At 43.5% G+C, this 57,671-nt stretch carries 57 protein-coding genes (2 of these 57 running past the window's edge); 44 read left to right on the top strand and 13 right to left on the bottom strand.

Annotation, left to right across the window (positions count from 1 at the left end; genetic code table 11):
• The 11 genes from flgA to fliW all read left to right on the top strand — a co-directional run.
• Positions 1-10, top strand: the 3' end of a protein-coding gene (gene flgA / locus MNR06_RS09450; protein ID WP_243535393.1) for a flagellar basal body P-ring formation chaperone FlgA. Its footprint begins 920 nt before the window's first position; the window shows 10 of its 930 coding nt (coding positions 921-930); the start codon falls outside the window, past its left edge; its stop codon occupies positions 8-10.
• Positions 7-765 (top strand): flagellar basal body L-ring protein FlgH, encoded by a 759-nt coding sequence (locus MNR06_RS09445; protein WP_243535391.1) that lies wholly within the window; start codon positions 7-9, stop codon positions 763-765. Before flgA ends, MNR06_RS09445 begins: the two co-directional genes overlap by 4 nt.
• Positions 758-1,765 carry a flagellar basal body P-ring protein FlgI gene (locus tag MNR06_RS09440; RefSeq protein ID WP_243535388.1) on the top strand — a complete coding sequence of 336 codons (1,008 nt, stop codon included), beginning with the start codon at positions 758-760 and terminating at the stop codon, positions 1,763-1,765. Before MNR06_RS09445 ends, MNR06_RS09440 begins: the two co-directional genes overlap by 8 nt.
• A 505-nt stretch (positions 1,766-2,270) precedes the next feature.
• Positions 2,271-2,459: a hypothetical protein gene (locus MNR06_RS09435; RefSeq protein ID WP_243535386.1), complete on the top strand. Its 189-nt coding sequence runs from the start codon at positions 2,271-2,273 to the stop codon at positions 2,457-2,459.
• Positions 2,452-3,189, top strand: a complete 738-nt coding sequence (locus tag MNR06_RS09430) for a rod-binding protein (RefSeq protein WP_243535384.1) — start codon at positions 2,452-2,454, stop codon at positions 3,187-3,189. The genes MNR06_RS09435 and MNR06_RS09430 overlap by 8 nt, the downstream gene beginning before the upstream one ends.
• A 78-nt stretch (positions 3,190-3,267) precedes the next feature.
• Positions 3,268-3,597 (top strand): flagellar biosynthesis anti-sigma factor FlgM, encoded by a 330-nt coding sequence (gene flgM / locus MNR06_RS09425; RefSeq protein WP_243535381.1) that lies wholly within the window; start codon positions 3,268-3,270, stop codon positions 3,595-3,597.
• A gap of 92 nt (positions 3,598-3,689) precedes the next feature.
• Positions 3,690-4,208, top strand: a complete 519-nt coding sequence (locus tag MNR06_RS09420; RefSeq protein ID WP_243535379.1) for a flagellar protein FlgN — start codon at positions 3,690-3,692, stop codon at positions 4,206-4,208.
• Between the two features lie 49 nt (positions 4,209-4,257).
• Complete coding sequence (flgK, locus tag MNR06_RS09415) at positions 4,258-5,661, top strand: flagellar hook-associated protein FlgK (RefSeq protein ID WP_243535376.1); 1,404 nt, start codon at positions 4,258-4,260, stop codon at positions 5,659-5,661.
• A 23-nt stretch (positions 5,662-5,684) separates the two neighbouring features.
• On the top strand, positions 5,685-6,773 hold the full coding sequence (flgL, locus tag MNR06_RS09410; RefSeq protein WP_243535373.1) for a flagellar hook-associated protein FlgL: 1,089 nt from the start codon (positions 5,685-5,687) through the stop codon (positions 6,771-6,773).
• Positions 6,774-6,833: 60 nt separating this feature from the next.
• A complete protein-coding gene (gene csrA / locus MNR06_RS09405; protein WP_243535370.1) occupies positions 6,834-7,061 on the top strand; it encodes a carbon storage regulator CsrA in 228 nt (75 codons plus the stop codon).
• A gap of 200 nt (positions 7,062-7,261) precedes the next feature.
• Positions 7,262-7,789, top strand: coding sequence for a flagellar assembly protein FliW (fliW, locus tag MNR06_RS09400; protein WP_243535368.1), 528 nt, complete (start codon positions 7,262-7,264; stop codon positions 7,787-7,789).
• 59 nt (positions 7,790-7,848) lie between these two features.
• Here the strand turns inward: fliW and rmuC are convergent, their stop codons facing one another.
• Positions 7,849-9,198 carry a DNA recombination protein RmuC gene (gene rmuC / locus MNR06_RS09395; RefSeq protein ID WP_243535367.1) on the bottom strand — a complete coding sequence of 450 codons (1,350 nt, stop codon included), beginning with the start codon at positions 9,196-9,198 and terminating at the stop codon, positions 7,849-7,851.
• A 100-nt stretch (positions 9,199-9,298) separates the two neighbouring features.
• Between rmuC and menA the strand changes: the two genes are divergently transcribed.
• The 4 genes from menA to MNR06_RS09375 are packed head-to-tail and all read left to right on the top strand — an operon-like array spanning position 9,299 to position 12,658.
• Positions 9,299-10,204, top strand: coding sequence for a 1,4-dihydroxy-2-naphthoate octaprenyltransferase (menA, locus tag MNR06_RS09390; protein WP_407933177.1), 906 nt, complete (start codon positions 9,299-9,301; stop codon positions 10,202-10,204).
• The gene (gene menC, locus MNR06_RS09385) at positions 10,201-11,193 is read left to right on the top strand and encodes an o-succinylbenzoate synthase MenC (protein ID WP_243535362.1); all 993 of its coding nucleotides are present in this window, start codon (positions 10,201-10,203) and stop codon (positions 11,191-11,193) included. The genes menA and menC overlap by 4 nt, the downstream gene beginning before the upstream one ends.
• A complete protein-coding gene (locus tag MNR06_RS09380) occupies positions 11,169-12,341 on the top strand; it encodes an AMP-binding protein (protein ID WP_243535359.1) in 1,173 nt (390 codons plus the stop codon). The genes menC and MNR06_RS09380 overlap by 25 nt, the downstream gene beginning before the upstream one ends.
• On the top strand, positions 12,338-12,658 hold the full coding sequence (locus MNR06_RS09375; protein ID WP_243535356.1) for a (2Fe-2S) ferredoxin domain-containing protein: 321 nt from the start codon (positions 12,338-12,340) through the stop codon (positions 12,656-12,658). Before MNR06_RS09380 ends, MNR06_RS09375 begins: the two co-directional genes overlap by 4 nt.
• Here MNR06_RS09375 and MNR06_RS09370 read toward each other — a convergent pair whose 3' ends face one another.
• The 3 genes from MNR06_RS09370 to MNR06_RS09360 form a co-directional block, all read right to left on the bottom strand.
• The gene (locus MNR06_RS09370; protein WP_243535353.1) at positions 12,659-14,578 is read right to left on the bottom strand and encodes a hypothetical protein; all 1,920 of its coding nucleotides are present in this window, start codon (positions 14,576-14,578) and stop codon (positions 12,659-12,661) included.
• Between the two features lie 420 nt (positions 14,579-14,998).
• Positions 14,999-15,454, bottom strand: a complete 456-nt coding sequence (locus tag MNR06_RS09365) for a YkgJ family cysteine cluster protein (RefSeq protein WP_243535351.1) — start codon at positions 15,452-15,454, stop codon at positions 14,999-15,001.
• A 7-nt stretch (positions 15,455-15,461) separates the two neighbouring features.
• On the bottom strand, positions 15,462-15,884 hold the full coding sequence (locus MNR06_RS09360; protein ID WP_243535348.1) for an acyl-CoA thioesterase: 423 nt from the start codon (positions 15,882-15,884) through the stop codon (positions 15,462-15,464).
• A 93-nt stretch (positions 15,885-15,977) separates the two neighbouring features.
• On the opposite strand from MNR06_RS09360, the gene MNR06_RS09355 reads away from it, so the two are divergent.
• From MNR06_RS09355 to MNR06_RS09315, 9 genes are all read left to right on the top strand, one after another.
• Positions 15,978-16,937: a polyprenyl synthetase family protein gene (locus tag MNR06_RS09355; protein ID WP_243535345.1), complete on the top strand. Its 960-nt coding sequence runs from the start codon at positions 15,978-15,980 to the stop codon at positions 16,935-16,937.
• Complete coding sequence (locus MNR06_RS09350; RefSeq protein WP_243535343.1) at positions 16,934-18,001, top strand: prenyltransferase; 1,068 nt, start codon at positions 16,934-16,936, stop codon at positions 17,999-18,001. Before MNR06_RS09355 ends, MNR06_RS09350 begins: the two co-directional genes overlap by 4 nt.
• Positions 17,977-18,738: a class I SAM-dependent methyltransferase gene (locus MNR06_RS09345; RefSeq protein WP_243535340.1), complete on the top strand. Its 762-nt coding sequence runs from the start codon at positions 17,977-17,979 to the stop codon at positions 18,736-18,738. Before MNR06_RS09350 ends, MNR06_RS09345 begins: the two co-directional genes overlap by 25 nt.
• Complete coding sequence (locus tag MNR06_RS09340; protein ID WP_243535338.1) at positions 18,716-19,888, top strand: hypothetical protein; 1,173 nt, start codon at positions 18,716-18,718, stop codon at positions 19,886-19,888. The genes MNR06_RS09345 and MNR06_RS09340 overlap by 23 nt, the downstream gene beginning before the upstream one ends.
• 66 nt (positions 19,889-19,954) lie before the next feature.
• Positions 19,955-20,809: a hypothetical protein gene (locus tag MNR06_RS09335; protein ID WP_243535335.1), complete on the top strand. Its 855-nt coding sequence runs from the start codon at positions 19,955-19,957 to the stop codon at positions 20,807-20,809.
• 15 nt (positions 20,810-20,824) lie between these two features.
• Positions 20,825-21,922 (top strand): CARDB domain-containing protein, encoded by a 1,098-nt coding sequence (locus MNR06_RS09330; protein WP_243535332.1) that lies wholly within the window; start codon positions 20,825-20,827, stop codon positions 21,920-21,922.
• 96 nt (positions 21,923-22,018) lie between these two features.
• Entirely contained in the window at positions 22,019-22,909 is an 891-nt protein-coding gene (locus tag MNR06_RS09325) for a PP2C family protein-serine/threonine phosphatase (protein WP_243535330.1), read from the top strand.
• 94 nt (positions 22,910-23,003) lie between these two features.
• A complete protein-coding gene (locus MNR06_RS09320; protein WP_243535327.1) occupies positions 23,004-24,146 on the top strand; it encodes a citrate synthase in 1,143 nt (380 codons plus the stop codon).
• A gap of 189 nt (positions 24,147-24,335) precedes the next feature.
• Positions 24,336-25,856: a L,D-transpeptidase family protein gene (locus MNR06_RS09315; protein ID WP_243535325.1), complete on the top strand. Its 1,521-nt coding sequence runs from the start codon at positions 24,336-24,338 to the stop codon at positions 25,854-25,856.
• 3 nt (positions 25,857-25,859) lie between these two features.
• Here MNR06_RS09315 and MNR06_RS09310 read toward each other — a convergent pair whose 3' ends face one another.
• The 3 genes from MNR06_RS09310 to MNR06_RS09300 are packed head-to-tail and all read right to left on the bottom strand — an operon-like array spanning position 25,860 to position 29,680.
• Positions 25,860-27,554 carry a hypothetical protein gene (locus tag MNR06_RS09310; RefSeq protein ID WP_243535323.1) on the bottom strand — a complete coding sequence of 565 codons (1,695 nt, stop codon included), beginning with the start codon at positions 27,552-27,554 and terminating at the stop codon, positions 25,860-25,862.
• 57 nt (positions 27,555-27,611) lie between these two features.
• Positions 27,612-29,003 (bottom strand): sensor histidine kinase, encoded by a 1,392-nt coding sequence (locus MNR06_RS09305; RefSeq protein WP_243535320.1) that lies wholly within the window; start codon positions 29,001-29,003, stop codon positions 27,612-27,614.
• Complete coding sequence (locus MNR06_RS09300) at positions 29,000-29,680, bottom strand: response regulator transcription factor (protein ID WP_243535317.1); 681 nt, start codon at positions 29,678-29,680, stop codon at positions 29,000-29,002. The genes MNR06_RS09305 and MNR06_RS09300 overlap by 4 nt, the downstream gene beginning before the upstream one ends.
• Positions 29,681-29,796: 116 nt before the next feature.
• On the opposite strand from MNR06_RS09300, the gene MNR06_RS09295 reads away from it, so the two are divergent.
• The 8 genes from MNR06_RS09295 (at position 29,797) to MNR06_RS09260 (ending at position 38,086) form a co-directional block, all read left to right on the top strand.
• Positions 29,797-30,192, top strand: coding sequence for an HIT family protein (locus MNR06_RS09295; protein WP_243535315.1), 396 nt, complete (start codon positions 29,797-29,799; stop codon positions 30,190-30,192).
• Between the two features lie 9 nt (positions 30,193-30,201).
• Entirely contained in the window at positions 30,202-30,435 is a 234-nt protein-coding gene (locus MNR06_RS09290) for a DUF1653 domain-containing protein (RefSeq protein WP_243535313.1), read from the top strand.
• Between the two features lie 130 nt (positions 30,436-30,565).
• Complete coding sequence (locus tag MNR06_RS09285; protein ID WP_243535311.1) at positions 30,566-31,906, top strand: hypothetical protein; 1,341 nt, start codon at positions 30,566-30,568, stop codon at positions 31,904-31,906.
• An 11-nt stretch (positions 31,907-31,917) separates the two neighbouring features.
• Positions 31,918-33,003 carry an imelysin family protein gene (locus MNR06_RS09280; RefSeq protein ID WP_243535308.1) on the top strand — a complete coding sequence of 362 codons (1,086 nt, stop codon included), beginning with the start codon at positions 31,918-31,920 and terminating at the stop codon, positions 33,001-33,003.
• Between the two features lie 14 nt (positions 33,004-33,017).
• Positions 33,018-34,526 (top strand): di-heme oxidoredictase family protein, encoded by a 1,509-nt coding sequence (locus tag MNR06_RS09275; protein ID WP_243535305.1) that lies wholly within the window; start codon positions 33,018-33,020, stop codon positions 34,524-34,526.
• Positions 34,527-34,821: 295 nt separating this feature from the next.
• Positions 34,822-35,289 (top strand): chemotaxis protein CheD, encoded by a 468-nt coding sequence (locus MNR06_RS09270; protein WP_243535303.1) that lies wholly within the window; start codon positions 34,822-34,824, stop codon positions 35,287-35,289.
• A gap of 58 nt (positions 35,290-35,347) precedes the next feature.
• Entirely contained in the window at positions 35,348-36,730 is a 1,383-nt protein-coding gene (locus MNR06_RS09265) for an aldehyde dehydrogenase family protein (protein WP_243535301.1), read from the top strand.
• A 432-nt stretch (positions 36,731-37,162) separates the two neighbouring features.
• Positions 37,163-38,086: a hypothetical protein gene (locus MNR06_RS09260; protein ID WP_243535299.1), complete on the top strand. Its 924-nt coding sequence runs from the start codon at positions 37,163-37,165 to the stop codon at positions 38,084-38,086.
• On the opposite strand, the gene MNR06_RS09255 is transcribed toward MNR06_RS09260, so the two are convergent.
• From MNR06_RS09255 to MNR06_RS09235, 5 genes are read right to left on the bottom strand one after another with little or no spacing between them, the layout of a single operon-like run.
• On the bottom strand, positions 38,083-40,071 hold the full coding sequence (locus MNR06_RS09255) for a response regulator (RefSeq protein ID WP_243535297.1): 1,989 nt from the start codon (positions 40,069-40,071) through the stop codon (positions 38,083-38,085). The genes MNR06_RS09260 and MNR06_RS09255 overlap by 4 nt on opposite strands.
• A gap of 49 nt (positions 40,072-40,120) precedes the next feature.
• Positions 40,121-41,215 carry a D-alanine--D-alanine ligase family protein gene (locus tag MNR06_RS09250; protein ID WP_243535294.1) on the bottom strand — a complete coding sequence of 365 codons (1,095 nt, stop codon included), beginning with the start codon at positions 41,213-41,215 and terminating at the stop codon, positions 40,121-40,123.
• A gap of 25 nt (positions 41,216-41,240) precedes the next feature.
• Positions 41,241-41,894 carry an isoprenoid biosynthesis glyoxalase ElbB gene (gene elbB / locus MNR06_RS09245; protein ID WP_243535293.1) on the bottom strand — a complete coding sequence of 218 codons (654 nt, stop codon included), beginning with the start codon at positions 41,892-41,894 and terminating at the stop codon, positions 41,241-41,243.
• 41 nt (positions 41,895-41,935) lie between these two features.
• The gene (locus tag MNR06_RS09240) at positions 41,936-42,811 is read right to left on the bottom strand and encodes a hypothetical protein (protein WP_243535291.1); all 876 of its coding nucleotides are present in this window, start codon (positions 42,809-42,811) and stop codon (positions 41,936-41,938) included.
• Positions 42,808-43,899 carry a GNAT family N-acetyltransferase gene (locus tag MNR06_RS09235; RefSeq protein WP_243535288.1) on the bottom strand — a complete coding sequence of 364 codons (1,092 nt, stop codon included), beginning with the start codon at positions 43,897-43,899 and terminating at the stop codon, positions 42,808-42,810. Before MNR06_RS09235 ends, MNR06_RS09240 begins: the two co-directional genes overlap by 4 nt.
• 170 nt (positions 43,900-44,069) lie before the next feature.
• Between MNR06_RS09235 and MNR06_RS09230 the strand changes: the two genes are divergently transcribed.
• Genes MNR06_RS09230 through MNR06_RS09205 form a run of 6 tightly spaced genes read left to right on the top strand, consistent with a single transcriptional unit; the run spans position 44,070 to position 48,620 of the window.
• Complete coding sequence (locus MNR06_RS09230) at positions 44,070-44,306, top strand: ferredoxin (protein ID WP_243535285.1); 237 nt, start codon at positions 44,070-44,072, stop codon at positions 44,304-44,306.
• The gene (gene nth, locus MNR06_RS09225) at positions 44,275-45,018 is read left to right on the top strand and encodes an endonuclease III (protein ID WP_243535282.1); all 744 of its coding nucleotides are present in this window, start codon (positions 44,275-44,277) and stop codon (positions 45,016-45,018) included. The genes MNR06_RS09230 and nth overlap by 32 nt, the downstream gene beginning before the upstream one ends.
• Positions 45,019-45,032: 14 nt before the next feature.
• Entirely contained in the window at positions 45,033-45,515 is a 483-nt protein-coding gene (locus MNR06_RS09220) for a DoxX family membrane protein (RefSeq protein ID WP_243535280.1), read from the top strand.
• Between the two features lie 3 nt (positions 45,516-45,518).
• Positions 45,519-46,562: a thiamine ABC transporter substrate-binding protein gene (locus MNR06_RS09215; RefSeq protein ID WP_243535276.1), complete on the top strand. Its 1,044-nt coding sequence runs from the start codon at positions 45,519-45,521 to the stop codon at positions 46,560-46,562.
• Positions 46,559-48,013 (top strand): ABC transporter permease, encoded by a 1,455-nt coding sequence (locus MNR06_RS09210; protein WP_243535273.1) that lies wholly within the window; start codon positions 46,559-46,561, stop codon positions 48,011-48,013. Before MNR06_RS09215 ends, MNR06_RS09210 begins: the two co-directional genes overlap by 4 nt.
• A complete protein-coding gene (locus MNR06_RS09205; protein WP_243535271.1) occupies positions 47,985-48,620 on the top strand; it encodes an ABC transporter ATP-binding protein in 636 nt (211 codons plus the stop codon). The genes MNR06_RS09210 and MNR06_RS09205 overlap by 29 nt, the downstream gene beginning before the upstream one ends.
• On the opposite strand, the gene MNR06_RS09200 is transcribed toward MNR06_RS09205, so the two are convergent.
• Positions 48,617-51,322, bottom strand: coding sequence for an ATP-binding protein (locus MNR06_RS09200; RefSeq protein WP_243535269.1), 2,706 nt, complete (start codon positions 51,320-51,322; stop codon positions 48,617-48,619). The genes MNR06_RS09205 and MNR06_RS09200 overlap by 4 nt on opposite strands.
• Positions 51,323-51,604: 282 nt before the next feature.
• Between MNR06_RS09200 and MNR06_RS09195 the strand changes: the two genes are divergently transcribed.
• The 6 genes from MNR06_RS09195 to fliD all read left to right on the top strand — a co-directional run.
• On the top strand, positions 51,605-52,327 hold the full coding sequence (locus MNR06_RS09195) for a 3D domain-containing protein (protein WP_243535267.1): 723 nt from the start codon (positions 51,605-51,607) through the stop codon (positions 52,325-52,327).
• A gap of 529 nt (positions 52,328-52,856) precedes the next feature.
• The gene (locus MNR06_RS09190) at positions 52,857-53,681 is read left to right on the top strand and encodes a flagellin N-terminal helical domain-containing protein (protein ID WP_243535264.1); all 825 of its coding nucleotides are present in this window, start codon (positions 52,857-52,859) and stop codon (positions 53,679-53,681) included.
• Positions 53,682-53,953: 272 nt separating this feature from the next.
• Entirely contained in the window at positions 53,954-54,592 is a 639-nt protein-coding gene (locus MNR06_RS09185; protein WP_243535261.1) for a transposase, read from the top strand.
• Positions 54,593-55,193: 601 nt separating this feature from the next.
• Positions 55,194-56,027, top strand: coding sequence for a flagellin N-terminal helical domain-containing protein (locus MNR06_RS09180; protein WP_243535259.1), 834 nt, complete (start codon positions 55,194-55,196; stop codon positions 56,025-56,027).
• A 467-nt stretch (positions 56,028-56,494) separates the two neighbouring features.
• Entirely contained in the window at positions 56,495-56,875 is a 381-nt protein-coding gene (locus tag MNR06_RS09175; RefSeq protein WP_243535256.1) for a hypothetical protein, read from the top strand.
• 228 nt (positions 56,876-57,103) lie between these two features.
• Positions 57,104-57,671, top strand: partial view of a flagellar filament capping protein FliD gene (gene fliD / locus MNR06_RS09170; RefSeq protein ID WP_243535254.1) — the beginning only. Its footprint extends 806 nt past the window's final position; 568 of the gene's 1,374 nt are visible here — the first part of the coding sequence; it begins with the start codon at positions 57,104-57,106; its stop codon lies off the right edge, out of view.

Genomic DNA, 57,671 nt, shown 5'->3' with positions numbered 1-57,671 from the left:
GTTGCAATGAGAAATCTCAACCTAAAATCTATTTTAAAATATTCCCTGGCTTATACAGTTTTAGGACTTGTTACAGGTTGCGCCACTTTTGATGCCTTGGTGAATGGCCCCCAGGAAAATCCAAGCTTAGAAAATATCAAAACAGCTCCTCGCTATTCTGATAATCAGAACATGGGTGTGCCGACAGATCGTAACTATAAACGTATGACTAAAAATCGTCTGGAAGAAGAGTCAGATCTTGGCGCCAATGCCGGTTCTACTTGGGTGATGGAAGGTCAAGGTGCTTACCTATTTGCGCAAAACAAAATGCGTAAAGAAGGTGACCTTTTGAATGTAAAAATGGATGGACCTGCGATGAAGCAGGTTGAAACCAAAGTTTCTGTTATTAAAAAATTGTTGAAGCAATTGGAAGAACAAGAGCAGCAACAGTTAAACAACTCGTTGGCAGCAAACGCCACTGGCGACAGAGCCCCAGCTTCAGCAGAAGCAAAAAAGCCTGAAGCACCTAAAGCAGATGAGAAAGAAGACAAAGCAAGTTTGGATGAAATTAAAAGCATTCCAACTCGTTTAGTAGAAAAATTGGCTGATGGAAATTACCGCGTGAAAGGTCAACAACCTTTCATGATCGGAAAACGTGAATACAAAGTGATCGTTACCGGTCTTATCCGTCCTGAGGATTTTAACGACGAAGGAATCTCTTCGGATAAACTTCTTGATCCTCAATACGACGTGGTCAGCCTTAGAAGGAACAAAACCAATGAATAAAGTTTTTATTTTCCTAGCATTAGCAGCTATGTTTTTCTTTGGCTCCATTGAAGGGGCGCAAGCTGCGCGCTTAAAAGATATCGCAAGCATCCGTGGTGTGCGTGAAAACCAATTGATCGGTTATGGTATCGTGATCGGTCTTAAAGGCACGGGCGACGGTAAAAATGAATTCATGAGTAAAAGTATGGTGCGCATGCTTGATAAGTTGGGCATGAAACTAGATTCACCAGAATTTTCTAGTAAGAACGTCGCTGCAGTTATCGTCACTGCCACAATGCCTGCGTTTGGTAAAGCGGGGAATCCAATTGATATCACAGTAAGTGCTATCGGTGAGGCGTCTTCACTGCAAGGTGGTACTTTATTGCAAACGCCACTAAGAGCAGCGAATGAACAAGTTTACGCTGTTGCCCAAGGATCTATTCTTATCGGTGGCGACGGCAAAGATTCCCATGTGACTGTGGGACGTATTCCTAACGGTGCGCAAATCGAAAGAGACATGTCAGCGGATTTTTCTTCTAGAAAAATGTATCGCTTAACTTTAATCAATCCTGATTTCACGACGGCCGCTCGTTCTGTTTTGACTATCAATAAGGAACTTGGTGGTCACTATGCGACAGCAAAAGACGCTGGAACAATTGATATCATCACTCCATTTGCCTATGAAAATCGTGGTGTTGAATTGCTTGCTACTATTGAGTCGATTGAAATTAATCCTGATATGAAAGCGCGTGTGGTTGTGAATGAAAAAACCGGCACAATTGTGATCGGTGATAAAGTTAAAATTTCACGCGTCGCAATTTCCCACGGAGCTTTATCTGTGAAAGTTGGTGAAGGTAAGAAAGGCAGCGAAGAAAAAGTCGCTGTGCTTGAAAGTGGTGTCAGCGTTGGGGAGTTAGTGCAAGCTTTGAACAAGCTTGGCGTCTCGCCAAAGGACCTGATTACTATACTTCAGTCCATCAAAGCAGCAGGAGCTTTGCATGGTGAACTAGACGTGCTGTGAAGTTTGTGTTTCAAAATGACACGGTATTTAATATTATTAAGGTTATAGCTTCAGACACATGGATGTGTTTGGGGCGCGGGGAGGGTGAGGAAGAGATCGTGAACCATGGAAGGTCAAGAGTCGAAAGTTTCTCGCAGGAAACAGAAGCAAAAGGTCAGCAGACACAAATGATTTGTGAACACGAGCCGAAGCTACACTCTAAAGAATTTTGCGCAGGATGCGCGAGGTTCTCCGACTCAACTCCCCTTTTTTCTCTTCTTTCTAGTCACAATGCTATCGGTGCTTTGGATTGCGGCTTGAAGCCTCTGCAGTGGCAGGTGGGCTTCACTTCGGACAGTCCTCGCGCTTTTCGTTTCGTGGTGGCTTTGTGATTCGTGGTATTTTTTCTTCTGAGTGCTATGGCACTTTTTTCTTGGCGCTGCGGAACTTGTGCAGCCCTCCTGCCACTGCAGAGGCTTCAAGCCGCAATCCAAAGACGCAGCTTGGGTTAGTAGCAATAGGTAAAATGAATTTGAGTGGGGAAGCATTGGTGCAATCTGCTTTGAGATTTTTAGGTGTAGACGGAGTGACTACTAATCAAATGGGTTGGTTGGATCTTTTGTTAACATCGCTTGAAAATTTCTTTGGGCGTGGGGTTGGGTTTGCTTCGCAAACTTTTTCTTCTATTTTCAAAACCGGGGGTTTCCATGAGTAATGTTGGAAATTCTGGTAATAACAACGGCAACTTCAAAGCGTTTGATTCTAAATTTTTGCCTAAGCCTGTTCAGAAAACTCCGGATCAGAAACTTCGTGAGGTTTCTGATATGTATGAGAAGCATTTTCTTCGTGAGATGATGAAGGCTATGCGTTCTACGGTGCATGAAGGTGGAATTATTAAGGCTAATTCTGCAGAGAAAATTTTTAAAGAGCAGCTTGATGATCAGTATGTTGAAAAATGGTCTGATCGTGGTGGTATTGGCCTTTCTGACATGATCTACAAACAGCTTATGGATAAGTTCGGGGTTATGATGGGGATGAAAGCTCCTGTTGTTAAACCTCAAGGGCCTTTGCCTCTTGATAAAACTTCTGAATATCGTGCGCAGCCGTTTCAACACCCTGGTAAGAAGCAGTCGGTTTCCTATCGCATCGATAGAAATTTGAACGAAGCCACGCTTGCAAATGTGAATGCGGAAAATTCTCGTGAACCTGTGAAAGCCCCGTGGGACGGGGTTTTGCTGGGGAAGCGTTCTTTAGCTGATAATCAAACTCTTGTAGAAGTTGGCCACGACAATGGTCTTAAAAGCCAAATGGTTTTTAAAGGTGCGCTGTCTAATCTTTCGACAGGGGATAAACTGCAAGCTGGCGACACTCTTGGGTTTTTGTCGAATGAAGCTAAATCACTCTACTGGACAGTGGAAGCTGGACCAGAAACTGTCTCAGAATGATTTGGTGTAAATGTCCCATTGTGATACTATGAAAAGAACAAAAGAGTGTTTTCTAACACTCGAATACGGAGGCTCCACATGAAGATCACGCACAATAAAGTCGGTCAAAATTTGAATCTTACTGATTCTTCGAAATCCGACAAAGCAAGCGGAGTGAATAACAAAGCTGCTGGTGTGACTAACAACAAAGCTGACGCTTTATCTTCATCATCTCTTGGAGAGTCTTCTAAAGTTGAACTGTCTCCTCGTGCGCAAGAGGCTAAACGCATTAAAGAACTAGCAATGTCTGCACCTGACGTTGATGAAGCAAAGGTTGCAAAGTTCCGTAAACTTATCGATGAAGGTAAGTATAATGTAGACGCCAAAGCCATCGCCGATAAAATGGTTGATGAACACTTAGAATTCTAAGGCTTGTGACGCCAACTTGTCCGCCGAAGCTTTAGCGAAGGTGGAAACTAAATAGGCACGGAAGTCTATTTCAATAATTAAGGATGATAAAGATGGACACAACTGTAGAAAGAGCTTTCCAAAAGTTAGAAGCTAATCTTGAAGAACTAACTAAAATCTACCGTTCACTTTTAGACATCGTTCGCAAAGAAAAAGAATTGTTACTTAAAGCGGATCGCATCTCTTTGGAAGAAAGCAACAAACTTAAAGAAGATTTGCTTTTCAAACTTCGCGCTCAGGATTCTTTGCGTTCCCGTTATGCCATGGACCTTGCGGGTCTTATCGGCGCTGATATTGAAAATCCTCGTTTGTTGGAACTTGCACAAAAGATGGCAGGCAGTCCAGCAGCAGATCGTTTGCGCACTCAGCATTCCGCTTTGGACATGTTGATCAAACGCATCACTGTAATTAACAAAGAAAATGAAGAATATGCGAACTCCGCACTCAGCACTCTCAACGGAGCGATGAACGAAATCAAAGAAACTCTTTCTGGCAAAAAAACCTATGAGAAAAAAGGCGGCTACAAAAGCGGTCCTCAGGTGTCAGGAAACTTTGTAAGTAAAGAAGCGTAAGGAAGATTTCAATACTGCATAGGATGTGCAGTTTGATCGGAGACAAGGAATGTCGAAAATTTCGGCCATGATGGATACTGGTAAGCGATCGCTGATGAATTCTCAGACAGCGTTGCAAACTACTGGTCATAACATCGCCAATAAATCGACCGAAGGTTACTCTCGCCAAAGGGTAGAGTTGACCACGAATGTTCCTGTGTCTGAAGGTAGGCTTCAAATCGGTATGGGTGCTAAAGCCAGTGCCGTCACCCGCACCAACAATCCTTGGTTAGAAAAACAAATTCAAAAAGAAGGTGAAAGCATGGGATTCGCTGATTCCCGCGCTGATGCCTTAAGCCGTGTAGAGCAAGTTTATAACGAACAAGCCAACAAGGGTTTAAATCAGTACATGACTGATTTCTTTAACTCTTTCCGTGAACTTTCAAACAACCCAGAAAGCTTGGCTTCGCGTACGATGGTGCGTGAATCCGGTGCGGCTATGGCCAAAGATTTCGGCCGTGTCGTGGGTCAGCTTCGTAACGTGCAAGAAGACTTAGACGGTCAAATCATCACGGTTGTTGAGGAAGTGAACCAAATCGGTAAAGAGATCGCTTCGTTGAATGAAAAAATTCAGATGATCGAAGTGCAGAAAACTCCGGCCAATGACGAACGTGACCGTCGTGATCTTTTGCTTAAAAAATTAGGAGAGAAAATCGATATTACCTGGGCAGAAGGTAAAGACGGACAGGTGACAGTCACTGCGGGTCGCACTGGGATCTTAGTATCAAGCAGTACAGCCAATGAATTAAAGGCAGCACAAACAGGTGACCGTGACCGCGTAGAGATTTTCTATACAGGCACAGGAACTCCGGCGAATATCACTTCCCAAATCACGGGTGGTCGTATCGGTGGTGCTTTAGAAGTGCGTGACAATATTATCGAAGGTCTTTTAGGTCACGTTGATAAGTTGGCTTACACCTTAGCGAAAGAAGTGAATCAAGCCCATATCGAAGGTTTTGATAAAAACGGCCGTCAAGGCGTTCTGTTTTTCGAAATGCCTGAAGCGGTCAAGGGTGCGGCTTCTAACATCTCTTTAAATAAAACGATTGCTAATGACGTCGGCCGTATCGCTGCGGGCGCCCAGCCGGGTGCTTCAGGTGATAACACCGTAGCCAACGTGATTTCTTCTATCCAATCCCGTCAGGTGATGGATGGAACTGCCACACTAGATGACTACTACAATACTCAAGTGGGTCAAATCGGCGCGGTGGTGCAAAGATCCATCAAAGCGCAAGAATCCCAAAAGAACGTGATGGGTCAGCTTAATAATATTCGTGAAAGTATCAGCGGTGTTTCTTTGGATGAAGAGACAACGAAAATGATCGAGTTCCAAAAAGCTTACGATGCTTCAGCTCGTTTGATCAGAACTGCTGATGAAATGCTTGATACAGTTCTGAACTTGAAACGCATGTAATTGGCAGGGGAAATTAGTTAACAATGAGAATTGCAGATAAAATGGCTTTCAATCAAGTGAATCAGAATCTGGCGAAGAATCGCTCGGATATGGCTGACTTGCAAAACCAAGCTGCGACTCAAAAGCGTATTAACAAACCTTCTGATGATCCTTTAGCCTCGGCCCGTGTTCTTGCAGCCCGCACTGAAGAGCGTGGGAATTCCCAATTTATTAAAAACATCAACAACGCAAAATCTTTCTTAGAGTTCACCGATCAATCGTTGGGTGAATTGTCAGATATGTTAGTGCGTGCAAAAGAATTGGCTGTGCAAGCGGCCAGTGATGCCAGCGGTAACTCTGAAAGCCGTATGGTGACTGCTTCCGAAATTGGCCAGATTTTTAATCAATCTGTGGCTGTCGGAAATCGCAAATTGGGTGAACGTTACGTTTTTAGTGGTTATAAAACTCAAACTCCAGCATTTACGCCAACCGGTGAATACCAAGGTGATGATGGAGACATGAAGATTCAAACCCAAAAAGATTCTTTCATTGCCATGAACGTTGCTGGCAATAAGGTTTTCTTGGGTCGCGGTTTAAGTGAAGATGGCATTGTTCGTCAGACACAAGTGACGCCGACAAATGTTGATGATCTTAAAAACTTTCAAAATCATGAAAAAGAACGCGTAGAGATTAATAAAGAAATCGAAGCCAACTTTATTCAAACCCGTGGTCCCGCTTCCGTTTCTGGTCGTCGCAATGATCTTTCTGATCAAAAAGACCCGGTGACAGGTGGAACGGGCGTGAATATTTTCACGACTCTTAAGGATTTAGAGATTTCTTTACGTACCAACGACAAGGAAGGTATCCAGGCATCCCTAGATACCCTGGACGACGCTATTTCCCAGGTGGTCCTAGCTCGTTCCGAAGTTGGGTCCAGAATTATGGCAGTTAATAGCACCATGGACTCTCTGCAAAAAGCCGTGGTGGACAATAAAGTGACTGCTTCCCAATTGGAAGATGCCGATGTTTTCCAAGTTATTTCAGACATTAATAAGACCGATAGCACCTTAAAAGCTACGCTGGAAACGTCTGGAAAGATGATTCAGCCAAGCCTTCTTGACTTTCTAAGATAAAAATAATACCTACAGTTCCGCTTAAAACTACCGATAACGACTGCAGCAAAAGGAGTTGTCATGCTGGTTCTCACACGGAAGTTGGGTGAAAGCATCGCTATCGATGACCACATCAAAATTAGAGTAGTACAAATCAAAGGGAAACAGGTCCGTCTAGGCATCGAAGCTCCCAAGGACACGAAAATTCACCGCGAAGAGGTGTACGTGGCCATTCAAGATCAAAATCAACAGTCGGCGAATATCCCTGCGGATAAAACCCGTTCTGTCGCGAAACTTCTTAAGCCATAAGCTTATAGGTTATTAAAAAGGTCCGTCCAACTGCGTTGCCGGGCCTTTTTCGTTCTTCTGCAGTGAAGCGGGTGGTCATGCTTCGCTTATTTTAATTTACTCCTCCTAGATTTAGGTCCAGATTTATAGATGTATTCACCTGCATGCTGTCCTAGTGTGTCTAAAATTAGGTGAATCCTGATTTGTTTTTGGGAGGGGAAATGATCATTTCGACGTCGCGCTTCGGCCAAGTTGAGTTGAAAGCAGAAGATATTCTGACGTTCAACGAAGGTCTTTTGGGCTTCGCAGATTTGCGTAAGTTCGTTCTTCTCGATGATCCGAATGATGAGATCTTTGCTTGGTTGCAGAGCTGTGAAGCCCCTGCAATTGCGTTCCCGGTTCTTGAGCCTGAACTGTTTGCTCCTCAATACAAAGCGACACTTACTAAATCTGATCTAGAGGCTGTGAAGCTTACTAGCCAAGATAAAGCTCGTTATTTTTCAATCGTGACTATCCCAGATGATCCGACTCAAATGACTGCGAACTTGAAAGCTCCGGTTGTTGTGAATGTGGCAGAGCGTATCGCTCGTCAATGCGTGCTTCAGGATAACAATCTTGCTATACGTGAGCCTATCTTCACGAAGCTTCAACAACGTGTTGTGCAGAATCCTGCAGTGGCAATCAAAAACCAATCTTCTGGTATTGATGTGGCTACGAAACTTACTGTTGTTAAAGACGCTGAGCTTTAATTTTTAAAACGAAATTTGAAACTAAAAGAGGGTTCCACTGGAATCCTCTTTTTTTATTTTTAAGTTGTGACTGTTTCGATTTGCGGTAATGACTTTTCGGTTTTAGCGCCCAGACGTTTTAGATCTTCCACTTGGTCGATCAAGTTACCGCGCCCTTCAGAAACCTTCTTAATGACGTCCTCGTGGGCTTTTTGAGCGGCCCCTAACTTTTCACCAAGGTTCTGCAGGTCTTTCAACAGGCCTGCAAATTTTTCGTATAAAAGGCCTCCGCGTTTCGCGATCTCAAGGGCATTCTTTTCTTGGCGATCTTGTTTCCATAAAGCTGCGACGGTTCTTAAAGTTGCTAGCAGCGTTGTTGGGCTGACGATAGCTACGTTTCTTTCCCACGCATATTGGAAAAGTTCTGGTTTTAATTTAAACGCTAATGCAAACGCTGGTTCCAGCGGCATAAATAGAATTACGAAATCTGGAGAGATCAGCTTATCAGCTGCGTGATATTTCTTCTCAGATAAGCCGTCGATATGCTTTTTCAAAGCTTCAACGTGCAGTTTACCTGTGCGTTCTTGGTCTTCTGCAGTTTCAGCAGATGAATACTGTTCGTAAGCGATAAGAGTCATCTTAGAATCGACGATCAGATGTTTTTCGTCTGGCAGGTTCACGATCACATCGGGACGAAGCATTTGGCCATCTTCACCACGCAGATCTAGGTCAGTACCTTGGATTATGTACTCTTCGCCTTTTCTTAGGCCGGATCTTTCTAGAATGTTTTCTAAAATCAATTCGCCCCAGTTGCCTTGGGTTTTAACTTCGCCTTTAAGGGCTTTAGTTAAATTCTGAGTTTCTGCTGACATCACTTTATTTAGTTCCATCAGCTTAGTTAATTCGCCACGAAGTACACCGCGCTCAGAACGCTCTGTCGAGTAAGTCTCTTCCACTTTCTTTTCAAAATCTTTAATGCGCTCTTTAAGTGGCTCCATAATCGCAGCGATGTTTTTGTGGTTTTGATCAGTGAACTTCGCTGATTTTTCTTCAAAGATTTTTTGCGCTAAAACTTCGAACTGCACGTTCATGGACTTAGCAAGTTCTTCACGTTGTTTTTGTGCTTCGTTCATTAAGGATTTTTGTTCCTTCAAACTTTCCGTCAGCATGTCATTCTTCATGATCATCGCTTGCAGTTCTGCTTGAAGTTCTGCTTTTTCATTTTGTAAGTCGGTTTTTTCTGTTTGGAAAGCAGCTTGCATGATGCCTTTTTCAGCTTGCAGCTCAGACTGTTGGTTGGCTTTTTCAACTTGAAGTTCGGTTTGCAGCTGCGCGATGACGACAGTCGCTTGAGACTTTGATTTAAAATAAACGATCAATCCCGCAACAACGGCGCCGGCTAAAAAAGTTAGAATAGGAATAAGAGTCATTCTAGAGCCTCCTAGGGACCGTTTTGCCTCTAGAATTTGTTTTGGTCACGCGAAAAGAAATCTGATACAACCAGGGAAAACCTATCCCTTAACTCCAACAATGCGACGCAAAAGAAATATGACTTCAGCCAGCCAAATAAAAAGTATTCTCCTCGCTTTTCGACCTAAAACATTGACGGCAGCCCTGGTCCCTTGTGTGGCGGGAACAGCATTAGTTCGCGCCATTGGCCTTGAGTGGGACGGATGGGTTTTGTTCTACGCCTTGCTGGCATCATTCCTTATTCAAATCGGCACAAACTTAGTTAACGATGCGGTGGATTTTAAAAAAGGGGCTGACACTGAAAAACGCATCGGTCCTCAGCGCATCACCCAAGCAGGCATCTTATCCGCTAATCAGGTGATGGCCCTAGGCAGTCTTTGTTTCTTGCTCGCCGTTCTTTGTGGCATTCCGCTAGTTTTAAAAGGCGGGTGGGTGATTGTCGCCATCGGAGTCGCTTCAGTTTTAATGGGCTACTCATACACCGCAGGTCCTTTCCCTTTAGCTTATCTTGGCTTGGGTGACCTATTCGTGATCCTTTTTTTTGGATTGCTAGCGGTTATGGGAATCGTATTTTTAAACATCGGTCGCTGGTTGCAAGAAGCCTTTGTCTTGGGACTGCAGATCGGCTTACATGCGACGGTTCTAATTGCCATTAATAATCTGCGTGATCGCAGCGGTGATGCTTTGGTGAATAAGAAAACCTTGGCCGTTCGTTTTGGCGTTAAGTTCTCTCGCTATGAAATCGCCAGCCTTTGCTTCCTGCCTTTTGTGCTAAATATCTATTGGTGGACTGAAGGGTACAAAATTCCGGCCATACTTTCGATGTTTGCTTTGCCTTTAGCGATAAAAATCTCAAAAAATGTTTTCCGTACCGAGCCAGGGCCTGCGTATAATAAATTTCTAGGGCAAGCAGCGGGTCTGCATCTGCTCTTTGGACTTTTATTAGCGATAGGATTTGCTCTTTGATTAAGATTTTTTATAGCCCTTACACTTTAAAGCCAGTGCAATCTTTAAATGCAGTTTCTTCCAGCAACGGGCGGGAGGGTTTGCTTCTAAAGATTTCCTGGAATGAGCAGGTAACGGGTTATGCGGATCTTCATCCTTGGCCTGAATTGGGCGATCCACCGTTAGAAGATCAAATGTCTGCTTTGCGTGACGGTAAAATGACGGCCCAAATTGAACAAGCATTCTGGCTAGCACGCCGTGATGGGTTAGCTCGCAAAGATAGGAAAAATCTTTTTGATAGCGGCGAAAAAATTCGTAACAACTTTTTGTTGTCGGACTTTAAAACCTTGAAACCAGGTTTTTTGGACGGACTTAAAAAAGAAAACTTCACGACAATTAAAATTAAAGTAGGTCGTGATCTAGATGAAGAAGCTGATGTCCTTGCCCACGTCACGGCAGCAGGTCTTAAAATTCGTTTGGATTTTAATGGGGTTGGTAATTGGCAGATCTTTGAAAAATTCATCGGCAATTTAAATCCACGCATTCGTTTGGCCATCGATTATGTCGAAGATCCTTTTGCGTACGATACTGATGCTTGGATGGAAGCTAAGAAGCTTACAAAAATTGCAGTCGACAATCAGTATGACAAAGTGCCTTGGGATAAGCTTAAAGAAGTCCCGTTTAATGTCGTGGTGATTAAGCCTGCTAAGATGGACGTAGATAAAGCGATCGAGCGTGTTCTGAAATGGAACCTTGGTGCTTCAGTCACAAGTTACATGGATCATCCAGTGGGTGTGGTTCATGCGGCGGCCATCGCTTCTGAACTTAAGAAAAAACATGGGGATATCATCCTGGAAGCAGGTTGTTTAACCCATCGACTTTATCAAATGGATTCTTTTGCCGCCGAACTTTCTACCCAAGGGCCATTCTTATTGAAACCCAAAGGGACTGGCATTGGCTTTGATCGTCTGCTAGAAAGTCTGCCATGGCATCAACTCAAAATGCGTTAGATCTTTCTTCGCAACATAATGAAATTTTACTGAATCCTCGCTGGCCGAAAGAGGATTTTGCGAAACTTTATGAGTTAGCTAACCACATTCAAATAAAAGAAAATCTTAAAGCCCACGTGTGGATCGCAACTTCTGGTTCTACCGCTTCTTCTGTCGCGGCAACAAAGTTAGTAGCGTTATCCAAGCAAGCTTTAGTTAATTCCGCGACCGCCGTGAACAAACATCTGCAAAGCAATGACAAGGATGTTTGGACCCAAGTGCTTCCTTCATTTCATGTGGGTGGTTTGGGAATCGAAATTCGCTCGCAGTTATCAGGAGCTAAGGTAGTTCCGGCTTTGAAAGACGAGCGCTGGGACCCATTGCATTTTCATCAAGTTCTAGAAAAAGAAAAATGCACGCTATCTGCTTTAGTGCCAACGCAAGTTTTTGATTTAGTTTCTAAAACATTACCAGCGCCCTCTTCATTAAGAGCCGTCGTTGTGGGTGGAGGAGTTTTAGATCAAGAACTTTATCGTAAAGCCTTGGTATTAGGATGGCCTTTGCTGCCTAGTTACGGCATGACGGAAACTGCATCACAAATCGCGACCGCTGATCTGAATTCATTAGGTCATCCATACTTTCCCGAAGTAAAACTTTTAAGTCACGCCCAAGCGCGAACTAACAACGAGGGCTTTATTGAAGTCAGCTCTACGTCGTTATTCACTATGTATGCGCAAAATACCTTTGAAGGTTTTAAATCCTGGGATCCAAAAATAAACGGATGGTTTACCACAGAAGACCGAGGTCAAGTTTTAGGCGACAATTTGGTGATCGAAGGTCGCGCCAAAGATTATATTAAAATCGGCGGCGAGGGCACTAACGTGGCTCGCTTAAGAAGTATTTTAGAAAATTGCATTCAAGAGTTATTTCCACAAAACAGTTTGAATGTATGCATATTAGAAATGGACTCACAAAGATTGGGTCAAGAAATTCACATGGTCAGCCTTTTGTCGGCAACTGAGTCTGAAAAATTGGTACAGCTGTATTCAGAAAAAGTGCTTCCATTTGAAAAAGTTCGTAAAATCCATTATGTCAGTGAGCTCCCCCGGACCGAATTAGGAAAAATAAAATGGGAAGAGCTAAAAAGACAGGTAAAAGGACAGCTATGAAACAGGAAGAAAATCCCTGGTCAAAAGGAATCGTTTTAATCTGCACGAAGTGCTCTAAATCCATCAGCACCAAATCTTTGAAAGAAGATGGCAACACTGCTGACAATTTAAAAATGTATTTAAAAAAATCTTTTAAAGATTCCGGCGACGGTGGAAAAGTTCGCGTTGTAACATCAAGCTGCCTTGATTTGTGTATTGATGAAACTCAAGCAGTCACCTACTGCGGCGTGGACGGAATTACAGAAACGTTCGCGATCCATCCAGAGGAAGACCGCGAAAAAATTCTTCAATATTTGCGTAATAAAATCAGCGAATAATTACGGTGCGAAGGTGCCGGAAACGGTATCTCCGCTAAGTCCGTAACCTCCATGAACCATCAAAGTAAAATTGGTGGCACCAGAAAATCCATCAGTTTGCACATAAATCAAACCCGAGAATTGCCCAGGAGGAATGTTCACTGAACTTCCTAGTGGGGCTGTACATGAAGCATCGGCAAAAGCGCGGTTTGCATAAAACGGCGTTAAACTTAATGAGAATGTGAAGTTTATGCTGTAGGTTGCAGCGTAATTACTACCTAGATCATCAGTCATATACACCATAAACGGCTTACAGCCGCCGACAAAGCCTGCAGCCGGTGGAACAATTTTAAATTGTTTAGCTGCTAACGATACCTTCATCTGGCGCGATGGAGAATTTAGTCCAGCAGAACTAACATCAAAGTTATAAACACCTGCCGTTGCGACGGTGGGTTTAAAGTAAACAATCGTAGAAGTCATGCCCACGGCGATGGACGTCGAAGTCACCGAGCTGCCACTGCAAGTTTGATCTAAATAAAATAAACCAATATTACTTTCTTTCGTCGCAAGATTCACCGTACGTGGAACCGTCGCCGTCATCATGGTTCCATATTCATTGATAGTCGCAATTCGGTAAGGTTGACACTGTTGACGAGTTAATTCGTAAGAGCCCCAGATGTCCAAGGTCACAGCTGTTGATTTATTTGTAGCATCAATATTCACAGCGATGGGCGCGGAATCATAACTGTAAGATGAATTAGCCCCCGCTAAAGTAAGGTTTATAGATTTAATTGTTTCAGCTTCGCCTGCAGAAGGAACGTATTTCACGTAAGCGTTTATCAAAGAGTTGTAAGAGCCAAAGCTATAGCTAGAAGTTTGCGTACTACAGCTAGCATCTGTATAGAATTTTAAATTTGCAGAACTACTTCCCACCTGCACATCACCAGGAAATTGATCATTTGCCACAGCCCGGTTGTATTGGGTCGATCGAATTTTTAGTGGGTAACAGGTATTTTTATAAAGCTGATGAATTTGATCTTCCACCATCAACCAGCGATAAATGGAACCAGCAGAAGAATCACGTAATGTCACTGATGTGTAGTTTGCATCGGTCGTTAAAGACGATGCATCGTAAAGTCTAAATTCAAATAATCCATTTAACGGCGCTGCTGGGAATTTATAAAGGAAGTCCGTGCCACCGGTGCCAGCTAAGATAGTTAATGAAGTTATTGGATTTGTTTCATAGAAACAATCAGCCCAAGTTTTATAAGCAGCGACAGCAGGGTAAATCGCACCAGCCACCTTTTTTTCAAGTTTCACCGTGATGTCTGAAGAAGTCTGCGTATAAAGCCCTGCTGCAGTTTTGACATTCACACGGAACGGTTCACATTGATTAGATCCCGCAAAACCCGCAGGGTTGTTTTTTTCTAAGGCAAGGGTTGCTGGAACTCCACCATTATTGCTGCCACTATCGCCATCATCTGGATTTGAATTTACTAAAGTTAAAGTCTCAGAATCACCAATCAAAGTTTCAGCTTTGATATAGATTTTATTCACTCTTGTATCGGTCGTAACACCCCAAATGCTTTCAAGATCTGTCGCAGTTAAATAGACATCAAAGGCGCCATCACTACAATCACGATCATTCACAACGGAAGCATCAAGGGAAGTCCCCGCCATATCCGGAATAGTCGGAGGGATATACCAGTTCTGTTGATCAAAACTTATATAAATTAAACCTAAGCGAGAATCACATGCACCCTGAACCTGCACATAATTCTGCATTTCAAAATTTTGTGAAAAAGGACTAGAACCTTTTAAAGATGGCGCCGGAAGCTTACGATCCAACGATCCCACGGAAAGCTCAGGATCTTCACACCCAGTAAGCAAGGCAAACATAGCCAATAAAGCAAATAGTAAAATCTCAGATACGTACCGCATATGTTATACGTATCGACATCCAACTAGACCCACTAAAGACTCAAAATGAGACTTAAACCAAAGTAAGCTTTCCGAAGCAAAATGATGCAAAATTTTAAAAAAATAGAAAGAAAAAAACAAATATCTTGCGCTCAGCGCGGCTGAAAGCCGCCAGAAAACCGCGCCAAATGAAGCCCTCGGCCCTTAATTTTTTCTCAAGTAATTACCGACTTCAACATCATCCCATCTAAAAAAGGACGATGAAGATTTATAAAGCTCCGTGTGGTTTCGAAGGAGAGTCTTAGGGTAGTTCCGGAGTCGACCCTCTGGGCCGGCACGATGCCGTATTACCGCCCAGCAGAGGCCAGGATGGCCGCGGTCGACGGAGAGAACTACCCTAAGACTCTCCTTCGAAATCACAACCGTGAGCCTGTTAGAAAACTATTTTCCCCAGCCTTTTTCAGATTCGATTTGTTCGCGAAGTTGTTGTTCAATGCGCTCTGCAGGAATCAATTCCCCACGGCCGACACCTGGGCAGAATGCTTTGACGTCTTTTGCCCAAGATTTTGCATTCATCACTTCAGGCCAAAACGGCCATGTACGACATTGCGTAGGACGAGCTTCGTAAGTGCCGCAGGCTTTGCCTTTTAAGAACATGCAGTCCGTGTTTTTAGGGTCTTCTTTAAGATGCCAAATGCCGCCCGTTTTATCGCAATACTTGCGAGTAAAATCAGCCGTGCGCATTTTAAAATATTTTGCAAAACGCTGGCGATCTTCTAGCGAAAGATAAACAAAACCAAATTCGCCATGGGAAGTGCAGCATTTACCAGAGCCGGTGCATTCAAAACGCACGCCTTCTCTCCACCATTCTTTTCCTGTGAATTTAAATTCTTCCATTGGCATCCTAGGGGTTTGCTTGTTCTAAATATTTTTCTAAGCGAGTTTTCATTGTAGGCGGCAAAGTCGTTTTCTGCATAGTTTTCCCGTCCACCACGGCGTGAACCATACTTACGACGGCATGGGGTTTTGCTTTTTTAGAAAACACGTACTTCATTTTAAAGGAAGTCTCACCAATGCTAGCAACAGTCGCCGCCACCTCGTAACTTTCGCCAGGAAAAAATGGCGCTAGAAAATCTGCTTCCGTATGACGAATAGGAATTAGATAATCCCGTTGGCCAAACCACTCTTTGTAAGTGTAACCAGCGGCGACGATAAACTCTTCAAAGGCATCGTGGGAAAACGCGAAAATATTCCCAAAAAACATGATGCCAGCCGGGTCGGAATCCCTAAATGTGATGGTCTTTGTACTGTGGAAGACTTGATTCATAAGTTCTGGAACTTTAAGGCGAGGGAGCCCTTGACAGCAAGCAGATAAATCGCGAAGTTAGGCCCTGATTTCACGTCTACGTAGGAGCCTAAATTGCAGCGAAGCGTTATCGATCTTAAAGTCTATGATGCAAAGGATTTTCCAGCTTATCTGCCGAAGCTGAACAAGCTTTATGATGATCTTTTTGCTGGCGGCAAAGGTTTTCGCGCAAAACTGATCCGCATGATGGGTTCAAATCTTTCTTTAGATCCTAAGGCCGAGCTTCTATTAGGCCAAACCATCGAGTTCATTCACAACGCTTCTCTTTTGCATGACGATCTTATCGACCGTTCACATCTTCGCCGCGGTAAAACGGCGGCGTGGTTGAAATACACGCCAGAGTACGCCGTGCTTGCGGGTGATTACTTGCTAGCGCGCGTGATGGTGAACCTTTCTGGTCACGGCAATATCAAACTTGTTCAATACACAGCTGAAGTCATTTCCGATCTTTTAGAAGGGGAGTGGTTGCAGGATTCTGTTGTGGGGGATTTCTTTGTGACCCTTGAACAACTAGATCGCATCCATAACCTAAAAACAGCAAGCTTGTTTAAGTGGTGTATTCGCGCGCCTTTTATCGCGCAAGAACGCTACGATGAAGAGCTTCACAGAATTCTTGAAGAGATGGGAACACTTCTAGGTCAGTTGTTCCAACGCAGTGACGATCTTTTGGATTACGACATTCGTAACGACGAAGGTAAGGCGATCTTAGGTGATTTGAAATCCGGTTACTTAAACTCTTTCGGTGCGTTTGTATGTAAAGGCTTAAGCCGCCAAGACATCGATAACATCGTAAAAAGCAAAACCCTTGAAGAGTATTACAGAAGCGTTGGTGGCAAAGCCCACTTTGATCAAAAGCTTTTGGAATTTGATGAAATGAACAAAGGCTTGATCCAAATGTACAACCATCACTTGGAACGTCTTAAGACTTTCTTAAAACCAGGTGAAGAAAAACTCATCGATCAACTTCGTCCTTTGACAGAGATCCTTTACTGGAGAAGGAAGCCTTCGTCGTGAGTGATCTGGTTACGCTTTCAAAGAACTCCCCAGAGTTTGAATCTTATTTATTGGGTACTTTCGCCAAAGACAAACGTGCTTTGCCTGTAAAAACCTTGAACGCCAATTCGGCGTCAGAGACAGTCACTTTCCGCGTGGTTCCTGTGACATCGATTGAGCGCCCCAACTTAATGACTCTTGTTACACAAACATTTAAAGTGCGCAGCTTCTTGTTAGTACTGTTGCCGCTATTCTTAGTCTTAACTAAGAACATTGCTGATCAAACCTTCCTAGAACCTATCACGGCAAGCATCGCAACCATCGGCGTGTTACTGGCATTTGTCGCGGTAAACTTGCGTAACGACTATATGGACCACATGAAAGGTGTTGATCGCGTGCTTATTGAAAGCGGCAGTCGCGCCATTCAAAAAGGTTGGGTCACAGCAGCCCAAGTGAAATCCCAATCAAGCTTGTTACTGACTTTGGCAGTCGCAAGTTCATTACCGATCGTTTTTGCTTTTCCTTCGGTCGCGATGCTGATCGCATCGGGGCTATTTGCAGGGTTGTGGGCTCAGTTTAAAAAAGCGGATTCGTTTAAATATCAAATCGGTGGGGAGCTGGTTTTATTTTTATTACTTGGGCCTTTATTGACTGTGGGCTATCAACTTGCCATGGGCGCCCCCTATGACCAAGAAAGTTTCTGGTTAGGTTGTGTTTGGGGCTGGCTGGTTCTTTTCATCGTGCACCTACGTAACTTTGTAAACCTTATGCCAAGCGCCCAAGCTGGTTTTACCAATACTGTGACGTGGTTAGGGTTTGATAAGGCCCGCCGTTTGATTGCGGTGTGGTGGCTATTATTTATTCTTTTTAACTTTGTTTACCATGCGCTGTTTGCAGGCTTTTACTGGGGCTTTTATTTATCGCTGGTGCTTTTATTTGTCTCTATCAACTTCATCATGAAACTTAAGGCACTTTCCAGTCCTGTAGGAAGTGATTTAAAAGCAGTGTTTCGCTCTGGCTATTATTTATTCCTAATCGCCATCGGCCTGTGGATATTTGAGTGTCTGTGGTATCTGTACCTGTAAAAGAACTGAGTCTGTGTGTGATCGCTGCCAGTCCGGAAGCTTTACCGAAAGCTCAAGACTGGGCGCAGTTCTTTGCTTGTCCTTTAAATCCCCTAAAACCGGAAGATTACTTTTTCCATTTCCATGTAGAAGAATCCCGAGTTTATGTTCGTGATCGTGAAAAAAGGCTCTTAGAAATCGACTTTGATGAAAATCATCTGGATTACGAACGAAAAGGTCATCGCGGGAAAAATGAATTAGTAGCAAAAGCCCTGGGCGTAGCTAAAGGCCATCGTCGAATTTTAGATCTGTCAGTGGGCTTAGGTATTGATAGCGTGTTTTTAACCCAGCTTGGTTTTTCAGTGACAGGTGTTGAACGCTCACCGGTTTTATACGCGCTTTTAAAAGAAGCCTTCGCGAAAACTGATAAAGAGTATTTAAAGTCTTATAAACTTCACCATGCTGATGCGTTGACGTTCTTAAAAGAACAAAAAGGCAAATTAGAAATAGACGCGATTTATTTTGATCCGATGTATCCGCACAAGAAAAAGTCAGCTTTACCGAAACAAGAGATGGTGGTGTTTCGTGATCTAGTCGGTCATGACGATGATGCCGCTGAAGTTTTAAAGGAAGCGTTGACCTGGCCTGTGCAAAGGGTCGTAGTCAAAAGACCCATTCACGCTGAAGAACTTCTGCCAGGTGTTCGTCATGCTTATGAAGGAAAGGTAGTTCGTTATGATACTTATGTGGTTGGGTAGTTTTGTCCTTGTGATGTTTGGCCTTATGGAATCACAAAAGCATCTTACAAACTTTTTTTCTAAAGAGCAGAAATCCCTTTTAGACAAAGGCGGCGAAGAAAAATTGACTTCGCTGTTTGCTCGCCTTCTTGCTTTAGTGGCGTTAGAGACTTCACCGCGTAAATCTTTATACACGGGCTTAGCACTTTATAATTTAAGAATCCAAACTTTGCGACCCAGCGTTTTGCACATGGCTTTAAGTACCTTAGGAGCTTGGTGGGCTTTGTTCTTAGCTAATTTGTATTTGGGTTTTAATGGCTTTTTTCTTTTAGGACTTTGTGTAATTGGATTTTTGCCGGTGTCCCATTTTGCAAAGGTAAAGCTTGCTTTGAAATTGGTGTTTTCAGTCGGCGTATTCTTAATCGGTGGGGAACTAATGCTTAGAAACTCTAGCGCCCTACAAACCACATTGGGTACGAGTGAATTTGCTTTCTTCCTTGCTGATGGGCGATTTAGTTCTGTATTGGTGTTATTAGCTGTCGGAATTCTTTTAAGTCTATTTGTACAAATTGAATTCTGGTCTTTGATGCTCGCTTTAGGTTTATTAGTTACGAACACTATAAGCTTTAACGGAGCATTGGCACTAGTGACGGGCGAACGCATCGGGATGATGCTTGTCTTTTGGTGGCGCTCAAGAAAACTCAACCAAGACTGCCAAAGAATCGGTTTACAACTTTCGTTGGTGTCCATTCTTGGCGCTATTATTGGCTTTTTTATCGCTGGTGAAACAAGAACATTATTGGCTTACGGTTTCAGTTTTGAAACTAGTGGCTTTCAGGATAAAAGCTTCCAGTTAGTGCTTTTAACCTTGGTGATTTTATTAGTGCAGTGGTTGGCGCAAATGATCTGGGGCCATTTCGGCAGTCTGGTGAAAGTCGACGAGATTCAAGAAGCCCATTATTTCCCATCCTCATGGTTTGAGCAGGAACTTTTATCGGTGCCTGCCACTCAATGGGCCAAAGATAAAGTTCATAAACGCCTCAGCGAAATTCGTTACCACTTGCAAGGCTTAAGCACTTTACAAGAAGGTCAGGTGCCGGGGCATATTCAAGCTCGCTTGCGTGAGGAAGAACAAAAACTTTCAAGCATAGTGTTTAAAGACATCCTGTAGTTGAACAAGCCCCTCTAACAATTTTGAAGTCCATAGAATCTACTTCTGTCTTGGGAGGAGTTTTCTATGCGCTTATTTATTTTCATAATTTCTATCATAGCTCTGTGTGAGCCATCGTTCGCCCACGACAAACGAGGCAAATATAATATCAATGCTTCCGTTCGAGGTGCAGAGCACATCGTCCTAGCTCAAGTCACAGATGTTTCCTATGCGATGTCTAAAGGGGATAACAACTCTGAGGTTTTACCTCACACCTTCGTGACCTATCAGATTTTAAGAGTGATCAAAGGAAATCCGCGCCAAGCCAATGATAAAATCACGTTACGTTTTTTAGGTGGTCGGGGAAATGAAGCGACCTTCATGCATCCTTCGAATTATCCACTCTTTGATGTGGGTGACCAAGACGTTCTGTTTTTAAGAGGTAACGCTAGAAACGCTTGTCCTTTGCTTCGTTGTGGGGAAGGGCGCTTTAGATCCATTCAAGGCCTTCTTTATTCCGATAAAGGCCATGAAGTGATCCAAACGAAAAGACAAGAAGTGGATTTTGGTAAGCACCAACCCTTGGCGGATGTCATGACCCACACTGTTTCAAAAACCACTATTTATTTAAAAGAAGCAGGTCGCTCTTCAGAAGGACCTCCAGAGGCGGAACTGCCAGTTGGAACTCAGTTTAAAACCGATGCCTTCATTAACTTTGTAAACACTAAGGTCAGAGCATTGTATCCACCGGAAGTTTTAGATAAGTGGCCGATGATTCCTGCGACGGACCCTAGAAATCCCTTTGTGGTTAAACCTTTAAGGGATGTCAGAAGCAGAACGGTCAGAGATTTCCCGTATAAGCCAGTCGTACCACCTACGGATGCCGATCGTTTAGAGCAACAACGTTACGATCAAAACCAGGGTAATCCTGTTATTAAATAAAGGAGCAAATAGTTTATGAAGCATCTTTTCTTGTTTTTGATGTCGTTGTTATTTGTTCTGCCAGCGTCGGCTTATCAATATTGGGTTTGTCTTGATCGCGATTTGAAATGGGAAACCAACACAGTTCATCTGCGCGCAGGTGCCGTCAGTTTTGCAAATGCAAGTTGGCAGAATGCTTTATCCACGTCGGTCAGTCGCTGGAATCAGAATCCCAGCAAGTTCCGCTATACTTTGGGTTTTGGTGATACGGGAGTTCGACGCGGTAATGGTGAAAATGAAGTGTGGTTTTCAAGTGATCCCGATGCTTTAGATGGTGCCCCAGCAATCGCGTGGACGTGGTATGAATGCATCGATTATTGGATCTTCGGTAAAACCGTAAAGATGACTGAAGTCGATGTCATCTTTGACGTCGCTGAAGCTTATACCCCTTTTGTTTCTAATAAAAGTTCGCTCTGGGAATATGGTGGCAGCAACAGACCTTTCATCACGACTGCTATTCACGAATTAGGTCACGGCTTGGGGTTGGCCCACGTAAATTACACGTATAATGTGATGGGCAGTGATTGGACACACATTCATGTGAATGGTTCGTCAGCGCGTCCTTATGTCGGTGAAGACACTTCCGCTGGCGCACGGCATCTTTACGGAAACGCCAGTCCCTTGATTCAAGACCTATCAACCACTCACTGGAAATACGGATCTGCGGATGGCGAATACAGTGATCACGTAAAAACCAAAGTTTACACGTCAACGGGTGGCGCCCTTGCGACAGAAACAATTAATGGTGAGACATATTATCGCGTAAATGCCGGGCAAACAGTTCAAGTGGAGTTTACTTTTGAAAATTCCGGAGCTAGCACCCAAAGCAGTGTGCCGGTGGGATTTTACTTCTCTACGAATGACTTGATTACAACTTTAGACACGAAGCTAAGAAGCATTGTTTTAAATTTAGCTCCGGACTTTGTTCACACACGCAAAGACACGGTGACTATTCCTAGTGGTCTTGCTTCAGGAAGTTTGCGATGGATTGGGGTGATTGTTGACGACACCAACTCGCGCAGTGAAGTTACTGAAACCAACAACGCTACTTACTTACCGATCAAGATCAACTAGTCTACACTCCGACTCCGTCAGAGTACCTAGACAGACCAAAGCCCAAGGGGCCGAAAGAGGTGACACTGCCTTTTCCGGTCCCTACAATAAGAGGGCATGGCAAATGAGACAGATTTAAAAGAACGTATTTCAGAATTAGAACACGAGCTTGCAGTGAAGGAAGCAGAACTTCACCGCTATCGTTTAGAGTTAACGAAAGCCAACACGGCTTTAGAAAAACTTATTCATCAAATCAGCCAGGAACTTAAACTTGCGCAGACCTTGCAAAAGTTTTTATCTCCGACGGAATTACCCAATGTTCAGGGTTTTGATTTCAGCACCAAGTTTTTGCCAGGCACAAGATCGGGTGGTGATTACTTTGATATCTTTGAGCATGAAGATAAGTTGAAGTTCGGCATCCTTATTTCAAGTGCGAGTGGTTATTCACTTTCATCATTACTTCTTTCAGTAATCATAAAAATCTCATCGCAAATGGAAGCGCGTCGAGGTCTTGAAGCCGATCGCGTAGTAGCCTTGATGGCAAAAGAGGTGGTTCCTCATATTACCAACGACGACCGGGCTAGTTTATTCTATGCCGTCGTTGATCGACGCAGTTACGAAATGCAATACTGTTCCGTGGGAGTCATCGACGGCTTTTTGCAAGTGTACGGCCAAGATTCTTTAGTGGAGTTATTGCCGACGGGTCCGAGCCTAGGCAAGGATTTTAACACGGAGCCACAAAGCCGGAAGGTGCAGTTAAATCCCCGTGACCGAGTGATTCTAGCAACAGAAGGACTGAAAATGTCCCAAAATTCGCTAGGGGTAAATTGGGGAGGCCACGGAATTTCCGAGGCCATCATGCGGGCTCCTAAAACTGGGGTGCACGAAGTAAGAAATGAAATCCTTTTCGCCAATGAAAAGTACACTGGCAAAACGGACCCCGTCAGAGATCAGACTCTGATTGTCACTGAAGTAAAAGATCGCGTTATCAAACTGGCAAAAAACTAGTTAAAAACTATTTGATAACTGTGCAGTGTTTAGTGACAGAACATTATATTGTGGTTATGAGTACAGAGTTATTTGAAGTCAGAAAGGAACGAAAATGGCTGAAGTTAATATCTATGAAGGCGCTTTAGACAAGGGATTAGAAGGCGTTGTTGCATGTACAACTAAAATCTCTTTCATCGTTGGAGATTCTCTTACTTTCCGCGGTTACACGATTGATGACCTAGCGGAAAACTCAACTTTCGAAGAAGTTACTTACCTTCTTTGGAACGACAAACTTCCTACGGCTTCTGAACTTCAAGCTTTCAGTTCTGAACTTCATAAAGAAATGACTTTAAGCCCAGAAATGATCACGGTGCTTAAAGGTATCCCGACTAATGTTCACCCGATGGCTTGGTTGCGTACTGCGGTTTCTTTGTTAGCTCACTGGGATAAAGATGCTAACGACAACTCTCCAGAAGCAAATCTTCGTAAGTCAGTTCGTTTGACTGGTAAAATGACAACTCTTCTTTGCGCTTTTGATGCAATCAGAAAAGGTAAAGATCCAGTAGCTCCAAAAGCGGGCCAATCAATCGCTTGGAACATGATGTACATGCTTGGCGGCGGTAAAGAGCCTAACGCTCACCACGTGAAAGTAATGGACACGTGCTTGATCCTTCACGCTGACCATGAGTTGAACTGCTCTGCGTTCGCAACCCGCGTAACTTCATCTTCTCTTTCTGATTTGCACTCTGCGATTGTTTCAGCGATCGGTGCTTTAAAAGGACCATTGCACGGTGGTGCGAATGAACAAGTGATCTTGATGCTGCAACAAATCGGCACAATGGATCGCGCTCAACAATTCGTAAAAGACGCATTAGCAGCAAAAGAAAAAGTAATGGGTATCGGTCACCGCGTTTACAAAAACGGCGACCCTCGCGCTCGTATCTTGCGTGCTATGTCTGAAAAATTGACTAAAGACGCTGGTATCCACCACATGTACGAAATGTCGACTTTGATTGACGACACTATGTACAAAGAAAAAGGTTTGATGCCGAACGTGGATTTCTATTCTGCGACAGTTTACTTCTCTATGGGTATCCCAACAGATCTTTTCACTCCGATCTTTGCGGCTTCTCGTATCTCTGGCTGGTGTGCTCACGCGTTTGAACAATACGCGAACAACCGTATTTACCGTCCTCGTGGAAAATGGATGGGTAAAGAAGGTTTGAAATGGACTCCGGCTGCTGACAGAAAATAGTCGGCATACCAAAGTTTGAATTCCTAAGAAGGGAGAACTGACAGTTCTCCCTTTTTTTATTTGTGGCTTTGCAAGGCCATCGTTTTCTTTTCGAAAGAAACCCGTCAACGGCCCAGAGGCCTAATGCCCATTCGGAAAAATCAGGGACAGAATCGTATCATCGGGGAAATAACGTCCGCAGGAGGGGTTATGAAACTCATAGTGTTTGTCCTGTTTTCGCTAATCACAACTTTTGCGATGATTTCTGAGGCTAATACCAAAAGAGATTATTTAAATGTCGTCGACTTTCTAAATATCGATGACATGCGCCAGACGATGCTGGCGGCAGGCGAACACGGCTTAGACCCCAAGAAATATTGGACCGACGCCATGGAGGACTTTTACTGGCAGGGAGGGGCTTGGAGTCCCCAACTTAAAGATCGCGCCAATGAAAATTATCTGACTCTTCTGCAACACATATCAATGGGAGTGGTGAATCCTGAAGATGTGGGTGTCGATGTGAAGATGGACAAAAAAGGATTCATCACCGCAAAACAACTGCAAGTGTTAATGCTAGCACACGGTACAAGAGCGCAGCCTTTATTAAATGGAATGGCCCCTAAGACGCCACAATATTTAGGTTTAAAAGAAGCCCTTCGCAAAATTTCCGTTCAGTGTAATCCGACGACTTGGCCGACGTTGCCGTCGCTAAAAAAAGAAGTGCGCTTAAATCAAAGAAATCCCGCACTTCCTGCGATCAAAGAACGCATGCGCCAATATGGTTATCGTATCTATACGACGGATGATCTGATGGATAATGCGACCGTGGATGCGGTGAAAGATATTCAAGAAATGTTAAAATTGCGAGGGGATGGAATTCTTTCTAATGACGGAAAGACCTTCCGTTATCTTGATCAAGGATGTGAAGAACGCCTTGCTAAAATCCGCATGGACATGGAAAAAATGCGCTGGTTCCCGCAGCAGTTTGATGACCGCTACATCTTTGTGAATTTAGCGATGTCTTACTTTACCTTGATCGATAAAACGGGCGAAAAACCTTACACCATGTCCTTTAGAACAATCAATGGTCGTAAAGAACGTAAATCACCAACCATGGTGGATAAGATTGTGTATGTTGTCATCAATCCGTTCTGGGTCGTGCCTCCAACTATTTTCCGTGAAGATAAAGTGGAAGATATTAAAAAACTTCAGCCATGGGAAATCAGCGAATACTTCTCGTCTAAGAACTATGAAGTTTGGAATAGTTCTTTCACTCAACGGGTGGACCCAACAACGATTGACTGGTGGAACTTAAACACCAATGACGACGATCAATATTTCATTCGTCAAAAACCACATACAGGCAATGCTTTGGGAGTCCTAAAATTTATGATGACCAATAGCTTTGCGATCTACCTGCATGACACCAACATGCGTGAACTCTTCGTTGAAAATCAACGTCTGCTAAGTTCAGGCTGCGTGCGTGTAGAAAAACCTTTGGATCTTGCCGAGTACTTACTCATGGGAACTCCGTGGACCCGTGAGGTGATTGATCGTTACACTGCAAAACCTGGTGAAGTTTTAGAAGCTGAAACTCGTGTGGCTTTAAAATCGCCAGTACCGGTTTACATGGCCTTCTTAACTTCCGCTATGAACTCTGACGGCGTCATCCGTTTCGTTGATGATGACTACCGCCAAAATGCTCGTATTGAAAGACTTGGTAACTGGTAAATCCTATCGGCCTTGCAAAGTACTGTACACCGAAGTGGAGCTAGGCAAGGTTGATATCACCGAAGATCCATAGGTTGTAGTTGTACCTAAACTTCCCAGGGAACCAGTTGAACCGATATAGGAACTGGTTCCGCCGTATTGAATACTTTGAATTCTAGCCATTAATGAATACATCTCTTGCTGCAGTGACGACACTACTTGATACCGTTGCATTGATTGCTGTTGGTATTGTTGTTGATACTGCATCTGTGTTTGATACTGCTGCATTTGAAGTTGCATCATCTGTTGTTGGTATTGCATTGAATAACTATCCATACCGCCCATCATAGAACCGTATCCCATCATATTACCCATACCGCCCATCATAGAACCGTATCCCATCATATTACCCATGCCGCTTATCATAGAACCGTAACCCATCATATTACCCATGCCGCCCATCATAGAACCGTAACCCACCATATTACCCATACCGCCCATCATGGAACCGTAACCCATCATGTTCCCCATACCACCTATAGAGCCCATTCCAGACATATTTCCATAACCACTCATTCCCCATGGTCCAATACCGCTATTAAACATTCCACCGCCGGCGATGTTCCCCATCATTCCAGAAGGATAACCAAACGCTCCTCCCATGGAACCATACATACTTCCCGTGCCCATCGAGCCCATCATTCCCATCGCACCGTTGATATTTCCGGTGCCGCCCATACCACTGCCGCAACCAAATGAACCTTGTCCCGTTCCGCCACCCATAGCGCCATACAATCCAGCTGCGATGTAAGGAAAACCATAACTCCAACTAGGATAAGACTGCGTCGGCCAGCCTAAGTTTGAGTTATATTCAGCAGTCATTTTGTTATTTTGATAACCCATGTATGTTGCTAGAACTCCAGTACCAATGTTCGCGGCAACTCCTGCCCAATCCGTTTCAGATTTTTGCGCAGAGTATCCGGAATTTTGCTGCATACATTCCACACAAATTCCACCTTCGGTTTTCGCCAAGCGCTGTTCTTTCAGCATTTCTGCGGCTTCTTTTTTTGCATCCTTCAAATCTTCTTTATAACGAGCAACTTGTTCCTCAAGTCCTTCAATATCTTTTTGCAGTTTTTGCGACTCGCCGTATTGCTTGCGGAATTCGCTTAAAGCCTTACGACAGTTTGAATCGTTACTTTTACCCGCAGAATATTTAGGTGAAGCGCAGATGCTGGCGTTAACTGAACCACTTTTCGAGCGATCACAAACTTGATTCCATTCACTAGAAGTGAATCCCTGCAACGGCAGGATGTTCGCATTAGCGATCATGTGTTCACCTTCCTGACTAGTTACAGTCGGATCAGCAGAAGGTTGCTGGCTTGCGTACTCATTGCAGCGACGGAAATTTTCGATGTGAGCTAAAACTGACTCAGCATAAGGATCATTCAAAGATTTACTGATTTCCGTCCTAGATTTTTCAGCAGCACGGTCCGCTTTCTTCTTGTCAGACTTCTTATCACGGATTTCTTGCTGAGCTTCTTTAATGGCTTCTTGAATTTCCTTAGTCCCATCATCAATGCTCGTAGCACCGGCAGCTGCGCGGGTAGGGTAAGGACAGCTTTGCATTCCACCCCACATACCAGTGCCCCACATAGACTGAGCAAAAGCCGTTATAGGAAGAAAAGTTAATAGTATAATCGCCATTCTTAAAAGCATAAAGCCACCTTGTTAGATGGCTTTAGAATATTCAGAAACTATGGAGGCAATATGGAACTACAGTTTAGTGAACCAAAAAGAGACTTTCGCCCCAATGACCTTATCATGCTCTAAGATATTTTCTGCACTGATGTGACCTAAATGAAGTGTCGCAATTTCTTTCATGATCACAGAGCCAATGCCGACAGAAATTCGCTTATGCTCAGAATCACTAACTAACTGGCGGCTGGCTTTTTTTGTTCCAAATTCAGCCAGGGTTTTTTCTGAAAAGCCAGGCCCATCATCGATTAAAGAAAATCTTAATTCTTTGAAATGACTTTCAATTTTCACTAAGATCTTGTGACGGGCAAAAGAGCATGAATTTTCAAATGCATTCCGCAATAAGCGATCCATCAATTTGGTAGAACCGGTGATCTGAAAATCATCCCCAGCGGTTTCAATTTTGAAATCAATATTAGGATAACGTTGGCGAAATACGGTCATTTGATCAGCCACTCTTTCGCGCAGATCCAGATGTTCTGTGCCTAAAGAGTATTTTGGCTCTGTGATCTGCGCTAAGAATAATAAATCCTCCACTAGCTTTCCAAAATATTCTACTTCCGAAGAACACAGATCTAAAATTTCCTGACGTTTATTTTCTGTTAATTTTTCGCTGGAATATTTCAATGTATCCAAAAAAGTTTTTAAAGAAGTTAAAGGAGTCCTTAAGTCATGGGCCAAGTCCTGCAAAAGTTCCCGTCGGGAATGGTCGGCCCTACGCAATTGATCAACCACTCCCTCGATATCTCCCGCCATTTGGTTGAATGCTGTGATTAACGGAGACAACTCATCGTATTTTCGTTCTGGCATGCGCGCCGAAAGTTTTCCGTCTCTTAAAGAAGAAAGCACAGAGAAGGCTTCCTCCGCACGAGCGCGGTATTTAGAAAATTGATAAATCAAAGCTAAACCAATTGAGATTAAAACACATAAGATGAGAGAACCAAGTAATACAAACGGACCCACTGGCGGTTTACCTGGCGGAGGCCCTAGGCGGCTTAATAGGAATACTCCGGGCTTGTTAGTGGTGGAAACGATCATCGGCGGCTGGCCAGGTCCGATCGATTTTTTCAGCTGCACAGATTGATCGCTTTGAAGTTTCTGTAGCTGCTCAGAATCTAAAGGCTCAAGGACTTGCTTTAATTCCACCAGGCTTACGCCTTCAGCATCGATCAAATCATGCTGATCACCGCTGGTTTTTTGCGAAAATTCTTTAAGCCTCGAAAGTGCGACAAAGGGATCTTCATCAAATGAACTTAAAAGTGTGCGATTCATCTTTGCCGGCCGGGTAAACATACGGTCGCGCTCAAAGCTTGTCATGATCCACGTGGTAAAGACGGCGATCATGATGAACACCAAGGCGCTGGAAGCAAAAATAAAAAAGTTTCGTCTAATAAGGGGTTTTATAATCATAGGCTTTTTTCAAGGCGATAGCCTTGGCCATAGACAGAATTAATCTTTACTTCCTTGATTCCATTTTTTTGCAGCTTTGCGCGAATATGGCTTATATGGGAATCAACAGTGCGATCAAAGATTTCATCACCGGAGGCAAGACGGCCAATAAGTTGTTCACGTGTAACAATAGTTTCAGGTTGTTCAAAGAAAGTCGTTAAAATTTCAAACTCACGACGGTTCAAGCTGATTAAAGACTCTCCGCTTTTTAAGACCTGCTGGTTTTTAATCAAGGTAAGACCTGCGTAACGGATCAGGTCCAAGCTTGGCTTTTTATCTGACAGTTGGTTTTTAATGCGTGCAATAAGCTCTCGAGGACTGAAAGGTTTTCTAACATAATCATTTGCACCCAGCTCAAAACCTTTAACCACACTTTCTTCATCAGTTCTCGCTGTAAGAAAGATCACTGGAGTCATGATTTCTTCTTCACGCATCCACTGGCAAAAATCAAAACCACTGCCGTCTGGTAAATTCACATCCAATAAAAATAGATCTGGAAGAGCTGTCTTTTGACCAAGAAATTTGCGAGCTTCCGATAAAGACGGAGCCCATTCTACCTTATAACCTTCAAGCTCTAATTGCAGTTGAATGGCTTTTCCGACCATGGGATCGTCTTCAAGTAGAAAAATGTAACTCATAGAAATAACCTACCACGTCAAGATTAGTAATCCATTTATAATTGTTGCTGGCAAGTATTGAAGAATTATGGAATCTAGGCCAATGTCTCATTACGAATCGTTTTAAAGGAACAAACATGGCTTCTGTATTTACTAAAATTATTAATGGTGAACTTCCTTGCTATAAAATTTATGAAGATGAAAAAATCCTTTCATTTCTAGCTTTGGATCAAGTGAATTTGGGACACACTTTGGTGATCTGCAAAGAAGAGATCAATCATTGGACTGAAGTGCCACCTGATACCTATGCAGAACTTCACAAAGTTTCTCAAAAAATTGGTAAAGCGATTTTGAAAGCGTCGGGCTCTCCGCGCGTGGGACAAATAGTTGCTGGATTTGAAGTGCCTCATTATCATCTTCACTTGATTCCAGCGTGGTCGATTCCTGATCTTGATTTTAAACGTGCGCAAAAAAGATCTGAAGCTGAAATGAAACAAATCCAAGCGGAAATTATTAAGCACTTAAATATCTAGGAGGATGTCATGTCGGCAGAATCTGAAATTGTTCCTGGCGCTATTTATCAACACTACAAGGGTAAGCCTTACCGAGTCATTGGCGTCGGCAAGCACAGTGAATCTTTGGAAGACGTGGTACTTTACGAAGCTCTGTACGATAATCCCCTCGGAAGACTGTGGTGTCGTCCTGTGAAAATGTGGGCAGAACTCGTGGAAGTTGACGGAACTAAGGTTCCACGTTTCAAGTTTCTCTATAAATAAATTTCACGTTTTCATTAAGCTATCATTTGGCATTCAGCTTATTCTCAGTTGAATGCCTTTTTTCCGCGCATCTTTGACCTTCATGTCTTGCTTCTCTAAAACGGCCATCCGACCGGAGAAGCTGACACTTATGAAAAAACTTATACTCGTTTTCGCTCTTTTAAATTTTCAACATTTAGCCTATGCGCAAACTCCTGCTGTTCCTGTAAATTCTGAAACTTCAACGAAACTGAATGCCCCTGTTGAAGATCAAAAGGATGAAGATCAAAAAGAACAAACTGAATTGAAACTCGTAACGACTGCTAAAAGTTCTTCTGAGTTTCCAAAGCTCGAATTTAAATCCTATGGCTATATGGTTTTCGGCCAACGAGAGACTTTCAAAACAGTTCAAAACTTAAAACCCATCATTCGCCGTGAAATGGATTTAGCAGAAATCGCCTTCGAAGGTGAGTATCTGTTAAACGAAAATTCTAAAATCGAATTCGAAGTGGAAATCGAACATGGTGGTGTAGGAACAACCATTGAGTTTGATCCCTTCGAAGAATTCGGTGAATTTGAATCTGAAATTGAAAAGGGCGGGGAGGTCGTACTTCCTGAATTCTATTACAAAAAAACCTTCACAAAGACCCACACCGCTCTGAAGGTCGGTAAGTTTCCTGTTTTCATCGCTTTAGGTTCAGTTCTTACAAAACCATCTCGTACAGCAAGCATTATCGCTTCTGATGTCGAAGGACGCATGATCCCTGTGGGTTGGACTGAGATGGGCGTGCAGTTAGAGCAAAAATACAATGCCTTCACTTTAAGAGGTGCCGCGATCAGTGGTTTAAACTCTGAATTTTTCAGAACTTATTCTTGGGTCGGTGGTGGATATCAACGTCACTTTGAAACTTCCAATGCAGATGACATCGCAACTTTAATCAGCCTTGAATGGGGTGATGTGGTGAAAGGTTCAGGTATCGCGATTGGCCGATACCAAGGTAATACCACCGGCAACCGCTACAAAGTCGACAAGATGACTGAAGATGCCGTTGTTACTTTAGATTCAGCGATGGCGACTTATAAATATGAAAGAGTGGGTTTTGCCGGTGAACTTATTTACGGTGATTTGAGCAATTCCGATATCGTGTCGCAAAGAAATGCCACTTTGGGCGGACTAGCCAAACCAAAAGGTTTTGCGCCTTTAGGACATAAAGCTGTTCTTGAAAGTGTGCAGCTTTCTTATGATGCCTTTGAAGACTTCACTGTTTATGTGAAAGCAGAGCACGTGGACACGTTTGCAGACGTCCAGGGAACAATCAATAAAAACCAACGCTATGACGTTAGCAAACGTTCGGCGGGTTTTGTGTGGTTCTTCGACACAGCGGCATTCTTAAAGTTTCAGTTCTTAAGAGAGAACACCGAACTTTTAGGTTTGCCTGAAACATCGCAAGCCAACTTTGCATTCGGATTTGATTTAGATCGTTTTAATTAAAAGGAGAAAAGATGAAAACACTAAAAATGATGGCGATGGCAATTGCTTTCATGGGCTTAACTGCTCAAGCTGCCACGAACAAAGAAATTATCAACCATATTTCTTATAAAGTTATTCTTGCAACCTATAATGATTTAGCCACAGAAGCTGCTAACCTAAGCACTGCTGTATCTGCGTTAGCTGCAAATCCAACGACTGAAACATTAACAGCAGCGCAAAATCAATGGCGCGTGACTCGTATTCCTTGGGAAAGTTCTGAAGCATTCCTTTTTGGACCAGTTGATTCTTTGGGTATCGATCCAATGCTTGATACTTGGCCATTAAACAAATTGGATCTTGATGCAGTTCTTTCTGGCAACCGCGCAATCTCTACTGATTTCGTAAGAAATTTGCCAGTGACTCTTCAAGGTTTCCACACAATTGAATATTTATTGTTCGGCGAAGGTAAAACTTCAAACAACAAACCGGTTTCTTCATTGACAGCAAAACAGCTTGAATACGCTAAAGCGACGGCAGCTTTGCTTGCTGAATACACAGCGAACCTTGCAAATGCTTGGTCAAAAAATCATGACCCAGAAGATCCGACAACGCCAGGTTATGTTAAGATCATCAGCCAACCAGGTGTTAATAACCAAATCTACTCTTCTGAAAGAGCAGTTATGGAAGAATTCATCCAAGGCATGATCGGCATTGCTGATGAAGTTGCTAACGGTAAAATGTCTGACCCAATGGGTGGCGATATTGCGTCTGCAAATATGGCATTGGTGGAATCTCCATTTGCTTGGAATTCATTAAACGACTTTTCTTTCAACGTTCGTTCTATCTACAGCATCTATACTGGGAACTACCGTGATGCTAAAGGACCTGGCGTAAAAGCTTTGGTTGAAAAAGTGGATGCTGAACTAGCAAGTCGTGTTGAAGCAGATATCTTAAATTGCATTCAGCTAATCCAAGCTATCCGCCCAGCTAAGGGTGGTGACTTCGGTCAAGCGATCTTCACTCACGACGGCCGTGCGCGCACACAAAAAGCCATCGATGCATTGAATGCACTTCGCGAGACTTTAGAGTCTGAAGTTCTTCCAACATTAGACATGTAATTTTCGAGGATCGTATGAAGGCTTGTTTCTTTATTCTTGCGGTAAATCTGGTACTAAGCGGAGCTGCTCACGCAGCTCCAGTGAATATGGATTACGTTCACGCGGTAAAAACGGGTGGTGACACCACGGTGTTTTTTAAAGGTGAATCCGCGCAAGCCTTCCGCAATCCAGCAGCGAATTTAACTGAAGAAGAAATTGAGCTTCACCTGAAGGGTGATGCTTTATTTGAATCCAATTTTTCTGACGATACGAGCAGATCTGAATACGGCTTGGGACCTGTTTACAACAACACCAACTGTGCAGCCTGCCACGCAAAAGACGGTCGTGGACAATTACCAGTTGTTCCGTTTGGTAAAGAGTGGGTTCAATTAAAACAAAATGAATCAATCTTCTTAAGGATCAGTATTGAAGATGGTCTAAACCATCCAAAGAACGCAGCTACCAACTGGGGCGCTCCTATTCCGGTGCCTGGTTTTTCTGATCAACTTTTTCACTTAGGCTCAATGGGAGCTCGCACGGATTTTCCAGGTGCGGGCCAAGCGCAAGTGTGGATGAAGAATGAAAAAAGCGCTTTCACTTATCCTGATGGTGAAGTCGTGCAACTGCGTAAGCCGGTGTTTAAAATTACTGGCGCCTATGATGAATATTTTGATTCTGTGACTGGGCAAATGCGCAGTCGTCTTTATGAAAAAGACGTCAAAACAAGTCCGCGCATGGGCACTTTGATGATCGGCCTTGGTTTGCTTGAGGCGATTAAAGAATCAGACATTCTTGCTTTAGCGGCTCGCGATCTATCAGATGAGGGCGTATACGGCAAAGTAAATTGGGTTTTAGATATCAAGAAACTTATGTCTAACGATCCCTATCCCGTTTCAATGGGGCGCTTCGGTTTGAAGAACAATACTCCCTCTGTATTCCATCAATCCCTGGGTGCACTTCGTGGTGACATCGGTGTTACAAACTACGCTTTCCCGCAAGAAAGCATTGCAGGTACTCCGCTATTTGAACAATTCAAAAAGAACACCAACTATCCAGGTAAGCTAGAAACTGCGGATGAGGTCGGCGATGGTTTAGTGTTCTATTCTCAAACCTTGGCGATTCCTTCGCGCAGAAATGTGACTGAAGCCGAAGTCATTCGTGGTGCAGGTTTGTTTGCGCAAGTGAATTGCACGACTTGTCACCAACCTAGTTTCGTAACTGGCCCCCACGAAATCAAAGCCTTCAGCAACCAAAAGATTTATCCATACACCGACATGCTATTACATGACATGGGTGATGGGTTGGCTGACGGTCGCCAAGATTTCGATGCAAACGGAAGACAATGGAAAACACGTCCCTTGTGGGGAATTGGCCATACACAAACTGTGAATCCACGTGCCGGTTTCCTGCACGACGGTCGCGCCCGCACGATTGAAGAAGCTATTCTGTGGCATGGTGGGGAAGCAGAACATTCTAAAGGAAAGTTCGTAAATCTTCCTAAAGCAGATCGCACTGCTTTGATTCAATTTATTCGATCTCTCTAATTTTCGTTTCATATTGATCTATCAAGTAAAATCTAGACTGGATCAGTATGGCGAAAATCCCCGCACTTCAGGTACTATCAACTAAAGCCTCTATTGGGGCTGGGAAGGGGGTGGTGTCTATGGTTAAGTATAGTCGTATAACCAAGGCGGAGGTGGCGGTCTCTTAGACCGTACTGCTTTCGCCGGGGATTCGAAAGAATCTATAAAAAAAGAGCGGCCTAGTGCCGCTCTTTCCTTTTTCAAGACCCTTGATTTTTAGCTTACCAAACTATCAAAATATTCCGATAGATCCCTCATGGATAGCTTCTACCTTTTGCCGGGCAAACTTGCTGCATTTAAAAAAGAAACGATTGTTTCGACCCTTCTGGGTTCCTGTGTGGCTGTGGCATTGCACGATCCTTCGACCGGTATTGGCGGCCTAAACCATTACTTATTAAGCGAAAGCGGACCCGAGAAAGATGGCAACAGCCCTCGTTATGGGATCTATGCTATTCCGATGTTAGTACAAGAATGCGTGCGCTTAGGGGCCAATCGTCAAATGTTGCAAGCAAAGATCTATGGCGGTGCCAATGTTACCGGAGTAGCCGCTCTTGGCCCCCTCATAGGTAAGAAAAATATCCAGATCGCAGAAGACCTGTTAAAAAGCTTAGGCATCCCTATTGTTGATAAAGATGTGGGCGGCGGCACGGCCCGTACTATTAAATTTAATACAGCCACTTTTAGCGTCATTCATCAGTGCGGTGGTATCAAAACCTGCGGCTAGATCATTGAGTATCCTTTGATGTTGTACTAAGTTAGTGCAACCACCAAAGGACTGCGATTTGGAAATTTTAAATTACATTCATTCTGAATTTGCTCCAGCGCTGAATGCGACAAGTTTTACTAAGCTTTCACCTTTTGATGGAAGTCTTCTGGCGCAAGTTTCAAACTCTGACGCGATGGATGTTATTAAAGCTATCCAGGCTGCTAAAAAAGCGCAAATCGCTTGGAAAGAATTAGCAGCCCCAGAGCGTGCGAATTACTTATTAAAAATCGCCGAACACCTAGAACAAAAGGCTAGCGAGATCGCTTACCAAGAAGCACTTCATCAGGGGTTGGCGCAATCATTTTCACGCTCAAACAACGTGGATGTTGCTGTAAAAAACTTAAGATTAGTTGCCGCTGAAGTTTTGGATCCCTTGCCTAAAAATGTTTTGCCATCACCTGTGGGTGTGGTGGGCATTATCACTTCCTGGTGTTTGTCTTTACGCCTTGTAACCGAAAGACTGGCACCCGCTTTAGCTGCAGGGAATACCGTTATAATAAAAGTTTCTGAACATTCGCCGATTACTGCAAAGGTGCTTGCAGATGCCATCAATGCGGCGAATCTTCCGCCCGGGATTGTGAATATTCTTAATGGAACTAGCGATGTGGGGCATATTCTTGCTAGCCATCCCGGCATTCGTGCGATCAGTGCAGCCGGTAAAACAAGCACGATGGAAGCCATTGCTAAAGCCAGTGTATCCCAATTAAAAAAACTACAACTAAGCGGCAGTGCTAAGAATGCTTGCCTAATTCTTGGTGATACAGATTATAAAAACCTTCTTCCCCAAATTTTGTATCCATTTTTAATGGGTCAATCCCAATTGTGTTGGAACATCTCGCGCGTTTTCGTTCTTGAAAATCAGGCCAAAGATTTTACTGCCCTTGTAAAAAATTATTTTGAAACTTTGCAGCCGCTTAAAGACCCTCGCGGGCAGGAAATGTGGACACCATTGATTTCTTCTGCTGCTAGTGAATCTATCGACGAGAAAATTCAAAGCGGGCGACAAGAACACGGCAAAATCTTAGTCGGAGCACAAAAAGAAACTTCATCCGGCAATTTCTATCGTCCCACGGTGATGTTAGATCTTTCAAATTGCAGCGTCCTTCAACAAGATGAACTGGCAGGACCGTTACTTTTAATAACTCCGGTAAAGTATCAGCACGAAATGTTAAAATGGGCGAACACCGCGTATCTTGGACACTCTGCTGTCGTCTGGGGTCCAGAAGAAAAATTAATGAAACCGGCGGCGTCTTTAGAGTGTGCTCATGTGTTTTTAAATGGTTGGCTTGACGCTGAACCGCTGACTATTTTCGGTCATAAACAATCTAGTTTCGGAAATCCTGATATGTCCTGGGCAGGTTCATTTTATTCGGATGTAAAAAAATTGACAGCCCTCTAATAATGTCAATTCTCTGACGAAGGCTGACGTTATTCTGACAAAATTTAGTTGAGAATATGCGTACGTGCCCGAGTTTTGACTTCGCAATGGGGGCAAAAAGCTTCTTCAGTAATTTCAGAAATCATTTTGTCAGAAATGTGTTTTAGTTCAAGGACACTGCCGCAAAGTATGCAATTGTTTTGGGAAATTATAAACTCGCGGTGTTTCGTCGAGTCGATTTTTTCAAAGTAATTGATCTTGTTGTATTCCATTGCTGTGTAATCCTTCACTACTTTCCCCAACAATGGGGAAGACTTCATCCTTGAACCATAGTGCTTTACTGCAAAAGCCGTTCACAGGCCTAAGTCCGGGGCGCGGCTGTCCGCCCTGCTTAAAATACCTTTTCCGCGAGCTTGCGATTTGAATAAGACCGCTTGTGAATAAGGAGTATTCATGAAAAGAAAAATGATTTTTTTAATTATCCTTTTACATTTCGGCGCCTTCCTTTTGGGATGTGTGGAAGTTCGCGATAACAATGAGACCGATTCAAAAAAGAAGGTTGTTCCGCCGGCGACAATAGAAGAAGACACATCAGACGATTCTATTGATTCTTCAGCATGGGTTGTAGATGAACCTTACTACTTAATCGATGGTCGCTGGATTAATCAAACAGAGATGGACTTGATTAAAAGCCGTCCTTATCAACCTGGAAAATACGCTTTTACCTTTGACACCGTAAAAATCACACATAGAGGCGCGTTGTATACTCAAGGTCACGATGTGGAATTAAAAATAAAAAAGTTACTTTCAGATGATGGCACCATAGCGACGTTTCCGTCCTCTGCACGAGCGCATGTTGGAATCACAGGAAAGAATGGTGGACATCTTGTGATCAAGATCGAAAAGGCGCAAGGTCCTACGAAGATCTATCTTCAGGGTGAAAATGGTGCCGATGGTTTAGCCGGAAATCCGCCTGACGCTACAATGAAGGGAATACCTGGGAGTGTCGCTGAAGTTTACTGTAAAGGTAGTAATAATCCTTCGCGAGAGTCGGCTGCGCCTGGTCCAGGAAAAAAAGGACATTCAGGAACTAATGGTACTGATGGTGGTAATTCTGGAACTCTTCTACTTGAAATCGAAGACAACACAGACGTGAAATTAAATATCCAGAAAAACGCCGGAAGGGGAGGCGTTGGTGGACAGGGCGGACAGGGTGGTGCTGGCGGCGATCCCGCGAAATCAAAACGAAAATGTGAAATCGCCGTCTATAAAAAACCCGGAGCTGTAGGGCCCAAAGGTGACAACGGCTTAAGCGGGAAAAATGGAATCGTTCAAGAGTACTGCATAGTCACGCCCGAAGGCGCAGAATGCCATTAAGCTTTTAAGTATCCTAAGATCGTGCGCACAAGTTCATCAACCTGCACGGGTTTAGTTAAATAATCAGAACATCCCGCTTCAATACAGCGCTCGCGGTCGTCTTTCATCGCGTGCGCTGTTAATGCGATAATAGGTTTTTTATAACCTGATTCACGCAGTTTACGAGTTGCCTCATAACCATCCATCACAGGCATTTGAATATCCATTAAGATGACATCGAAGTCTTCACTTAAAGCTTTAGACAAACCTTCTTGTCCGTCAGAAGCGCAGGTGACACTGGCTCCTCTTTTACTCAAAAGCCTTTGCACCAAGATTCGATTGTCTTCAACGTCATCAACTAAAAGAACCTTGGCACCTTCAAGCATCAAATTTTCTTTGTTTTTCTGTAGCGGGGCCGAGGCAAGGCTTGAAGGAGTTTCTTCTAACTGGATACTAACAACAAAAGTACTGCCTTCGTGCAATCTAGAATTTTCAAGGCTGACGTTCCCGCCAAGCATTTGGGCAAGCTTTCTAGAAAGAACTAGTCCCAAGCCAGTGCCTTCATATTTTCTTGATAATGAGTTATCAATTTGTGTAAAGGGCTGAAACAATACCGGAATCTTTTCATGTGGAATTCCCACTCCGGTATCGCGGATAGTGAAAATAAGACTGCCGTATAAAACTTCATAGCTCATGATAACAGATCCAGAATCAGTAAACTTAACGGCATTGCCAAGAATGTTCGTCAGAATCTGGCGCAATCGAAGTTGATCTGTGTACAAGGTCTGTGGCACATCGTTGAGCTGTCTGAATTCAACCTGTAACTTCTTTTCAACGCTTTTTGCGGTGATGACGTTGCGGATCTCTTCTAAGAATACAGGTAAATCAAATGAACTTTTTTGAATTTCTAAGTGACCTGCTTCCACCTTAGATAGGTCAAGGATGTCATTAATGATGCGAGTCAGATTTTCGCCGGTACGATGGATGATATTCACATAACTTTGGCGATCTTCTTCTGACACTCGTGGATCCATTAAGATTTCAGAAAATCCAATGATGGCGTTTAATGGTGTTCTGATCTCGTGGGACATATTCGCTAAGAATAAGCTTTTTAGTTTGTTAGCTTGTTCAGCCTGACGTCGCACACCGATACTGTCTTCAAGGTCTGCCGCCATTTTGTTAAGGCCTTCTGCAAGCTGGCCTAGTTCATCACCAGAGCGCACAGGAACTTGCACGTCAAACTTTCCTTGGCCAACGGCATGGGCCGCTTCGTTGAGTTCTTTAAGGCCTTTAGACAGATTGCGACTGAAAGTGAAAGTAAGAACCAAGCCCGTGGTTTCAACAACCATCACAACGATAAGAAGGGCGAGCATTAAAACGTTTTCAATAAAACGAGAAGCCTCACCCAAGGTGCGAGAGAATTCAACTTCTAAAGCAGATAATCTGTCATTCAGGTCGTTGATCTTTTCTAATGTGGGCATCAATTCTTGGGATGTAGAGTTTCTCTGGATCAGATCATGCAAATCAGAACCATAGGCGCTGATTTCATTTGTAAGGTCATCACCTTGTCGCCAAATGATAATCGCTTTTTCAACGTGACTGAAGTTCTTAAAGCGCGTGATAAGCAGAATGACCCCTGGAATATCATCAGGATGAACCATTCCCTGTAAAAACCCTTGGCGTGCTTTTTCTAAATTGATCGGAGTTTCTTCTAAAGCATGACGAGCTTTGGTATCACCGCGGGGAACAAGTAAAGCTTGTTCAAAGGCTTCATAGTCTTTTGCGTTTCTAGTGAAAGCATATTTGTGTAAAGAAATAACGGCATCTTTTTGTGCCTTGGACCACGCACTTTCACCTGATACGAAAGTACGAACGGCTGACAACGTGTTCATGGCAAACAGCAACGTCAATAGCTCTAGGGCGATAAGCAAAGCCATCACGCCGATAACAATGAACAGTTTTTTTGAAACTGATAAATGGGTCCAGAGTCGTCTAATTTTCACCATGATAGTTATCGAACAAAAGACACCAAATCTGAAGAAAAATCTAGTCTTATCAGTCTAAGTAACTAGTTTTCAGTTTTTGTTCGGCTTCATATTTTTCAAAGCCAAGTATTATCAGTCTAGTGATCAGATCTTTATAACTTAATCCAGTCGCTTCCCACATTTTTGGATACATCGAAATCTTGGTAAAACCAGGGATTGTGTTGATTTCGTTGATATAAAACTCGCCATTAGGACGTAAGAAAAAGTCCACCCGGGTTAGGCCGTCACAGCCCATCACTTGGTAAGTCTTCTTAGCTAGACTTTGCATTTTTTGCAAAGACTCCCCGGTGATTTCGGCAGGGATCTTCAACAGTGCGCCGTTATCATCTAAATATTTGGCTTCATAAGAGTAGAATTCATGTTGCGGAATGATCTCACCTGGCAAAGAAGCTTCAGGGGAGTGGTTATGTCCCATCACAGAAATTTCAACTTCGCGACCTTGGATAAATTCTTCAGCTAGAACTTTTGTGTCGAATTGAAATGCGTCTTTCAGTTTAACGGCAAAGTCAGCTTCGCTTTTAATTTTATGAACACCAACAGAAGACCCCGCGTTCGCAGGTTTAATGAAAAATGGCGAACCAAGCTTAGAAGCCACTTCGTCATAAGTGATATTCTTAAACGGAGTAAGCAAAAGATATTTTGCATTTGGAATTTGCGCTTCTTGCAAAAGTCGCTTCATGACTTCTTTATCCATGCCGGCAGCAGAACCCCATACTCCACAACCTACAAATGGCACTTGCACCATTTTAAAAAGTCCTTGGATGGTTCCGTCTTCACCCATTGTTCCGTGCATAATCGGGAAGGCGATATCGATATTTGTTTCAGAGTGGCTTTTTAATGAATAAAGGACTGGTTTTCCTTTTAAAGAAACCAGGGCCACTGGTTCAGCGTTTGCTGGCAACTCGCTATCTACGATTTTAGTATTTTCAGTGAAAATCTTAGTGTCAGGAAAGCGATACCAGCTGCCTTCTTTGCTGATACCAACCAACATTGGTGTGAATTTATCTTTATCTAAAGCATCAGCGATGTTGCGCGCTGAACGTAAAGACACTTCGTGTTCTGCTGATTTACCACCAAAAATAAGAGCGACAGTTTTTTTATTCATATTTATATCATCCATGTTCTAAATATTACGCCCATTCGACGATTTCGTGGGCAAGGCCGAAAATTCCTTGGAAGACTTCATTAGGTTTTGCATCACCATACATGTAAGCAGGAGTCGTCACGATTTTACTTTCACGGTCTGTGATGTAATCGTCAACAGGGCATTCTTCGTGAATGGCTCCGGTTTTTTGAATCTCTGCAGAAGTTTCACCGTTTTCACCCACAGTTACAGTGATTTTTTTATCACCCAAAACGCGAGCTAATAAAACAGGCGCGATACATAAAGCACCGATCGGTTTGCTTTCAGCGTGGAATTCTTTAATCACTCTTTGTACTTCAGGATGAACTTCGCACTTGGCACCTTTTTCAGCCCAGTTACTAAGATTTTTAGCAGCACCATAACCGCCGGGGAAAACCACAGCATCAAATTCCTTAGTCACAAGTTTATCTAAAGCCGTGATCTGTCCACGGGCAATGCGCGCAGATTCTGTCAGGATATTTCTTTTTTCATTAGAAGGTTGTTTTGCGACGTGATTCATCGCTGGGACTTCAAGATCTGGCGCAAAACAATGAACGTCGGCTCCAGCTTGGTGAAGGGCTATAAGAAGGCTCACGGATTCTGTGATTTCGCTTCCGTCAAGGTGACCGCAACCGGAAAAAACTACTGCAATTTTCTTCATGGACCCTCCGCTGATTCGCTCTTGGAAGGTCCTAGACTACTCTACGGAGTCCCTTTTTTGAAGTTTTTTAGTTTTGTGCAAGTCGTAACAAGCACCTTTTGGTTTTGCACGGGATATAGCTGGCGATAGCAATATTCGGTCATGCGCGACATGAAGGGAAGATCAGGGCTTAATTTCACCCAGTAGTTCACTCTTTGTCGTTCGACGTTTTGGCCGGTTTTTAACTCGATCACCCAGTCAAAGGCGACTTTTTTGATATTTAATTTGCAATCAGGAAGGCCTGCGCAATTATCCTGCGCTTTCATAAGTTCCGGTGCCGTTTCAACAACGGTTTCTTCTTTAAGGTTCGAACACTTGATCTCGCAGCTATCAACCTTCAAAGTATCTTTACAATAGGTATCCAAGGCATCTGATTTTACGCAAGCGTAAGCAAGGCCATAGAATCTTTCAAAACCTAAAGTCATCTGATAGTCGTCAGCCATTGGTTTTAAAACATGGGATTGAAAATCGTGGCTTTGAACTTGTAATGACGTTGCGGCCGCGGTGCCTTTGCTGACCGTGCGGTGATCTTCGCGGGTAGACTCTGCGCCCTCTGTGCCCTGCTTAATGACTTTGTTTTGATAAAGGTAGGTGTATAGATAATCTGTCGCCGTTTCTTCACGCTTAGAAACAGTAATGCCTTCTTGCAAAACAAAAAAAGCAGATCCGTTACTATCTATTTTTTGTTCAGTTTCTTGAAAAAGAAAGTCATTTGGCGCCATGGTTAAAGGATCCGCATTTCCCCAGGCTTTAGATAAAGCAGTTTGCACTTGCTCTACGGTGGCGGGATTTTGTTCTTCGTCCATGGGTTCTTTAATACAAGCCACAAGACTGCTACAAGCAGCCATCGTAAGAAGCAGATTTTTTAATTTCATCATATTGAATCCCAACCCCAGATCCACATAGCAAGAGGCAGTATTTTTTCAAGTTTTTGAATGGTTTCTTCTTTAAACAAATCCATGGCGCGATAGTCCACAGGCCCAAACAACAAGCGCACCATGTCGGTTTCGTTGTTGATCGTGAATAGATCCTGACCAATACCGAACACGAAATGGTTTGGATGTTTTTCTAAAACGATGTCAGCAATACCTTCTGCTCTGAAGGCTCTTTTAATTTTGGCTGCTAACTGATCAAAGTTAACTAACTTGATCATGCCTAAATAACCTTCATTCACGGTCACAGGTTTTCTGCGCAATTCGTTAATTAGATTTTTCGCGTGGCGAGGACAGATGATCGTGTAAGGTTGATTTTTTTGTGCGCGAATAAAACTAAACAGCGCCATCAGTTTTGAAACCGATCCACCCCATTCGTGGATATAACCACCTAAATCAACACCTTTACCTTCGATGGCATAGGCCGCAAGCTGGCCATTTGGCTCCCAAGCGGTGTAAACTTTGGTTTGCGGAATAGCTAAAAATTTTCTAGTTTCTTCGATCGTGCGAACTGAATTGACTGAATGGGTTGAATACAAACGGTAAATGGCATCCGGAGCCACTTTAGAGTCTGTAGAAAAACGTAAATTTACAGGCGGCACATCGAAATTATCTTCAATCACAAAGCTGATTTCGCTGCCGGCTAATTCAAAGCCCATACGACGGTAAAAATCAAAAAGATCAGTCCAAAGAATCGCGATATCACACGACTGTTCTGAAGCTGACTTAAGACAATCCGTCATGACTTGGGTGCTTAGACCCTGACCTCGATGCTGGTCTTCGGTGACCACGGAACCGATGGCGCCCACCTTATAAATGACATGGGGGGATTTAATTATCAGGGGTTTTAAAACCGCGTGGGATAACACGTGGCCTTCATCAGCAATAATGCGCATATTGTGCAAGTTGTTAGATGAAAAAGCGGTGGGATACTCTGCCGCGATTGACCAAGAGGCCTCATTGCGAAGTTTTTTGTTTAGAAAATCTAAAACCTGAGGCAGCTCTGTCTCACGGGGCGAACGAGGTCCTTCCATGAACCCTCCTTTTGATACTTATCCTAGGATATCTTTAAATTGGTCCTGGGCCCTAGTATTCAACAAAGTTTGCCATGAAAAATGCGACCCAAGTCCGGAAGGGGGTTTGACATCAAGGGCAAAAGATTTATATTAGCGGGTCTGTAAATGGTCCCTGTTAGGAGAGTTCGATGGCTGATAAGAGTCAAAGTTGGAAAGAAAATAAACCAGGCAAAGTGTTCGTAGACCAGTCTTGTATTGCTTGTGATGCTTGCGTTTTGACGGCACCAAAGAACTTTACCATGCACGAAGAAGACGGCCACGCTTTCGTTACTAAACAACCTGACACTCCAGAAGAAGAAGCTTTGGTAAAAGAAGCTATGGAAGGTTGTCCAGTTGAAGCCATTGGTAACGATGGTGACCAGTAAGAAAAAGGCTGTAAAAAAGAAAGCGGCTAAGAAGGTTTTAAAACCTTCAACCAAAAAAGTGGGGTTGAAAAAGCCTCCTTTTAAAGAAGCCGCTCCGATCCTTGAGACAATCGATCTTTTAAGAAGATACTATCCTGACGCTCACTGTGCCTTAAATTTCACAAATCCTTACGAATTATTAGTCGCCACAGCCCTTTCTGCCCAAACCACGGATGAAAGAGTCAACATGGTGACACCTGCATTATTTAATCAATACGGTTCACCACAGCGGATGGCGAAAGCCAAAGTGGAAGACATCGAAAGCCTTATTCGCTCTACGAATTTCTATAAAAACAAAGCTAAAAATTTAAAGTCAGCTGCAATTGATTTAGTAGAAAAGCATAACAGCGAAGTGCCACAGAATATCGAGTCTTTGGTCGAGCTTGCGGGAGTTGGCAGAAAGACCGCCAACGTGGTGTTAGGAAATGCGTTCGGGATTCCAAGCGGGATTGTTGTTGATACCCATGTAGCGCGCCTTTCTTATCGTTTGGGGTGGGTTGATACCGACAAGCCTGTCGTGATCGAAGAAGAACTTTGCAAAGAAGTACCGCAAGAAGATTGGGTGATCTTGTCGCACTATTTGATTTCCCATGGTCGAGCTATCTGTAAGGCGAGAAAACCTGACTGCGCTCACTGCTTCCTAGAGGAGACTTGCCCTAAAAGGGGTGTCTAGTTCACAATGTCTTCATGTTGCTTGCATTCTTTGAGAGCGTTAAATACGTAGGCCACCTATTACCCATTTCTTTTCTAAGAATATTCTTAGGTTATTATTATTTAGAAGCTGCGATGGTAAAGTTTCAAGGTGACTTCTTAAGCAGACCCCGCATTGCTGATCAAATGGCCGAATGGCTTCCTTCCAGTCACGCACCAAACTGGTTTAAAATTTTTGCGAACAGCCAGATGATTCCAAACTGGCAAACGGTGGCTTTCATTATTTTAGGAATCGAATTTGCCGTCGCTATTTCTTATATCATTGGTTACGTCGTGCGCCCGGTGGCTTTACTGGGTGTTCTTCTTTGTATAACGATGTTATTTATCTCAGGCCCAGCAACAGAAGATTTAAATAAGACTTTTTTGGCAATCCATTTGATTCTTGCTTGGGTCGGTGCCGGTCGTTGTCTTGGCTTTGATTATTACTTCTTTAAGCGTCGTCGCGGTATTTGGTGGTAGGGCGTGAAGCATTTTATTTTTTTTATTGCCGTTATTTTTCTAGGACTTTTTCTTGCGGTTTTAAATAAAAACGAACAAAGCACTATCACAAGTACAGTACCGACTTTACGAGTATTCGGTTACGCTTCATTTACAGGTCGCTGGGGACCAGGTCCTTTACTAAAAGAGCAATTTGAAAAAACCTGCAAATGCAAAGTGGAATTCATTGAAGGCAGCGATTCAGGTATTTTGTTGCAAAGATTGAAAATCGAAGGTGAAAGCCTGGGGGCAGACTTGGTGATTGGCCTTGATCAATTCGATCTGTCTAAGGCCATGGCTGAACAAACATGGCGTAAACTTAGCTTGGGTGAATTGAATGTTTATGATTCAGTGAAGCCGGCTCTTTCTAATGGTTCTTTCATCCCCTATGACTGGGGCGCTTTGACATTTGTAGCCCGGAAGAACGAATTAACAAACTATCCAGACACCCTAGATGAATTGTTAGCTCCAGAGCTTAATAAAAAAATCGCGTTAGAAGATCCCCGTACCAGTTCCCCAGGAATGCAGTTCTTGTATTGGGTATTGAAATCAAAAGGTGAAGAAGAAGGCTTTAAATTTCTAGATAAAATCATGGCACAAGCCCACAGCTTTTCGCCGACTTGGTCTACGGCCTATGGACTGTTCACTAGCAAGCAAGCAAAACTGGCTTACTCTTATGTGACGTCGCCGCTTTATCATGAGCTAGAGGAAAAACGCCAAGACTATACGGCGCTGCCGTTCGCCGAACCTCTTCCGGTACAATTTGAATTTGTTGGTATTCCTGAATTTTGTCGTCATTGCGAGCTGGCGGAAAAGTTTATCAATTTAATGCTTTCTAATGAGGGGCAAAAAACCATCATGGAAAAGAATTATATGTTCCCGGTGATGAAGGGAATTATGGAAGGAACACCTTTTGCCAATGCTTTGGTGCATGTGAAAACCATGGATCAATTTGAAGTGCCGTCGGTGACAGAAGTTGAGCGCATCCTGAAACGTTGGACAGAGATCCGCAGGGGCGCACTCAATTGAGCTTGCGGAATATCCTTCGCACCAGTTTAGTACTGTTTCTTCTTTTCCCGTTTCTGTTTTTATTCTTTGAATTTCGCATCGCTGAAGTTCCAGATATGGCAGAACTTTGGTGGGCTTTTAAAAACAGCTTTACGCAAAGTCTTTTTTCAGCGGTCTTTTCATTGCTTTTAGGTTTTTGGGTGGCGCGAGGCTTATTAAGTGTGACCAGTCATCGGCTGCGTGGTTTTTTTGAAGTCTTGTGTCTTCTGCCGAATTTTTTGCCGTCCATCTTTATTTTACTATCAGCGTTGACCGTGATTGATCCGTTTCCAATGGGCATTCCAGGAATCGTCATTATTCATACGTTGATTAATTTCGGTCTTGTCGCTGTTTTACTTGCTGGAATCATAGAAAGCAAAATCGGCGGCATGGCGGAACTTGCCTATGTGGAAGGGGCTTCGCGTTTTAGCTTTTTTGTGCGCGGTTTATTTCCGTTATTGAAAAAAGATCTTCTGTTATTGGGTCTATTTGTATTTGTGATTTGTTTCGGTAGCTTTGCCGTTCCGTTGATCGTTGGTGGAGGACGCGGAACAACCATGGAAGTTTTGATTTATGAAAAGATCAGACTTTCTGGTGAATGGGGTGCAGCCACCGTAATCGCCTTTATTCAATCTTGTTTTATTTTTGCATTGTCGTTTATTGCCAGCCGTGGAAAGGGTGCTTCGACCGCTCGCGAGTCTAATTTAAGCTTAGTTCGGAGTTATTCTGGGTTGGTGGTTCTATCTGTGATGTCGTTCATGTATTTGTTCGGTTATCTGCAGGGATTTACCTCGGGTCTTTCGATGCTTTCTACGTTTTATGATGTGCAGTCAGCGATCGTTTGGAACTTTCTTGGCAGCGTCTTTCTTGGTTTAACGGTTGGAGTATTAACATTCTTAGGATTGATGCTGATTGCATATTGTTGGCCGAAGCTGTGGTTTGAAAAGTTCTTAAATGGTTATGTGGCGCCTTCAACCGCGCTTGCTTGTTTTAGCTTTTTAATTCTTGGTCCCAATGAAGGAATTTATCCTTACATCAAGATTCCGTTGGTGCTAACCCTTTTAAGTTTAAATAGTTTATTTCGAATGGGTTGGGACAGTGAGCTGCACGCCTTGGAATCGCAGATGACTGTGGCATATTCAATGGGTGCGAGTCGCCACCAAACTTTCTGGGAAATTTTATTTCCCCAATTAGCAAATCGCGCCGGATTGTTAGCGGGAATCGCTTCGATCTGGGCATGTGGCGACTTTGCCGTCAGTCGCATTTTAGCCCATCAAGATTTAAGTATCGCGCTTATGACGGAAACCTTGATGTCGGGATACCGCTTAAATCAGGCCATCGTTCTTAGCAGTTTAATTATCGTTTCGGGTGTACTTTGTTTTGCAATATGTGCGGGGGGAAGCCGTGTCCTACGTCGAAAACTTGCGCCGTGATTATGGTGACTTCAAATTAGATATTCCTCATTGGGAAATCCTTGATCAAGGAGTCACCGTTTTATGGGGACCTTCCGGTTCGGGTAAGACTTCTATCTTTAGAATTCTATTAGGCTTAGAAACTTGCCCAGGGATGAAATGGGAATTTCAAGGTGTGGATCTGGCTAAATTAAAAACGCCAGAAAGACGGTTGGGCGTTGTTTTTCAAACTCTGGATTTATTTCCTCACTTGTCTGCTAAAGAAAATGTTCTTTTTGCTGCCCGCGCCCGCAAGGTGGATGAAAGCAAAGTGGCTCGCCGTATGAAAGAGCTTACTGCAAAAATGCAGATGGATTCTTTCTTGGACCGAAAGGCTTCAGTATTATCTGGTGGTGAAAAGCAACGGGTTGCTATTGCCCGCGCGTTGATTGGTGAACCCCGATTGCTATTATTAGACGAGCCATTTTCAGCCCTTGATCAAGAACTGCGTGAAGAAAGCCGACGTTTGGTAAAGGCCGTTATTGCTGATGAAAAGATACCGGCCTTAGTGGTGACCCATGACCATCGTGATGTGGAAGTGATGGCTAATAAGGTCAGTAACATTCGTAACGGTCAAATTGAAGTCTAAGCTTTCGGAGCGGTCAAAGTGTAGCGTTGTACCATGTCTAACAACGCTGACTTTTTAATTGGTTTCGTCACGTGCTCTGTGCAACCCACATCTAAAGACTTTTGAATATCTTCGGCCATGGCGTTGGCACTCACGGCAATGATCGGCATTGGCGCACGTCCCGTATTGCGTTCCCATTCACGAATTTTCTTAGTCGCGGCGTATCCATCCATCACTGGCATTTGAATGTCCATCAGGATCAGGTCAAACGATTCGTGGAAGACCTTTTCGACAGCTTCAAGGCCGTTTTCAGCTTGAACCACATCATAAGGAAGTTTTTTAAGATAAGTTAAAAGTAAGAAGCGGTTGTCTTCAGTATCATCGACGATCAAGATACGCGCATTGCGAGCGATCATTGCGTCTTGTTCTTGCAGTTTTGGTTGCTGTTCTTCAACTTCAATAAGCTTCACTGGCTCATGCAATGCTTCGGCAGCAAGATATGGCAACGTAAAGTAGAACGTACTGCCTTGGCCTTCTTTACTTTCAAACCAGATGCGCCCGCCCATAAGTTCTACAAGGTTTTTAGAAATCGTTAGACCTAAACCGCTACCGCCGAATTTACGTGTGATAGAGCTGTCTGCTTGCACGAAGTTTTGGAATAGCAAGTGCTGCTTGTCCAACGGGATGCCTGTCCCAGTATCGTGGATCGCAAAACGCACAAAGCGCTTGTCGCCTTCATCAAAACTGACTGAAACAGCGATTTCACCCTTAGGTGTAAACTTAATCGCATTACCAATCAGGTTAAATAGAATCTGACGAAGACGGGTAGGGTCACCCACTACCACTGGCGAAGCGTCTTTATCCAAGTTCACATTCAAATAAAAATGCAGATTTTTTTCTTGGGCTTTTTGTTTCAAGATGTCGCAAATATTTTTCGTCGTGGCGACAAGATCGTAAGCGATTCTTTCAAGCTTCACTTCGCGAGCTTCGATTTTAGAGATATCTAGAATGTCATTGATAAGAGCCAAAAGGTTTTCACCGGCATTGGCGCAAACTTTTACAAGCTGCGCTTGTTCAGCCTTCAGATCACTTTCAGCCAGGATATCGGTGATACCGATAATCGCATTCAGTGGAGTTCTGATCTCGTGACTCATACGAGCTAGGAATTCTGATTTCGCGGCAGATGCTTTTACGGCTTGTTCACGGGCTTCGATCAGGGCTGACTCTGCGGTGATACGATCGGTGATGTCAGTACAAACGAACACGAACGTCAGATCTTTGCTAGTGCGGTTGGGAAGGGCGGCCCAGTTCAGAAGAATTGGAACTCTGCGACCTTCGCTGTTTAGGATATCGGCTTCGATACTGTGTCTGGTTTGTAAAAGCCAAGTGTAGTTATTAAAATCCGGTTGCGCGTTGATCAGGGTTTTTAAGTCGACATTCGCAACTTGCTGTGAAGTCAGACCCAGAAGTTTTAAAGCGGCTTCGTTGGCTTGAGAAATCTGATAAGAACATTGGCGCCAGTCATCGTGGTGGGAAACTTTCACAATGAACAAGAATGCTTTGATCGATTGGATAACGCTATCAAGGAACTCTTTGGATACGGTGGTGGTTTCCAAACGGTCGGCAAGTTGATTGTACTTGCTTACAAGAAGACCGATTTCGTCCTTCGAGTTGTAATTGATTTTTTGAGTCAGGTTGCTGGTACCCAGTTTTTCTAAACGGTCGGTGAGGAGCTGGATTGGCTCTACGACTTTTCCTGTTGCTGCGAACGTGGCAAAGAAGAACAAGATGAAGATCAAGACGGCTGCGGCACTGGATGCGATGGCGATACGATCAAGAACGGCGAAGGCTTCGCTTTCATCGATTTTAGTTTGAATGTACCAAAGCTCTCCGTTAGGCAGATAAATTTTACCGATGGAACGGATGACTTTCTGCCCTCGATAGTCGATACCAAGTTCTCGCACCTCGCTTAGGTTTTCGATTTTCTTGATATCTTCGTCACCGCGGTTGGGGGAAAGGATCTCGGCCTCATCAGTGGTGTTACCAATTTGACTGCCCTCGACACGGAAACGGCCAGTATTACGCAAACTCCAGTCCTCACCATAAATGAGAGTCTCTCCGGTTTGTCCCATGCCATGGGTCGCCCAAGCAAAGTTGTCGCTTGTGATGCGATCGATTTCAGAAATGGAAATCTTGAGAGTTAGCACTCCGACCACGACGCCCTTACGATAAATCGGTGCAGCTACGAACCCGGTGGCAGAGTTTGGATTAATAGGGTCCTTATCAAAATCAAGGAACAGCGTAGACCCTTCTTGCGCTCTCATACCCCAAACATAAAGGTCCTTGAGTTTGTTCCCTGCATTCGGGCCCTCTAAAATTGAGGTCCCATCTTCGATGTCTTTACGGGTGGTGTAAAGGATGGTTCCTTTGGTATTCACCAAAGCCATGTCATAGATGTTGAAGTCTAAAACGTAGTTATCAAGCAAGCGGCGGAAGTCAGGATTGGTGTCCACGCGGGTTTGCGTTAGTAGGTCGTCGGTTAGTTCGTGGGAAGAAATTAGATTGATCGCGGTTTGTAAATCGCGGAAGTAGTTTTCAATCGCCGTCGTCTTGCTGATACGAATCTGGGTCAAGCGTTCATAGGTGCTATCAATAACGGTAGATTCCACGATCTTGAGGCCAATGAGGGCAACTACGAAGGTCGCAAGAAAAACAGAGATCAAATTGAATAGGAAAATCCGTAACCGTAGAGTCATGTTTAAGACCAGTGATAACTTATTGAGTTGCAACCTTCAACGAGTACTTGAAACAAAATTCAAATTAGGTCTTTAGCAGTTATGTTCATTCGCGGAACAATTACAGTTACGGCATATTAACTCGACGGAACGAAAAAAATTTTGACAGTCGTGAAGCCTTTGCAACAGATACATGTAATTTTCCATCACCCCCAGATATTTCGCAGCAAACTTGCTATACCTTCAAGGTATAAGGTGCCGAGGTAAACTATGAATTTTTACAAACTTTTGTTAGCCACTGTATTGGTTTGTGTTTTACCTTCGTGTGCAGCCAAACACTCTGATGGCAAAGAGATGGTTCCGACGATTTACTATAAGCCCACTATCAATCAAAAAAGCTCCCAATGCACAGCTGATGATTTGCGTGATTTGCTTTCTCCGGAGGGGGAGTCCTTGGTGACCTTGTGCCAAAAAGATTTTGATCTTTGTTTGCTTCAAGGGTCCTGCTTTGTTGATAACGGTAAGGAAGTTATTTCTTACAACTATCATTCGATCAAAGATAGCGTGCCTCGATTTATTCCCGTCGATCTTAAGGTGTGCCCGTTTGGGTATGGCGTACGTAGCAGTTGTCTGGATCCGTATTTTTCTGTCGCTGCAGATTTGAAATACTATAAACCTGGGGATGTGATTTTTATTCCTCGTTTGGAAGGAGCTGTTCTTCCGAACAGAGAAGTCCATGACGGTTTCATGATCGTACGGGACTCTGGTGGTGGAGTTTTAGGTCAGCATCGTTTTGATTTCTTCACGGGATTCTTTGACCATCGCTCTCGACAAAACACGTTGGCTCGCTTAGGGTTTGGTGATCCGAAAAATCGTTTTGAGTATCGAATGGCCACTGAAGCGGAGTCGCAAGCGGTGCGCACGAAGAGAAATTACCCTGGTTTGAAGGCTTCTGCTCTTGAAGAAGGGTATTTAACTCGTCCCCATCGCTAATTTGTTGCCTAAGTTCGTATTTGTTGCGTGAATTTGCGTAACATAACCCTTCAAAAATACTCACATTCCAACCCAAAGTCGGGGTCTAGCTAGACCTTTGGCGAATTTTTTTTTGAAATCAAAATTCAATAATTTCAATAACTTTTAAATCACCGCGCACACATTTTTAAAAAAATCTAGACCTTAGCCCTAAAGTTTCTAGACCATGGTCCGAAAAGATTCATGTAACACGTTGGGAATCAAAAGTTGCGAAGATGGATCTCCTCCAAAGTGCTGAAAAGCTACCTCAAGGAAAAAACTCTCCGCGGTCTTGGTTCCTCCTAGATAGGGACAGTCACCCCAATCTTAGAGGAACCGTTTCCCGCAATTTTAATTTTATTTTTAAGTTAGTGAGTTAACGAAAACAAAAACAAACGATCGTCGATGTTGATGGTTCAGGGTGTGTTCTAAGGTAAGTGGTGCTGCCTGGTTCATATCTCGGTTCCGCAAAAATCAGCAAAGAAGGTCACAAATCCCTTAGGAGGTTCTAATGGGCTTAAGAATCGCGACAAACACTGCATCTATCGCAGCACAACGTGTGCTAGGTAAACAACAAAAAAGACAAGAACATGCGTCACAAGCTTTGGCGTCTGGTTCTCGTATCGTAAATGCCGCCGACGACGCTGCCGGCTTGGCAATCTCTGAAAGCTTTAAAGGACAATTAAGAGGTATCTCTGCTGCTCGTAACAATGCGAACAACGCGATTTCATTCTCGCAAGTAGGTGAGGGTGGTCTTAATGAAATGTCCAACATCTTGGTTCGTATTAGAGAACTGGGTGTACAGGCTGCTTCTGATACAGTGAGTGACGTTGAGCGAGGATTCCTCGATCAAGAGGCTCAGATGTTAATCGAAGAGGCAGATCGTATTGCTAGAACTACAACTTTCGGTAATACAAAACTTCTTGATGGTACGGGCGGAAAAATGGAATTCCATGTCGGCGCGTACGGTGGAGAGGACAACGTAATTGCGGTCGACTTCGATGCCGATGCGACGACGGGTACGTTGGGAATTGATGGGATCTCGGTCTCTGATAAATCAGGTGCTCGTTCGACCCTGCAGTCAGTAGACGATGCGATCTCTAAAGTGAGTGCTCTGCGCGCAAGTTTCGGTGCGATGCAATCACGAATGGAATCAACAGTTAGTAACTTAGACATCTCTTATGAAAACTTATCTGCTGCGAACTCTCGTATCCGTGATACAGATATCGCAAAAGAAACAGCAGAGATGGCTTCTGCATCTATCCTTCAGAACACGGCGGTATCGGTTCTTGCGCAAGCAAACCAAATCCCGAACGTGGCTTTGAAACTGATCTAATTAATATAAAAAACTAAGACTTTATCATTCTTACAGAATGTCGGGGGGGCTGTTATGGGATACAGCTTCTCTCGAGAATGAGGGGTCGCCCACATATACCCTTCGTCTTAAGCCCACCCCGGGGGCACCCGCTCCCGGGGATTTTTTAGGTGCCTGCTTCTTTTTTGGGTCTACACCGCATCAAAGAAGAGATGAAGACCGGATATAATGGCAGATAATCCCAAATTTAAAGAGACTTGAAGATCATAAGGATCTTGCATGTAAGACCTAGAATGGGTCGCCAGGTTTTTGAAAATCATACTGAACTTCCATATCACATCACTGCTAGATGTATTAATAAAGATTGGTTCTCAACCGATCTTCACGTCATTTGGGATGTCATGTCCCGCCAGCTTTATTTCCTGCATTTTGCCTTCAATGTAAAAATTCACGCGTTCGTTTTAATGAGTAATCATTTTCATCTAATAGTTCGCACTCCTGATGCTAACCTTAGTGAGGCCATGAGGTATTTTATGAGGGAGACAAGTCGGGAGATTACATTCCTCAGTGGTCGTTTGAATCAAACATATGGTTCAAGATTTCATCGCTCATTGATTGGATCTCCACTTTACTATCTTCATGCATATAAATACTTATACCGAAATCCGGTTACCGCTGGGCTATGCGAAAAAGTTGAAGATTATCCGTTCTCGTCAATTCAAGGTTTGATTGGGGAAAGTTGGTTGGATATTCCAATCTCAGAAGATGAAAATTGGGGAAGCTTACGAACGCGGGAAGAAAATCTAAAATGGCTAAATACAGCTCCATCTATAGAGCAGTGGGATGAAGTTCGTAAAGGGTTGAAAAAGTCGACTTTTCAACTGAGCCCAGTGAACAAACAGCCTTCTTCATTAGAAGACTTCCCTCTTTGAGGTGCCTGCTTCTTTTTTGGGTCTACACTGCATCATCGAAAAGCAACTTCTTAACTAAACGATTTACTTCGATCACATCGAAGGTATTTTCACTCATCACTCATCACTCATCACTCATCACTCATCACTCATCACTCATCACTCATCACTCATCACTCATCACTCATCACTCATCACTCATCACTCATAGTGTAAACAGCTATTCGAGAGGACGGTGCATCTCCGGGGGATACTTTTGATGCAGTGTAGACCCAAAAAAGAAGCAGGCACCTTTGGGTTTTGGGCTGGGTGGTTGTTGGTCGGGGCTGGACTTTGGTTTTGGTTTTTGTGGGATCTTGGTCTGTTTTTCAAAACCTTGGTCTAGGTTTTCCTGGACCTTGGTTCAGAAATGCAGGACGCGACTAAAGGCTTCACAGACCTCGCCGAAAGGTATGTCAGAAGCAACGACGAAACGAAAGTCTGAAGCTCTCGAGAAACTTAAAAGGAGTGACTGCCTGATAAGAATCGCTTGAGGGAGCCAAGACCAAAGTGGAGTCACCAACGTGTTAACCGGCGAAGTCTAAGTAGGTATAAGACGAGCCAATATTTAAGGAGATCCCACATGGGAATGAGAATTTCAACAAACGTATCTGCAATCAACGCGCAAAGAACAATGATGACTTCACAGCGTGAAATCGGAAAATCAATGCAACAACTTGCATCTGGTTCTCGTATCAACAAAGCTGCTGATGATGCTGCGGGATTAGCAATTTCTGAAAATTTAAAATCACAAATCAGATCTTTAAGCCAAGCGGGACGAAATGCGAATGACGGTATCTCGATGGTTCAAACAGCTGAAGGTGGTTTGGGTGAAATCTCTAACATTCTTACTCGTATGAGAGAATTGGGTATCCAGGCTTCGTCTGACACTATCGGTGACACTGAACGTGGTTTCCTAGATAAAGAGGTTCAATTACTTAAAGCTGAAGCACAACGTATCACTCAAACTACTCGCTTCGGTACTACTAAACTGTTAGATGGTTCTGGCGACATGTATGACTTCCAAGTTGGTATCAACAACTCTGAAGATGCTGACAGAATTTCATACAACGCTGGTGAAACTGACGCTACAGCAGCAACTCTTGGAATTGATGGTTTCGACTTCACTTCTAAGACGGGTGCGCAAGAGGCTCTTTCTGCGATCGACTCCGCTCAATCTCAAGTGAACGGTTACCGCGCAGCTCTGGGTGCCTTGCAAAACAGATTGCAATCCACAGTTGATAACTTGGGTGTGCAACATGAAAACATCAGTGCCGCGAACTCTCGTATCCGTGATACTGATATCGCTCAAGCTTCATCTGAAGCGGCTCGTAACCAAGTTCTTCTTGCTTCAAATACTTCAGTATTGGCGCAAGCGAACACGATGCCAAACCAAGCGATGAAATTGATCGCTTAATTTTGAACAAATATTAAAAAGTTTTTGCCAGAGAGGGGTCCTCCGCCCCTCTTGGTACCAACCTACCCCAGAAGGTTGTCGCTTTCTGGGGGTACTTTGTTCAATTTGGAATGCTTGTTGTTTTTGCTCAACAGATTGAATCGAAAATTTACAACTAGAGATATACATCACGATTCAAAATGCTTGCTGGTTTCTTAGGTACCAAGTTTCCAGTTTTCTGAATTACCGTTGCAGGCCGTCTCCGTAAGCAGCAGAATTCGCGAAGACAGGAAGCATTCCAAAATGAACAAGGTATCAAAGAGGGAATGTTTCAAAAAAAGATCTCAGCTAACGAACAAAAGAAAAAATCCCCACCAGGGAATTTTTTGCGTTAGTAAGCTTGGCTTGCCAAGCTGAAGCTTTAGCGAAGGCTGGACTTTAGTACTCTAATTTAAGTTTCCGACGTATCAATCCGATAAGTTCCTCATATGAACATCAAAGGATTGATTTCAAATATTCTTCCCAATAATGATGTGCGCGGAGTAGACCGCACAGGGAAAGCTATTCAATCCGACATGACCCATGATCGAGACGCTAACGGGCAGGAAACCTATAGCGGAAATCAGGAACATCGCGATCCGATGACTGAAGAACAACTCGAAAAAGCCATGGAGCATCTAAGAAATCTTCCTGCTACAAAAGAACACAAGTGGACAATTGAACTCGATGATCTTGCTGCCGACGGCAGATTCGTGATCGTGCGAGATAATCTTGGTAACGTGATTCGCAGAATTCCTGAATTGGAACTATGGACTTTACCAAGTGATGCGCAATCACCGCGCGGGCAATTGCTTAAGCGTTCTGCTTAGAAAACTTTTAAGAAATAAATCCGGACAATAAGTTTTCAGAACGGCGATATTTCATTTTTCTTTTCATGAAATAGCATTTGCTTCCTAGATCGACGTCTAGAGATTTCAGCTCACGTCAAAACCATTGCAGGATAAATTCGATTACAGCTCTAAAACCCGCTCTGCTGGCCCTTTTGCGAGACATTTAATTGACTCACGCAAGTTGCCTCACTTTGACACAATGAATTCATGGCAGGGATTCGTTTTTCAGGCATGGCCTCTGGGCTACCACCAAATATCGTTGAGCAGCTGATGGAAGCTGAACGAATTCCCGTGAAACAAATGGAAGTTCAAAAAACCAAGCAAGAGGACAAACTCAAGCTGGTGAATGAGCTTGAAACCAAAGTTGGTGATGTCACAAAAAACCTCACTGAACTTACAGCCACAAGTGGTTTCGTAGATAAGAAATTTATCAGCGGCGATACAAACGTTGTTGATGGGACCGTGGATCCCGGTAAGTCGGTACCAGGGGACTATGCGATTGAAGTGATTCAGTTGGCGCAAAAGCCAGCGGCAATTTCAAACGGTTTTCCTGATAAAGACCAAACTCAGATTGGTGTCGGATATATCAAATTCGAAACTCCTGATGGTGAAAAAGAAGTTTATATTAACGGTGATAATTCAACGCTAAGTGGAGTGGCAACACAAATCACGAACGCCGGTGTTGGATTAAAAGCTCAAGTGATCGAAGACCGAAAGGACCAAGAAAATCCTTTCAAGATTCTGATCTCTGGATTGGGAACTGGTAAAGACAATC

The sequence above is a fragment of the Bdellovibrio reynosensis genome, from assembly GCF_022814725.1.
GTDB classification, from domain to species: Bacteria; Bdellovibrionota; Bdellovibrionia; order Bdellovibrionales; family Bdellovibrionaceae; genus Bdellovibrio; species Bdellovibrio reynosensis.
The sequence above is the reverse complement of the archived record's forward strand: the minus strand, read 5'-3'. Positions and strand labels throughout refer to the sequence as shown.

Coding starts and splice junctions, on each gene's coding strand:
- MNR06_RS09325 (WP_243535330.1), top strand. CDS start 22,019: ATGGCAAATGAGACAGATTTAAAAGAACGTATTTCAGAATTAGAACAC.
- MNR06_RS09230 (WP_243535285.1), top strand. CDS start 44,070: ATGGCTGATAAGAGTCAAAGTTGGAAAGAAAATAAACCAGGCAAAGTG.
- csrA (WP_243535370.1), top strand. CDS start 6,834: ATGCTGGTTCTCACACGGAAGTTGGGTGAAAGCATCGCTATCGATGAC.
- elbB (WP_243535293.1), bottom strand. CDS start 41,894: ATGAAGAAAATTGCAGTAGTTTTTTCCGGTTGCGGTCACCTTGACGGA.
- MNR06_RS09185 (WP_243535261.1), top strand. CDS start 53,954: ATGGGTCGCCAGGTTTTTGAAAATCATACTGAACTTCCATATCACATC.
- MNR06_RS09330 (WP_243535332.1), top strand. CDS start 20,825: ATGAAGCATCTTTTCTTGTTTTTGATGTCGTTGTTATTTGTTCTGCCA.
- MNR06_RS09375 (WP_243535356.1), top strand. CDS start 12,338: ATGAAACAGGAAGAAAATCCCTGGTCAAAAGGAATCGTTTTAATCTGC.
- MNR06_RS09300 (WP_243535317.1), bottom strand. CDS start 29,680: ATGAGTTACATTTTTCTACTTGAAGACGATCCCATGGTCGGAAAAGCC.
- flgM (WP_243535381.1), top strand. CDS start 3,268: ATGAAGATCACGCACAATAAAGTCGGTCAAAATTTGAATCTTACTGAT.
- menA (WP_407933177.1), top strand. CDS start 9,299: ATGCGACGCAAAAGAAATATGACTTCAGCCAGCCAAATAAAAAGTATT.
- MNR06_RS09305 (WP_243535320.1), bottom strand. CDS start 29,003: ATGATTATAAAACCCCTTATTAGACGAAACTTTTTTATTTTTGCTTCC.
- MNR06_RS09195 (WP_243535267.1), top strand. CDS start 51,605: ATGAATTTTTACAAACTTTTGTTAGCCACTGTATTGGTTTGTGTTTTA.
- MNR06_RS09180 (WP_243535259.1), top strand. CDS start 55,194: ATGGGAATGAGAATTTCAACAAACGTATCTGCAATCAACGCGCAAAGA.
- MNR06_RS09190 (WP_243535264.1), top strand. CDS start 52,857: ATGGGCTTAAGAATCGCGACAAACACTGCATCTATCGCAGCACAACGT.
- MNR06_RS09420 (WP_243535379.1), top strand. CDS start 3,690: ATGGACACAACTGTAGAAAGAGCTTTCCAAAAGTTAGAAGCTAATCTT.
- MNR06_RS09320 (WP_243535327.1), top strand. CDS start 23,004: ATGGCTGAAGTTAATATCTATGAAGGCGCTTTAGACAAGGGATTAGAA.
- MNR06_RS09275 (WP_243535305.1), top strand. CDS start 33,018: ATGAAGGCTTGTTTCTTTATTCTTGCGGTAAATCTGGTACTAAGCGGA.
- MNR06_RS09380 (WP_243535359.1), top strand. CDS start 11,169: ATGGCATCAACTCAAAATGCGTTAGATCTTTCTTCGCAACATAATGAA.
- MNR06_RS09290 (WP_243535313.1), top strand. CDS start 30,202: ATGTCGGCAGAATCTGAAATTGTTCCTGGCGCTATTTATCAACACTAC.
- MNR06_RS09430 (WP_243535384.1), top strand. CDS start 2,452: ATGAGTAATGTTGGAAATTCTGGTAATAACAACGGCAACTTCAAAGCG.
- MNR06_RS09370 (WP_243535353.1), bottom strand. CDS start 14,578: ATGCGGTACGTATCTGAGATTTTACTATTTGCTTTATTGGCTATGTTT.
- MNR06_RS09255 (WP_243535297.1), bottom strand. CDS start 40,071: ATGGTGAAAATTAGACGACTCTGGACCCATTTATCAGTTTCAAAAAAA.
- MNR06_RS09240 (WP_243535291.1), bottom strand. CDS start 42,811: ATGATGAAATTAAAAAATCTGCTTCTTACGATGGCTGCTTGTAGCAGT.
- MNR06_RS09365 (WP_243535351.1), bottom strand. CDS start 15,454: ATGGAAGAATTTAAATTCACAGGAAAAGAATGGTGGAGAGAAGGCGTG.
- MNR06_RS09445 (WP_243535391.1), top strand. CDS start 7: ATGAGAAATCTCAACCTAAAATCTATTTTAAAATATTCCCTGGCTTAT.
- flgK (WP_243535376.1), top strand. CDS start 4,258: ATGTCGAAAATTTCGGCCATGATGGATACTGGTAAGCGATCGCTGATG.
- MNR06_RS09335 (WP_243535335.1), top strand. CDS start 19,955: ATGCGCTTATTTATTTTCATAATTTCTATCATAGCTCTGTGTGAGCCA.
- MNR06_RS09280 (WP_243535308.1), top strand. CDS start 31,918: ATGAAAACACTAAAAATGATGGCGATGGCAATTGCTTTCATGGGCTTA.
- fliW (WP_243535368.1), top strand. CDS start 7,262: ATGATCATTTCGACGTCGCGCTTCGGCCAAGTTGAGTTGAAAGCAGAA.
- MNR06_RS09310 (WP_243535323.1), bottom strand. CDS start 27,554: ATGCTTTTAAGAATGGCGATTATACTATTAACTTTTCTTCCTATAACG.
- MNR06_RS09440 (WP_243535388.1), top strand. CDS start 758: ATGAATAAAGTTTTTATTTTCCTAGCATTAGCAGCTATGTTTTTCTTT.
- rmuC (WP_243535367.1), bottom strand. CDS start 9,198: ATGACTCTTATTCCTATTCTAACTTTTTTAGCCGGCGCCGTTGTTGCG.
- MNR06_RS09340 (WP_243535338.1), top strand. CDS start 18,716: ATGATACTTATGTGGTTGGGTAGTTTTGTCCTTGTGATGTTTGGCCTT.
- MNR06_RS09220 (WP_243535280.1), top strand. CDS start 45,033: ATGTTGCTTGCATTCTTTGAGAGCGTTAAATACGTAGGCCACCTATTA.
- MNR06_RS09250 (WP_243535294.1), bottom strand. CDS start 41,215: ATGAATAAAAAAACTGTCGCTCTTATTTTTGGTGGTAAATCAGCAGAA.
- MNR06_RS09295 (WP_243535315.1), top strand. CDS start 29,797: ATGGCTTCTGTATTTACTAAAATTATTAATGGTGAACTTCCTTGCTAT.
- MNR06_RS09270 (WP_243535303.1), top strand. CDS start 34,822: ATGGATAGCTTCTACCTTTTGCCGGGCAAACTTGCTGCATTTAAAAAA.
- MNR06_RS09260 (WP_243535299.1), top strand. CDS start 37,163: ATGAAAAGAAAAATGATTTTTTTAATTATCCTTTTACATTTCGGCGCC.
- MNR06_RS09175 (WP_243535256.1), top strand. CDS start 56,495: ATGAACATCAAAGGATTGATTTCAAATATTCTTCCCAATAATGATGTG.
- MNR06_RS09285 (WP_243535311.1), top strand. CDS start 30,566: ATGAAAAAACTTATACTCGTTTTCGCTCTTTTAAATTTTCAACATTTA.
- MNR06_RS09435 (WP_243535386.1), top strand. CDS start 2,271: ATGAATTTGAGTGGGGAAGCATTGGTGCAATCTGCTTTGAGATTTTTA.
- flgL (WP_243535373.1), top strand. CDS start 5,685: ATGAGAATTGCAGATAAAATGGCTTTCAATCAAGTGAATCAGAATCTG.
- MNR06_RS09235 (WP_243535288.1), bottom strand. CDS start 43,899: ATGGAAGGACCTCGTTCGCCCCGTGAGACAGAGCTGCCTCAGGTTTTA.
- MNR06_RS09315 (WP_243535325.1), top strand. CDS start 24,336: ATGAAACTCATAGTGTTTGTCCTGTTTTCGCTAATCACAACTTTTGCG.
- MNR06_RS09360 (WP_243535348.1), bottom strand. CDS start 15,884: ATGAATCAAGTCTTCCACAGTACAAAGACCATCACATTTAGGGATTCC.